The organism is Cupriavidus sp. P-10, assembly GCF_003402535.2.
In the GTDB taxonomy this organism is placed as follows: Bacteria; Pseudomonadota; Gammaproteobacteria; order Burkholderiales; family Burkholderiaceae; genus Cupriavidus.
Window position 1 is genome coordinate 3563750 of sequence record NZ_AP025170.1, and the last position, 57671, is coordinate 3621420.

The 57671-nt window shown below is 65.9% G+C and carries 48 protein-coding genes (2 of these 48 running past the window's edge); 9 read left to right on the forward strand and 39 right to left on the reverse strand.

Features of this window, described 5'->3' with window-relative positions:
• From gcvT to CTP10_RS16525, 7 genes are all read left to right on the forward strand, one after another.
• Positions 1-156: the 3' end of a glycine cleavage system aminomethyltransferase GcvT gene (gene gcvT, locus CTP10_RS16495; protein ID WP_116320136.1), read on the forward strand. The gene continues 972 nt to the left of window position 1, outside the view; 156 of the gene's 1128 nt are visible here — the last part of the coding sequence; its start codon lies off the left edge, out of view; the stop codon is at positions 154-156.
• Between the two features lie 99 nt (positions 157-255).
• A complete protein-coding gene (gene gcvH / locus CTP10_RS16500; protein ID WP_116319999.1) occupies positions 256-636 on the forward strand; it encodes a glycine cleavage system protein GcvH in 381 nt (126 codons plus the stop codon).
• Between the two features lie 73 nt (positions 637-709).
• Positions 710-3640: an aminomethyl-transferring glycine dehydrogenase gene (gene gcvP / locus CTP10_RS16505; RefSeq protein ID WP_116320000.1), complete on the forward strand. Its 2931-nt coding sequence runs from the start codon at positions 710-712 to the stop codon at positions 3638-3640.
• Positions 3641-3783: 143 nt separating this feature from the next.
• On the forward strand, positions 3784-5160 hold the full coding sequence (locus CTP10_RS16510) for an L-serine ammonia-lyase (protein WP_116320001.1): 1377 nt from the start codon (positions 3784-3786) through the stop codon (positions 5158-5160).
• A 111-nt stretch (positions 5161-5271) separates the two neighbouring features.
• A complete protein-coding gene (locus CTP10_RS16515) occupies positions 5272-6009 on the forward strand; it encodes an MBL fold metallo-hydrolase (protein ID WP_116320002.1) in 738 nt (245 codons plus the stop codon).
• A 27-nt stretch (positions 6010-6036) separates the two neighbouring features.
• The gene (locus CTP10_RS16520) at positions 6037-6510 is read left to right on the forward strand and encodes an OsmC family protein (RefSeq protein ID WP_116320003.1); all 474 of its coding nucleotides are present in this window, start codon (positions 6037-6039) and stop codon (positions 6508-6510) included.
• 10 nt (positions 6511-6520) lie between these two features.
• A complete protein-coding gene (locus tag CTP10_RS16525; protein ID WP_116320004.1) occupies positions 6521-7354 on the forward strand; it encodes an alpha/beta hydrolase in 834 nt (277 codons plus the stop codon).
• Between the two features lie 124 nt (positions 7355-7478).
• Here CTP10_RS16525 and CTP10_RS16530 read toward each other — a convergent pair whose 3' ends face one another.
• The 24 genes from CTP10_RS16530 to CTP10_RS16645 form a co-directional block, all read right to left on the reverse strand.
• On the reverse strand, positions 7479-8594 hold the full coding sequence (locus CTP10_RS16530; RefSeq protein ID WP_116320005.1) for a YbdK family carboxylate-amine ligase: 1116 nt from the start codon (positions 8592-8594) through the stop codon (positions 7479-7481).
• On the reverse strand, positions 8594-9817 hold the full coding sequence (locus CTP10_RS16535) for a cation:proton antiporter (protein ID WP_199414599.1): 1224 nt from the start codon (positions 9815-9817) through the stop codon (positions 8594-8596). The genes CTP10_RS16530 and CTP10_RS16535 overlap by 1 nt, the downstream gene beginning before the upstream one ends.
• 159 nt (positions 9818-9976) lie before the next feature.
• Entirely contained in the window at positions 9977-11935 is a 1959-nt protein-coding gene (locus CTP10_RS16540) for a tetratricopeptide repeat protein (RefSeq protein ID WP_116320139.1), read from the reverse strand.
• Between the two features lie 174 nt (positions 11936-12109).
• Positions 12110-13261 (reverse strand): branched-chain amino acid ABC transporter substrate-binding protein, encoded by a 1152-nt coding sequence (locus CTP10_RS16545; RefSeq protein ID WP_116320006.1) that lies wholly within the window; start codon positions 13259-13261, stop codon positions 12110-12112.
• Between the two features lie 191 nt (positions 13262-13452).
• Entirely contained in the window at positions 13453-17442 is a 3990-nt protein-coding gene (gene putA, locus CTP10_RS16550; protein ID WP_116320007.1) for a trifunctional transcriptional regulator/proline dehydrogenase/L-glutamate gamma-semialdehyde dehydrogenase, read from the reverse strand.
• A gap of 196 nt (positions 17443-17638) precedes the next feature.
• Complete coding sequence (locus tag CTP10_RS16555; RefSeq protein WP_233528153.1) at positions 17639-19966, reverse strand: primosomal protein N'; 2328 nt, start codon at positions 19964-19966, stop codon at positions 17639-17641.
• Positions 19967-20488: 522 nt separating this feature from the next.
• Positions 20489-21580 (reverse strand): uroporphyrinogen decarboxylase, encoded by a 1092-nt coding sequence (hemE, locus tag CTP10_RS16560; RefSeq protein WP_116320142.1) that lies wholly within the window; start codon positions 21578-21580, stop codon positions 20489-20491.
• 112 nt (positions 21581-21692) lie between these two features.
• Entirely contained in the window at positions 21693-22643 is a 951-nt protein-coding gene (locus CTP10_RS16565; RefSeq protein WP_116320008.1) for an alpha/beta hydrolase, read from the reverse strand.
• Between the two features lie 50 nt (positions 22644-22693).
• The gene (locus tag CTP10_RS16570; protein ID WP_116320009.1) at positions 22694-23134 is read right to left on the reverse strand and encodes a CoA-binding protein; all 441 of its coding nucleotides are present in this window, start codon (positions 23132-23134) and stop codon (positions 22694-22696) included.
• 772 nt (positions 23135-23906) lie between these two features.
• Complete coding sequence (locus tag CTP10_RS16575) at positions 23907-24323, reverse strand: F0F1 ATP synthase subunit epsilon (protein WP_010811262.1); 417 nt, start codon at positions 24321-24323, stop codon at positions 23907-23909.
• 96 nt (positions 24324-24419) lie between these two features.
• On the reverse strand, positions 24420-25823 hold the full coding sequence (gene atpD, locus CTP10_RS16580) for a F0F1 ATP synthase subunit beta (RefSeq protein WP_116320010.1): 1404 nt from the start codon (positions 25821-25823) through the stop codon (positions 24420-24422).
• Positions 25824-25856: 33 nt separating this feature from the next.
• On the reverse strand, positions 25857-26732 hold the full coding sequence (gene atpG / locus CTP10_RS16585) for a F0F1 ATP synthase subunit gamma (RefSeq protein ID WP_116320011.1): 876 nt from the start codon (positions 26730-26732) through the stop codon (positions 25857-25859).
• Positions 26733-26806: 74 nt separating this feature from the next.
• On the reverse strand, positions 26807-28348 hold the full coding sequence (atpA, locus tag CTP10_RS16590) for a F0F1 ATP synthase subunit alpha (protein WP_116320012.1): 1542 nt from the start codon (positions 28346-28348) through the stop codon (positions 26807-26809).
• 38 nt (positions 28349-28386) lie between these two features.
• Positions 28387-28932 carry a F0F1 ATP synthase subunit delta gene (locus tag CTP10_RS16595; protein WP_116320013.1) on the reverse strand — a complete coding sequence of 182 codons (546 nt, stop codon included), beginning with the start codon at positions 28930-28932 and terminating at the stop codon, positions 28387-28389.
• Between the two features lie 2 nt (positions 28933-28934).
• Positions 28935-29405, reverse strand: a complete 471-nt coding sequence (locus CTP10_RS16600) for a F0F1 ATP synthase subunit B (protein ID WP_116320014.1) — start codon at positions 29403-29405, stop codon at positions 28935-28937.
• Between the two features lie 99 nt (positions 29406-29504).
• Entirely contained in the window at positions 29505-29771 is a 267-nt protein-coding gene (gene atpE, locus CTP10_RS16605) for a F0F1 ATP synthase subunit C (RefSeq protein WP_010811268.1), read from the reverse strand.
• A 79-nt stretch (positions 29772-29850) separates the two neighbouring features.
• Positions 29851-30717 carry a F0F1 ATP synthase subunit A gene (atpB, locus tag CTP10_RS16610; protein ID WP_116320015.1) on the reverse strand — a complete coding sequence of 289 codons (867 nt, stop codon included), beginning with the start codon at positions 30715-30717 and terminating at the stop codon, positions 29851-29853.
• A gap of 243 nt (positions 30718-30960) precedes the next feature.
• On the reverse strand, positions 30961-31464 hold the full coding sequence (locus CTP10_RS16615) for an ATP synthase subunit I (protein ID WP_116320016.1): 504 nt from the start codon (positions 31462-31464) through the stop codon (positions 30961-30963).
• A 321-nt stretch (positions 31465-31785) separates the two neighbouring features.
• Positions 31786-32700 (reverse strand): ParB/RepB/Spo0J family partition protein, encoded by a 915-nt coding sequence (locus CTP10_RS16620; protein WP_116320017.1) that lies wholly within the window; start codon positions 32698-32700, stop codon positions 31786-31788.
• A gap of 20 nt (positions 32701-32720) precedes the next feature.
• Positions 32721-33494: a ParA family protein gene (locus CTP10_RS16625; RefSeq protein ID WP_116320018.1), complete on the reverse strand. Its 774-nt coding sequence runs from the start codon at positions 33492-33494 to the stop codon at positions 32721-32723.
• A gap of 85 nt (positions 33495-33579) precedes the next feature.
• The gene (gene rsmG, locus CTP10_RS16630; RefSeq protein ID WP_199414600.1) at positions 33580-34281 is read right to left on the reverse strand and encodes a 16S rRNA (guanine(527)-N(7))-methyltransferase RsmG; all 702 of its coding nucleotides are present in this window, start codon (positions 34279-34281) and stop codon (positions 33580-33582) included.
• A gap of 21 nt (positions 34282-34302) precedes the next feature.
• The gene (gene mnmG, locus CTP10_RS16635) at positions 34303-36261 is read right to left on the reverse strand and encodes a tRNA uridine-5-carboxymethylaminomethyl(34) synthesis enzyme MnmG (protein WP_116320020.1); all 1959 of its coding nucleotides are present in this window, start codon (positions 36259-36261) and stop codon (positions 34303-34305) included.
• Positions 36262-36480: 219 nt separating this feature from the next.
• On the reverse strand, positions 36481-37350 hold the full coding sequence (locus CTP10_RS16640) for an N-formylglutamate amidohydrolase (RefSeq protein WP_116320021.1): 870 nt from the start codon (positions 37348-37350) through the stop codon (positions 36481-36483).
• A gap of 3 nt (positions 37351-37353) precedes the next feature.
• The gene (locus CTP10_RS16645) at positions 37354-38349 is read right to left on the reverse strand and encodes a tripartite tricarboxylate transporter substrate binding protein BugE (protein ID WP_116320022.1); all 996 of its coding nucleotides are present in this window, start codon (positions 38347-38349) and stop codon (positions 37354-37356) included.
• Between the two features lie 182 nt (positions 38350-38531).
• Here CTP10_RS16645 and CTP10_RS16650 point away from each other — a divergent pair, with 182 nt between their 5' ends.
• Positions 38532-39470, forward strand: a complete 939-nt coding sequence (locus tag CTP10_RS16650; RefSeq protein WP_116320023.1) for a LysR substrate-binding domain-containing protein — start codon at positions 38532-38534, stop codon at positions 39468-39470.
• Between the two features lie 256 nt (positions 39471-39726).
• Here the strand turns inward: CTP10_RS16650 and CTP10_RS16655 are convergent, their stop codons facing one another.
• The 13 genes from CTP10_RS16655 to CTP10_RS16715 form a co-directional block, all read right to left on the reverse strand.
• On the reverse strand, positions 39727-40470 hold the full coding sequence (locus CTP10_RS16655; protein ID WP_116320024.1) for an ABC transporter ATP-binding protein: 744 nt from the start codon (positions 40468-40470) through the stop codon (positions 39727-39729).
• Positions 40471-40491: 21 nt separating this feature from the next.
• Positions 40492-42333: a branched-chain amino acid ABC transporter ATP-binding protein/permease gene (locus CTP10_RS16660; protein WP_116320025.1), complete on the reverse strand. Its 1842-nt coding sequence runs from the start codon at positions 42331-42333 to the stop codon at positions 40492-40494.
• 3 nt (positions 42334-42336) lie between these two features.
• Positions 42337-43389 (reverse strand): branched-chain amino acid ABC transporter permease, encoded by a 1053-nt coding sequence (locus CTP10_RS16665; RefSeq protein ID WP_116320026.1) that lies wholly within the window; start codon positions 43387-43389, stop codon positions 42337-42339.
• Between the two features lie 217 nt (positions 43390-43606).
• Positions 43607-44755 (reverse strand): ABC transporter substrate-binding protein, encoded by a 1149-nt coding sequence (locus CTP10_RS16670; protein WP_116320027.1) that lies wholly within the window; start codon positions 44753-44755, stop codon positions 43607-43609.
• Between the two features lie 311 nt (positions 44756-45066).
• Positions 45067-45825, reverse strand: a complete 759-nt coding sequence (locus tag CTP10_RS16675) for a TSUP family transporter (RefSeq protein WP_116320028.1) — start codon at positions 45823-45825, stop codon at positions 45067-45069.
• 61 nt (positions 45826-45886) lie between these two features.
• Entirely contained in the window at positions 45887-46441 is a 555-nt protein-coding gene (locus tag CTP10_RS16680; RefSeq protein ID WP_233528154.1) for a hypothetical protein, read from the reverse strand.
• A 339-nt stretch (positions 46442-46780) separates the two neighbouring features.
• Positions 46781-47827 carry a branched-chain amino acid ABC transporter permease gene (locus tag CTP10_RS16685; RefSeq protein ID WP_233528155.1) on the reverse strand — a complete coding sequence of 349 codons (1047 nt, stop codon included), beginning with the start codon at positions 47825-47827 and terminating at the stop codon, positions 46781-46783.
• On the reverse strand, positions 47827-48711 hold the full coding sequence (locus CTP10_RS16690; protein ID WP_116320029.1) for a branched-chain amino acid ABC transporter permease: 885 nt from the start codon (positions 48709-48711) through the stop codon (positions 47827-47829). The genes CTP10_RS16685 and CTP10_RS16690 overlap by 1 nt, the downstream gene beginning before the upstream one ends.
• Before the next feature lie 219 nt (positions 48712-48930).
• Entirely contained in the window at positions 48931-50139 is a 1209-nt protein-coding gene (locus CTP10_RS16695) for an ABC transporter substrate-binding protein (protein ID WP_116320030.1), read from the reverse strand.
• 88 nt (positions 50140-50227) lie between these two features.
• On the reverse strand, positions 50228-50959 hold the full coding sequence (locus tag CTP10_RS16700; protein WP_116320031.1) for an ABC transporter ATP-binding protein: 732 nt from the start codon (positions 50957-50959) through the stop codon (positions 50228-50230).
• A gap of 15 nt (positions 50960-50974) precedes the next feature.
• Positions 50975-51751: an ABC transporter ATP-binding protein gene (locus CTP10_RS16705; protein ID WP_116320032.1), complete on the reverse strand. Its 777-nt coding sequence runs from the start codon at positions 51749-51751 to the stop codon at positions 50975-50977.
• A 368-nt stretch (positions 51752-52119) separates the two neighbouring features.
• A complete protein-coding gene (locus CTP10_RS16710) occupies positions 52120-53784 on the reverse strand; it encodes a GMC family oxidoreductase (RefSeq protein ID WP_116320033.1) in 1665 nt (554 codons plus the stop codon).
• Between the two features lie 67 nt (positions 53785-53851).
• Positions 53852-55348: a CoA-acylating methylmalonate-semialdehyde dehydrogenase gene (locus CTP10_RS16715; protein ID WP_442875127.1), complete on the reverse strand. Its 1497-nt coding sequence runs from the start codon at positions 55346-55348 to the stop codon at positions 53852-53854.
• 255 nt (positions 55349-55603) lie between these two features.
• Between CTP10_RS16715 and CTP10_RS16720 the strand changes: the two genes are divergently transcribed.
• Positions 55604-56491, forward strand: coding sequence for a LysR family transcriptional regulator (locus tag CTP10_RS16720; RefSeq protein WP_116320148.1), 888 nt, complete (start codon positions 55604-55606; stop codon positions 56489-56491).
• A gap of 4 nt (positions 56492-56495) precedes the next feature.
• Here CTP10_RS16720 and CTP10_RS16725 read toward each other — a convergent pair whose 3' ends face one another.
• Complete coding sequence (locus CTP10_RS16725; RefSeq protein WP_116320034.1) at positions 56496-57464, reverse strand: alpha/beta hydrolase; 969 nt, start codon at positions 57462-57464, stop codon at positions 56496-56498.
• An 89-nt stretch (positions 57465-57553) separates the two neighbouring features.
• Positions 57554-57671, reverse strand: partial view of a Cu(I)-responsive transcriptional regulator gene (cueR, locus tag CTP10_RS16730; RefSeq protein WP_116320035.1) — the 3' portion only. The gene runs 317 nt beyond the window's last position; 118 of the gene's 435 nt are visible here — the last part of the coding sequence; the start codon falls outside the window, past its right edge; it ends in the stop codon at positions 57554-57556.

The following is a 57671-nucleotide window of genomic DNA, read 5'->3' on the forward strand; positions in this document are numbered from 1 at the left end:
TTCAGCCCCTCACTGTCGCAATCGATCGCGTTCGCACGCCTGCCGCAAGGCGTGAATGTCGGCGACACGGTGCAGGTGGAGATCCGCGACCGCAAACTCAACGCGACTGTGGTTAAACTGCCGTTTGTGCGTAATGGCAAGGCACTCGTGAGCTAAGGGAAACACCCGCTCACCCAACGGTCGCCCTCGCCTGCCGGCAGCGTTGCCGGGCAGGCATCACCCAACAAGAAACAGATCTGAATCCGGAGAACCTTCATGAATTTCCCCGCCGACCTCAAATACACCGAATCGCATGAGTGGGTGCGCGTCGAAGCCGACGGCACGCTCACCATCGGCATCACCGACCACGCACAGGACGCATTGGGCGACATCGTCTTCCTGGAACTGCCCGAAGTGGGCAAGTCGGTCGGTGCCGGCGACGCGCTGGCAGTGGTCGAATCGGTGAAGGCCGCTTCCGACATCTATGCCCCGGTGGCCGGCGAAGTGATCGCCGTGAACGAGGCCGCCACGGCCGCGCCGGAAAGCGTCAACGCCAACGCCTTCGACGCCTGGCTGTTCAAGCTCAAGCCGGCCAACAGCGACGACGTCAACGGCCTGATGTCGGCCGACGCGTACAAGGCCAGCGTCGGCGCCTGATCGACACACAGCATTTGCAGCGCCGCGGCACGGCTGACCACCTGCCGCAGCGCTCCCCACGAGGTTCTTGCCAATGAACGCCCCGCTTCCCATGAACGCCGCCCAAGGTAACCGGCCCACGCTGGCCGAACTGGAGGCGCGCGACGCCTTCGCCGCCCGCCATATCGGCCCCGATACCGCCGAACAGCAGCACATGCTGAAGGTGCTCGGCTACGACAGCCGCGCCGCGCTGATCGACGCCGTGATCCCCGCCGCCATCCGCCGCCGCGACGGCATGCCGATGGGCGAGTTCACCGAGCCGCTGAACGAAGAAGCCGCGCTGGCCAGGCTGCGCGGCCTGGCGCGCAAGAACCGCGTGCTGAAGAGCTTTATCGGGCAGGGCTACTACAACACCGTCACGCCCGCGGTCGTGCTGCGCAATATCTTCGAGAACCCGGCCTGGTATACCGCCTACACGCCCTACCAGCCGGAAATCTCGCAGGGCCGCCTGGAAGCCATGCTGAACTTCCAGCAGATGGTCACCGACCTGACGGGCCTGGATATCGCCAACGCGTCGATGCTGGACGAAGGCACCGCCGCCGCGGAAGCGATGACGCTGCTGCAGCGCGTGAACAAGCACGACTCCAACACCTTCTTTGTCGCCGACGACGTCCTGCCGCAGACGCTGGAAGTGGTACGCACGCGCGCGCTGCCGCTGGGCATTGAAGTGAAGGTCGGCCCCGCCGCCGACGCCGCTGCCGCGGGCGCCTTCGGCGTGCTGCTGCAGTACCCGGGCGTGAATGGCGACATTGCTGACTACCGCGCCATCGCCGACGCCGTGCACGCCGCCGGCGGCCTGGTGGTGGCTGCCGCCGACCTGCTGGCGCTGACGCTGATCGCGGCGCCGGGCGAATGGGGTGCCGATGTCGCCGTGGGCAACTCGCAGCGCTTCGGCGTGCCGCTGGGCTTTGGCGGCCCGCATGCCGGCTACATGGCGGTGAAGGATGCGTTCAAGCGCTCGATGCCGGGCCGCCTGGTAGGCGTGACCGTCGATGCGCAAGGCAACAAGGCGTATCGCCTGGCGCTGCAGACGCGCGAACAGCATATCCGCCGCGAGAAGGCCACCTCCAACATCTGTACCGCACAGGTGCTGCTGGCGGTGATGGCGTCGATGTATGCCGTGTACCACGGCCCGCAAGGCCTGAAGCGCATCGCGCAGCGCGTGCATCGCCTGGCCGCCACGCTGGCCGCCGGCCTGGAGCAGCTCGGCTTCGCCCGCACCAACGCCACCTTCTTCGACACGCTGACGCTGGAAACCGGCTTCAACACCGAAGCCATCCACGCCGCCGCCACCGCACGCGGCATCAACCTGCGCCATGCCGGCGCCACGCGCGTCGGCATCTCGCTGGACGAGACCGCCACCCGCGCCGACGTGGTAGCGCTGTGGGAGATCTTCACGCAAGGCAAGCCGCTGCCGGCGGGCCTCGACTTCGACAAGCTCGAAGCCGCCACCAATGACGCTTTCCCGGCCGAGCTGGCGCGCACCAGCGAATACCTGGCGCACCCGGTGTTCAACACCCACCACGCCGAGCACGAGATGCTGCGCTACCTGCGCATGCTGGCCGACAAGGACCTGGCGCTGGACCGCACCATGATCCCGCTGGGCTCGTGCACGATGAAGCTGAACGCCACCAGCGAGATGATCCCGGTGACGTGGCCCGAGTTCAGCCAGATCCACCCGTTCGCGCCGCTGGACCAGACCGTGGGCTACCGCGAGATGATCGACCAGCTCGAAGCCATGCTGTGCGCTGCCACCGGCTACGCCGCGGTCAGCCTGCAGCCCAACGCCGGCTCGCAGGGCGAGTACGCGGGCCTGCTGATCATCCATGCGTATCACGCCAGCCGTGGCGAAAGCCATCGCGACATCTGCCTGATCCCATCGTCGGCACACGGCACCAACCCGGCGTCGGCGCAGATGGCCGGCATGAAGGTGGTCGTGGTGGCCTGCGACGAGAACGGCAACGTCGACCTGGAAGACCTGGCGAAAAAGGCCGGGCAGCACAGCAAGAACCTGGCTGCGATCATGATCACCTACCCGTCCACGCACGGCGTGTTCGAGCAGGGCGTGCAGCAGATCTGCGAGATCGTGCACCAGCACGGCGGCCAGGTCTATGTCGACGGCGCCAACATGAACGCGATGGTCGGCACCGCCGCCCCGGGCCAGTTCGGTGGCGACGTGTCGCACCTGAACCTGCACAAAACCTTCTGCATCCCGCACGGCGGCGGCGGCCCCGGCGTGGGCCCCGTTGCGGTCGGCGCGCACCTGGCGGACTTCCTGCCCAACCAGGACAGCGTCGGTTATCGCCGTGACGACCGCGGCATCGGCGGCGTGTCGGCGGCACCATTCGGCTCGGCCAGCATCCTGCCGATCTCGTGGATGTATGTCGCGATGATGGGTTCGGCCGGCCTGACCGCTGCCACCGAGAACGCGATCCTGGCGGCCAACTACGTGGCCAAGCGCCTGGCGCCGTACTACCCGGTGCTGTACACCGGCCAGCACGACCTGGTCGCGCACGAGTGCATCCTGGACGTGCGCCCGCTGCAGAAGGAAACCGGCATCAGCAACGAAGACGTGGCCAAGCGCCTGATGGACTACGGCTTCCACGCCCCGACCATGAGCTTCCCGGTGCCGGGCACCCTGATGATCGAGCCGACCGAGAGCGAGGCGCTGCACGAGCTGGACCGCTTTATCGATGCGATGATCGCGATCCGCCAGGAAATCGGCCGCGTCGCCGACGGTACTTTCGACCGCGAGGACAACCCGCTCAAGCACGCGCCGCACACCGCCGCGGTGGTGACCGCCGACGAGTGGACCCACAAATACACGCGCGAGGAAGCCGCTTATCCGGTGGCATCGCTGCGCACGCAGAAGTACTGGCCGCCGGTCGGCCGTGCCGACAACGTGTACGGCGACCGCAACCTGTTCTGCAGCTGCGTGCCGGTCAGCGACTACGTGGTCGACTAAGCCACGCCGAAGGGCCGCCGCCGACGCGGTGGCCCACGCACTATGCTCAAGGCAGCGGGCCCGCCTGCGCGGCGCCCGCCTTCGCCACTTCGACCGCCTAACAAGAGCCTCTGCAGGGCCACCCCCATTGCTGGAGACATTCCGTGGCAGTCAGCGTCTTCGATCTGTTCAAGGTGGGCATCGGCCCGTCGAGCTCGCATACCGTGGGCCCGATGCGCGCGGCCCTGATGTTCGCGCAGGGGCTGGAGCGCGATGGCCTGCTGCCTCAGGTGGCCAGCGTACGGGTCGAGCTGTATGGCTCGCTCGGCGCCACTGGCAAGGGCCATGGCACCGACAAGGGCGTGATGCTCGGCCTGATGGGCGAGTCGCCCGACACCATCGATCCCGATTCCATCGACACACGCCTCGCGGCGTTGCGCAAGAGCCGCGAGCTTTCGCTGCTGGGCCGCCATATCGTGCCGTTCGTGGAAAAGGAACACATCGCCTTCTACCGGCGCGAGGCACTGGCCGAGCATCCCAACGGCATGAAGTTCCATGCCTTCGACAGCGGCGGCGCCAGCCTGCGCGAAGCGCGCTACCTGTCGGTGGGCGGCGGCTTCGTGGTCACCGCGGGCGCACCCAATACGCAGGTGCTTGCCGCCGCGCAGCAATTGCCGCATCCGTTCCGCAGCGGCAAGGACATGCTGGAGATGGCACAGGCCAGCGGCAAGAGCATCGCGCGCCTGATGCTGGAAAACGAACTGACCTGGCGCAGCGAGCAAGAGGTCTTCGACGGCCTGCTGCATATCTGGGACGTGATGCAGGCCTGCGTCGCGCGCGGCTGCCGCACCGATGGCGAACTGCCGGGGCCCTTTAAAGTCAAGCGGCGTGCGCCCGAGCTGTTCCGCAGCCTGACCGAGCGCGCCGAACGCACGTTGTCGGATCCGCTGTCGGTCATGGACTGGGTCAACCTGTACGCCATTGCCGTCAATGAAGAGAACGCGGCGGGCGGGCGCGTGGTGACCGCGCCGACCAATGGCGCGGCCGGCATCATTCCCGCGGTGCTGCATTACTACGACCGCTTCGTGCCGGGCGCGAACAAGCAGGGCGTGGTCGACTTCCTGCTGACCGCGGGCGCGATCGGTCTGCTGTACAAGCTCAACGCATCGATCTCCGGCGCCGAAGTCGGCTGCCAGGGCGAAGTCGGCGTGGCCTGCTCGATGGCGGCCGGCGCGCTCGCCGCGGTACAGGGCGGCAGCCCGGCGCAAGTGGAGAACGCAGCCGAGATCGGCATGGAGCACAACCTCGGCCTGACCTGCGACCCGGTCGGTGGGCTGGTGCAGATCCCGTGCATCGAGCGCAATGCGATGGCCTCGGTCAAGGCCGTCAACGCGGCGCGCATGGCGCTGCGCGGCGACGGCACGCACTACGTATCGCTCGATTCGGTGATCAAGACCATGCGCGAGACCGGCGCCGACATGAAGACGAAATACAAGGAAACGGCGCGCGGCGGGCTGGCCGTGAATATCGTGGAGTGCTGACCTCCCATAAACATGTGAGAGGCGCCAGGAGGCGCACATTGCGCACCCAATGGGCATGCATTGCGGCGTATCATGGCGGCGTTCCCCGACTGCAGAACAAGAGGGCCCGCCATGCAGACCTTCCACCAGCTCTTTGACGATACTTCGTCCACCTTCACCTACCTGCTGATCGACGCGGAAACGAACGACGCGCTGCTGATCGACCCCGTCGACCACCAACTCGAACGCGACCTGGCGCTGGTGAAGGATACTGGTGCACACCTGGCCTGGGTCATCGAAACCCACGCCCACGCCGACCACATCACCTCCGCCGGCCATCTCGCCATGCAGACCGGCGCCCACACCGCGGCGCCGTCGGGCTGCGATATCAAGCCCGCGCAAAAGCAGCTGATCGATAACGACACTGTCGCATTCGGCAAGCAGGTGCTGCGCGCGATCCATACGCCCGGACACACCGCCGGCAGCATGAGCTACCTGTGGGAAGAGCCCACGCCCGACGGCATCGTGCGCCGCGTCTTCACCGGCGATGCCTTGCTGATCGACGGCTGCGGCCGCACCGATTTCCAGTCGGGCGACGCCGGCACGCTCTACGACAGCCTGACCCGCAAGCTCTTCGCGCTGCCCGACGACACCCGGGTCTACCCCGCGCACGACTACAAGGGCCAGACCTCCTCCACCATCGGCCAGGAGCGCGCGCACAACAGCCGCGTTTCCGGCCGCACGCGCGAGGAGTTCATCGAGATGATGCGCAACCTGAACCTGCCGCGGCCCAAGCTGATCGATATCGCGGTGCCGGCCAACCAGCGCCTGGGCCTGCGCGACGGCGAAAGCGTGCCGCACGGCGCCTGAAGCATTCTCAACGTTAGGAGTCAGCGCATGTCCGTATATACCGCCGAAGTCCTGTGGCAACGCGACGGGCAGGATTTCTCCGGCAACCGCTACAGCCGCAGGCATGTACTGCGTTTCGACGGCGGCGCAGAGGTTCCGGGTTCGTCGTCGCCCCATGTGGTGCCGTTGCCGATGTCGGATGCCAGCGCGGTCGATCCGGAAGAGATGTTCATAGCGTCGCTGTCGAGCTGCCACATGCTGTGGTTCCTGTCGCTGGCGGCGAAGCAGCGCTTTGTCGTCGACCGCTATGTCGATGCCGCCACTGGCGTGATGGAAAAGAACCGCGAGGGCCAGATGGCGATGACGGTGGTGACCTTGCGCCCCCAGGTCACCTTCTCCGGCGCGCGCGAACCCACCCGCGACGAGCTGGAGCGCCTGCACCATGCCGCGCACGATGCCTGCTTTATCGCCAACTCGGTCCGGACCGAAGTGCGGTGCGAACCGGTGGTCGCCGGCGCCTAGTCGGCCTGCCATGGCTGCGACCGCGCCACCTGCGGCACGGTCCGCGCCGTCGCGCCGCCTGCTGCGCTGGCTGCTGGCCGGCGTGGTGCTGCTTGGAGCCATCCTGATGCTGCAGGATCGCTTTCTCTACTTTCCCGACAGGGCCTCGGTCGACGATATGGTCGTGCCCGGCTTGCGGGCGTGGCCGGGCCCGGATGATTTTCGCGGCCTCCTGGCCGAGCCGCATGGGCCTGCGCGCGCGACCGCCATCGTCTTTCACGGCAATGCCGGGCACGCCGGCCATCGCGGCTACTACGCCAGCGTGCTGACGCGGCTGGGTATCCGCGTGATCCTGGCCGAATATCCCGGCTATGGTCCGCGCGATGGCGCGCTTGGCGAGCGCAGCTTCGTCGACGATGCCGAGCAGCTTATTGCGCTGGCCCGCCGCCAGTTCGACGGCCCGCTGCTGCTGGTCGGCGAATCGCTCGGCGCCGGCGTCGCCGCTGCCGCCGCCGCGCGCCAGCGCGAGAACATCGCCGCGGTGCTGCTGCTCACGCCATGGGACAAGCTGGCGAACATCGCCTCGCACCACTACGCGTGGCTGCCAACCGGATGGCTGCTGCGCGACCGCTATGACAGCGTGGCCAACCTGGCCGGCCTGGGGCGCCCGGTTATGGTGGTGGTGGCCGAGCGCGACAACATCGTGCCGGCGCGCTTCGGCAAGGCGCTCTATGAAGCGCTGGACGAACCCCGCCGCCTGGCCGTGATCGCCCATGCCGGGCATAACGACTGGACCGGCTACGTCGACGAAGCGTGGTGGCGCAATGCGGTCGGGTTCCTGCTGGCGCCGCCGCCGTCCCGCTGATCCGCCGTGCGCGGCCGGGCACGTGCGGTCCGCGCATCGGCATCCGCCGCTCCGGCACGTTGAGGCGCGAAGTGAGGAGTGAAGCGACGAGTGAAGCGAGGCGTGAAGTGAGCGGATGGCGGCGTTAAGTCGCCCACCGATCGCACGCCTTGCGCACGGTCTCGCGCTGGCTGCGCGCGTCGGCATCTGTCTGGCGCAGCCATTCGGCATCGCCGTCGCGGCGCTCGGCCAGCGCGCGGATATTGGCCAGCGCCGGCAGCGAACCGAGCGCCTCGGCATGCGGCACCAGCGCATCGCAGATCGACAGGATGTGGTCGGCGACAGGCATGCGCGTCAGCTCGTTGGGATGCACGTATTCGCCATCCAGCCCGAAGCGGCACGCCTGGAAGCGGTTGAAGGTGTACACCAGGTAATCGTCTTCCTGTGGCATGAACGGGCGCGACAGCAGCAGGTAGCGCGCCAGCATCTGGATATAGGCGGCGATATCGCAGGCACGCTGCACCGTCAGCGGCGTGTCCATCACGCGGACTTCGATGGTGCCGAATTCCGGCTTGGGCCGGATATCCCAGTAGAAGTCCTTCATGCTTTCGATCACGCCCGTATTGCGCATCTTCTCGAAGTACGCGGTGAAGGCATCCCACGTCAGCAGGAACGGCGCGCGCCCGCTCATCGGGAAGGCCGCGACGGAGTTCAGCCGCGCCGAGGCAAAGCCGGTATCGACGCCCTGCACGTACGGCGACGACGCCGCCAGCGCGACGAAGTGCGGCACGTAGCGGCCGATGGCGTGCAACAGGAACAGTGACTCGTCCGCGCTCGGGCAGCCGATATGCACGTGCTGGCCGAACACGGTGAACTGCTTGGCCAGGTAGCCGTACAGCTCGGAGATGTACTGGTAGCGCGGCGAGTCCGAGATGGTGCGGTCGGACCACTGCATGAACGGGTGCGTGCCGCCGCCGGAAATGCCCAGGTTGAGCGAGCGCGAGGCCGCCACCATCAGGTCGCGCATGGTGGTCAGCTCGTCCAGCGCCTGCTGGTAGCTGTGGCAGATGCCCGTGCTGATCTCGATCATCGACGGGCTGATCTCCGGCTTGATGTCGCCGGCATGCTCGGCGCCCTTGAGCGCGCGCAGCAGGTCGGGCGCGAACGGCGCCAGGTCATAGTCGTGCCGGTTGACCAGCTGCAGCTCCAGCTCCACGCCGAAGGTCAATGCTTCGGATTGCTTGAACGGTTCGAGCGACATCAGCGCCCTCCTCCATTAGCCCGCGATTCGCCGGCGAAGCGCAGCGCCCACGCTGCCATCACCGGGCCGAGCAGTTGTTCGATCGCCAGCGCGCACAGGATGATGGCGGCCAGCGGCTGTCCGGTGCCGGGGTAGATGCGCGCGACGTCACTCATCAGCAGGTAGGCCAGCCCCGACATCGGCGCCAGCGCCACCCCCAGTGCCATGCACTGGCGCATGCTCAGGCCCGAAAACGATCCCAGCGACACCACGCCGGCAAACTTGGCGAGGTGGCGCAGCAGCACCAGCACGACGGCATATGCACCACCCACGGCCCAGTCGTGCGCGGTCAGCGGCAGACCCAGCGACACCACCATGACGATAATCAGCAAGCTGCCGGCGCTGCCGAAGTGCGGCGGCCAGACATGCGGCTGGCTGTCCTGGTGCTTGAACACCACACCGGCCAGCAGCAGCGTCAGCGGCATCGACAATTTTAGTACCCGGGTCAGCGCCAGCGTGAACAGCACCAGGCCGACCAGCACCAGGAAGCTGTAGTGGTCATCGGCCGACATGCGCTCATAGATCACGTGGCCGACCTTGCCCACCACCCATGCCAGCAGGCACGAACCCACCAGCAGGTAGAGCGGGTGCAGCAGCGCGGCGCCCAGGTTGCCGTATTCGGAGTGCAGCCAGCCGGTGGTCAGCTGCACGATCGCGGCGGCGTAGATGCTGTTCAGCGCCGCCATTGCCATCAGCCGCTCGGTGACCTGGCCCTCGGCACGCAGTTCATTCTTGAGCTGCAGCACGATGGTGGGCGAGGTGCTGACGGCAATGCCGCCCGCCAGGATCGCCACGCCCGGCGAGGCGCCGATCCATTGCAGCACCGCGGCAACCAGGCCCCAGGTGAGCAGGCTTTCGAAGGCGCTGGTCAGCAGCAGCCAGCGGTTGGCGCGCAACCAGGTGAGCGACAGCCGGTGCCCGAGTTCGAACAGGGCCAGTGCCAGCGCCATATCGATCAGGATACGGGTCTGGTTGATCATGTTCTGGTCGACGATGCCGCGCCCGAGCATGCCGGCGAACAGCCCCGCGACGGCATAGCCCACGATGCGCGGGCAGCGCAGCCAGCGGCGGCTTACCTCGCCCGCGAGGCCGGCGCCTACGAGCGCCAGCCCGACCCAGAACAGGCCGCCTGGGGCGAGGGGGAGTGTTGGAAAAAGTTGGCTCAGTCCGTTCATGGTCGACATGGTAATGTAAGCACTTCACAATCCATGTCAGTGATTGTCCGACACCGCACCAAACGCACAAAGAACTTCGGTCAACTTCATGTAAAAAACGCCATCTCCCGGATGGCGTTTTTTACATTTTACGAGGAACCCAATGCGGCCGCGTGCCCGTGAGGCGCTTCAGACGCCCCAGACTTTCCAGCGCGGGCGAGTTGATTTCAGCGCCGTCTCTACCTGCGCGTACAAAGTGCGCGTAACGCCCTGCGCGGCGCCGCGGGCGCGTGCCTTGTCGAAGTAGGCCAGCGCGGTCTCGCGCTGCTGCAGCCCGAGCGCCGACTCCACCACACGCAGGCATACCTCCGCGTCCCAGTCGTCACGCACGGCAAAGGCCGCGGTGAAGTCTGCCATGGCCGCGTCGTGGCGCCGCGCGGCGTTATGGACCAGTCCGCGCTGCACTCGCGGACCGGCCTGGTCCTCAGGATCGCCTTCGGTCAGCGCGACCGCCCGCTCGAACATCGGCAGCGCGCGCTCCGTGTCGCCCAGTTCGCGCCACAGCAGGCCGAAGCGGTTGAACAGCCAGGCATCCTCGACCAGCAGCGCGCGGCGCTGCTGGGCCTCGATCTCGGCGAGCGCGTCGGCACGGTCATGCTCGTCCATGCGCGCCATCTGCGCCTGCAGCAGCGCGGCAAAGTGCGCGCGCGCGTGCGCCATCGGATGCGCGGCCTCGCTGCGTGCCTCGACCGGCAGTGCATCCAGGCGGGCGTCCATGTGCGCCATCGCGGCCCGTGCGGCCTCGGCCGGTTCGGCGCCGCCCATGGCTTTCCACGCCGCGATCAGGCGGCTGAAGGCCCAGGTGACGTCGGCCGGGTTGCGCTCGAGCGGATAGCGGTTGAGCACTTCGCCAGCCAGCTCGACCACCTTGCCATGCTGGCCCGCGCCGGCATGGCAATCGAGCAGGTCGATCCAGTGGTCGATGAACTCGCTGGCGGCCATGCCCTGGCGGTGCAGCGCGATGCGTTCTTCCAGGTGCGCGGCATCGGCGGGCAGGCTGCGCGCCAGCAGGCGGCACAGCAAGGAATACACGTGCGGATCGGCATTGCCGCCGTGCCCGGCGGCATCGCCCTGGCCCGTGGCGAAGTACTGGTCGTAGCACCTCACGCCGTGGCGGCACGCCGCCACCAGCGCGGGGCGCAGCGCCGCCTCGGCAGCGGGGACTTCGTCGATGAACTCGCCCAGGGCCATCGCGGCGCGGTAGTAGGCGGCGCCGTCGTCGGACTTGTCGGTGATGGCGAAGCGCAGCCAGGGCTCACGCTCGGCATCCTGCGCGCCGGACCTGGCCAGTTGATGGCGCCAGGCCAGTTCGCGTACCTGTGCCTGCGGGTCGGGCACCTGGCGCAGGTAGACCGTCAGGTCGTCGAGCGCGCCTTGCGTGTCGCCCACGCCCCAACGCAGCGGCGCGCGCAGCCGGCGCGCCTCGGGGTGGTCGGGATGCTCGGCCAGCACGCGGGCGGCCTGGTCGGCGGCGAGCGCGTCGCCGGCCTCGGCATCAAGCTGCAGCAGGTGCGGATTGTCCAGCGCCACGCGCCCCAGGCAAACGCGCATCAGCGGTTCCACCGGCACGCCGGCGGCCTCGGCGCGGGCAATGTAGTCACGCACCAGCGGCGTGATGTCCTCGGCACCCAGGTCGGGGTTGCGGAACATCAGGTCATGCCAGTAGCGCGCCGCGGCGGCCATGTCGTTCATGCGCAGCGCGCTCAGCCCGGCGTGGAAATGCGCCGGCCATTCGCCCGACAGCAGGCCGCTGCGCTGCGCGGCCTCGTGCAGCCACGGGCGCGCCTCGGCGTCGCGTCCCAGGCTCATCAGCATGGCTCCGTAGCGGTGCGCGATCACGCCGCGCGAGGCCCAGCGGTGCGGCGGCTGCAGCGGCAGGCTGTCCAGGCGCGCGAGGGCCTCGTCCAGCACGGCAAGCGCCGCGGCGGCATCGCCGTTGTCGAAGTGCAGCCGCGCGCGCAGCGTGACGAAATCGACCACCTCAGGCCGGGCCTGCGCAAGCTGGTCGGCGATCTGCAGGGCTTCGGCAAAGCGGCCCCGATTGGCAAGCTCGATGGCGTGGTCGTAGCTGACTTCCTGCACGGACACGTACTGCTCCTTCTGCATTTTGATAAGCGAGTGCGGGATTATGCGCCATGAGGGCGATCCGCATTCGGACAACCATCGGCACGGCAGCCGCTTTGTTAAGCCTTTGCACCAAAAAACAAAACGCCACCCGAGGGTGGCGCCTTGCCTGGCGAGGCTATGACTGCTTGCTTCTGCTTACTTGCCGCCAACCGTTTCCAGCACGGTCCACTTGCCGCCCACCACCTTGTAGACGGTGATGCCGCCGTCCTTCAGGTCGCCGCGGGCGTCATAGGCCAGCGTCTTGGTGGTCACGCCCTGCATGCTGGTCGCGGCCAGCACCGGCAGGTAGCGCGCCGGATCGGCCGAACCGGCCTTGACCATCGCGGTCATCAGCGCAGTGGCGCCATCATACGAGTACGGCGAGTAGGTCTGCACCTTGGAGCCGAAGCGCTTCTCGTACTTCTTCTCGTAGGCGGCGCCGCCCGGCATCTGGTCCAGCGGCAGGCCGGCCAGCGACACCACGGTGCCTTCGGCGGCGGGGCCGGCCAGCTTCAGGAAGTTGTCGGTCTTGGACATCTCGCCCGACACCAGCGGGGCCTTGATGCCCAGTTCCTTGACCTGCTTGGCCATCGGCGCGGACTGGGTCTCGGCGCCGCCGTAGAAGATGATGTCCGGGTTGCTGCGCTTGATGTTGGTCAGCACGGCCTTGAAGTCCACCGCCTTGTCGTTGGTGAACTCGCGGCGCACGACCTTGCCGCCGGCGGCCTTGGCGGCCTTCTCGAACTCGTCGGCCAGGCCCTGGCCGTAGGCGGTGCGGTCATCGACGATGGCGATGTTCTTCGCGCCCAGCTTCTTCACCACGAAGGCACCGATCACCGAACCCTGCTGGGTGTCGGAGGTCATCATGCGGAAGGTGGTCTTGAAACCCTGCTTGGTGTATTCCGGCGCGGTCGCCATGGCGATCTGCGGAATGCCGGCGCGGCTGTAGACCATCGACGCCGGGATGGTCGTGCCCGAGTTGAAGTGGCCGAGCATGCCCTGGATGCCGTTGTCGACCAGCTTCTGCGCGACCACCGAGCCGGTCTTGGGGTCGGCCTGGTCATCTTCGGAGACCAGCACGAACTTGACTTCCTTGCCGCCGATCTTGGGCTTGGTGGCGTTCATGTCCTCGATCGCGAGGACGATGCCGTTCTGCATGTCCTTGCCATACTGGGCCTGGCCGCCGGTCATCGGGCCGGCGTAGCCCAGCTTGATTTCCTGTGCCTGCGCGAACGCGGCGGAGGCGGCGGTCAGGCCAGCCAGGGTCAGGGCAACGGTCAGTGCCGTCTTGTGGAATGTCGAGCTCATCAGATCTCCTTGGGTCCCGATTGGTACCGCTCTGGTGCCGCGGTGGTGCCGCGGTGGTGCCGGTATGGCGCCCTGAGCGGCGTATTTTTCGAGGCGCGGCCTGGCAGTGCCGCGCCCTCCTTGGTATGCGCGCCGGGGCAGGATCGCCGCCACCGGTGCGCGCTTCGACAAGACGCGCGTCCGAGGATGCCTCAGCCGATCGTCATCAAACTTGCATTGCCGCCCGCGGCCGCGGTGTTGACCGACAGCGAGCGTTCGATCAGCAGGCGGTCGAGCGCCACGCTCGGTTCGCCCTGGGCCAGGCCCTGCACGCCGATTATCGGCCCGGGGCGCGCAGCCACCTGCTCGCACACCGTGCGCAGCTGGTCGGAGTCGCCGTGGTGCAGCACCGCATCGATGGCGATGTCCGCGGCAGTCCAGTCGGCCACCATGCGGACGCGCGATTGTACGCCCTTGGGCAGGCGGGCAAACAGCCCTCGCGCAACAGGGTTTTCCGGCCACACGGCGTGCGCGCCGACGGTCAGCACGGCGCCCAGCTGCAGCGCCAGGTCGGCTTCCTGCGCGGCCAGGCACAGCACGCGTTCGCGCGGCAAGAGCGTGTAGGTGTTGCGCTCGCCGGTGGGGCCGGCCAGCGTGACCGCCAGGCCCGAAGGCGTCGCCTCGGCAAAGCGCGCGCAGGCGTCCGCCACCGCGGGCAGCTCGGTGCCGGCCCAGTTGCGGAAGGCTTCGGCGGCGCGCACGGCCTCGTCGTCCGGGCCGACCGTCTCGGCGTGGTTCGTCACGTCGGCCGCGCGCACGCTGCGTGCCACCGCATCCTGCGGGCACACCGACAGCAGCCGGTGCAGGTACAGCGGGCCGCCCGCCTTGGGGCCGGTGCCCGAGAGCGCCTCGCCGCCGAACGGCTGCACGCCCACGACCGCGCCGACGATATTGCGGTTCACGTACAGGTTGCCCACATGGGCGCGGCTGACGATAAACGAGATAGTCTCGTCGATGCGGGTATGGATGCCCAGCGTCAGGCCGTAGTTCGTGCCGTTGATCTGGCTGACCATGGTGTCGAGCGCCGCGCGCGGGAAGCGCACCACGTGCAGCACCGGGCCGAACACCTCGCGCTTCAGTTCCTCGATGCTGTCCAGCTCGATCAGCGTCGGCGGCACGAAGGTGCCGTTACGGCAGCTGGCGCCCTGCGCGGCGTTGGGATCGGCCTGGTGGACGCGGCGGCCCTTGGCGCGCATGGCGTCGATATGGCGCGCGATGTTTGCGCGCGCCTCTTCGTCGATCACCGGGCCGACGTCGGTCGACAGGCGATCCGGGTTGGCCATGGTCAGTTCCTGCATCGCGCCCTTGAGCATTTCCAGCACGCGGTCGGCCACGTCTTCCTGCAGGCACAGCACGCGCAGCGCCGAGCAGCGCTGGCCGGCCGAGTCGAAGGCGGAGTTGACCACGTCGCCGACCACCTGCTCGGCCAGCGCCGAGGAGTCGACGATCATCGCGTTCTGGCCGCCGGTCTCGGCGATCAGCGGGATCGGGCGGCCGGCGGCGTCGAGGCGGCCGGCGACATTGCGTTGCAGGATGCGTGCGACCTCGGTCGAGCCGGTGAACATCACGCCCTTGACGCGGGCATCGCCCACCAGCGCGGCACCGACGGTCTCGCCGCGGCCCGGCAGCAGCTGCACCGCGCCGGCCGGCACGCCGGCTTCGCGCAGCAGCTTTACTGCGGCGGCGGCGATCAGCGGGGTCTGCTCGGCAGGCTTGGCCAGCACCGGGTTGCCGGCGGCAAGCGCCGCGGCCACCTGGCCGGTGAAGATCGCCAGCGGGAAGTTCCACGGGCTGATGCAGACTACCGGGCCCAGCGGGCGGTGGGTCTCATTGTCGAAGCCGCGGCGGATCTCGGCGGCGTAGTAGCGCAGGAAGTCCACCGCCTCGCGCACTTCGGCGATGGCGTTGGAGAAGGTCTTGCCGGCCTCGCGCATGATGATGCCCATCAGCGATTGCATCTGGGCTTCCATCAGGTCGGCGGCGCGTTCCAGCGCGGCGGCGCGCACGTCCGGCGGCGTGGCCTGCCAGATCGGCGCGGCATTGACGGCGGCCTGCAGGGCGGCGTCGACGTCGGCCTGGCTGGCTTCGGTGACCTGGCCGACCACGTCGCGGTGGTCGGCGGGGTTCAGCACCGGCGTGGTGAGTGCGTCGGCCGCGCGCGGCGAATCGGCGACCGGCGCAGCGCCCAGCATCGGCTCGGCGACATGGCGCTCGCTGGTGCCCGCCAGCAGGGCCGACGACAGCGAAGCCAGGCGGTGCTCGTTGGCCAGGTCGATGCCGGCCGAATTGGGACGGCTCTTGCCGTACAGCGTGCGCGGCGACGGGATGCGCGGATGCGGCAGGCCCAGCCCGCCTTCGTCGCGGTGCATGGACTCGACCACGGCTACCGGGTCGGCCACCAGCTCGTCAAGCGAGATGGTCTCGTCGGCAATGCGGTTCACGAACGAGGTGTTGGCGCCGTTTTCCAGCAGGCGGCGCACCAGGTAGGCCAGCAGCGTTTCATGCGTGCCGACCGGCGCGTAGATGCGGCACGGGCGGTTGAACTTGCCGTCGGCGGTCGGGCCCACCACCTGGTCGTACAGCGGCTCGCCCATGCCGTGCAGGCACTGGAACTCATACTGGCCGGGGTAGTAGCTGTGGCCGGCGATCTGGTAGATGGCCGACAGCGTATGCGCGTTGTGCGTCGCGAACTGTGGATAAATCGCGTCCGGCACCGACAGCAGCTTGCGCGCGCACGCCACGTACGACACATCGGTGTAGACCTTGCGCGTGTAGACCGGATATCCCTCCAGCCCTTCCACCTGGGCGCGCTTGATCTCGCTGTCCCAGTACGCGCCCTTGACCAGGCGGATCATCAGGCGGTGGCGGCTGCGGCGGGCCAGGTCGATCAGGTAGTCGATCACGAACGGGCAGCGCTTCTGGTAGCCCTGCACCACGAAGCCAATGCCGTTCCAGCCGGCCAGCTCGGGCTCGAAGCACAGGCGTTCGAGCAGGTCGAGCGAGATTTCCAGCCGGTCGGCTTCCTCGGCGTCGATATTGATGCCGATATCGTACTGGCGCGCCAGCAGCGTCAGCGACTTCAGGCGATCGTACAGCTCGCCGATCACGCGCTCGTGCTGGGCGCGGCTGTAGCGCGGATGCAGCGCCGACAGCTTGATCGAGATGCCCGGGCCTTCATAGATGCCGCGGCCGCGCGAGGCCTGGCCGATGGCGTGGATGGCCTGCTCGTACGAAGCCAGGTAGCGCACGGCATCGTCCTCGGTCATGGCCGCTTCGCCGAGCATGTCGTAGGAGTAGCGGAAGCCCTGCGCCTCGTACTTGCGCGCGTTGGCGAGCGCCTCGGAGATGGTCTCGCCGGTGACGAACTGCTCGCCCATCAGGCGCATCGCCATGTCCACGCCCTTGCGGATCAGCGGCTCGCCGCCCTTGCCGATAATGCGCGTGAGTGCCTTGGTCAGGCCCGATTCAGTATGCGTGGCGACCAGCTTGCCGGTCAGCAGCAGGCCCCAGGTGGCGGCGTTGACGAACAGCGACGGGCTCTGGCCCAGGTGCGACTGCCAGTTGGCGCCGCTGATCTTGTCGCGGATCAGCGCGTCGCGGGTGGCCTTGTCGGGGATGCGCAGCAACGCCTCGGCCAGGCACATCAGCGCCACGCCTTCCTGCGACGACAGCGAGAATTCCTGGATCAGGCCCTGCACCAGGCCTTCACGGCCGGTGCCGACCTTCTGCTCGCGCAGCCGCATGGCCAGCGTCTTGGCCATCTTGATGGCGGCTTCGGCCTGCTGCTGCGGCAGGCGCGCCTGTTCCAGCAGCACCGGCACGCAATCCGTCTCGGGGCGGCGGTAGGCGGAGGTGATGGCGGCACGCAGCACCGATTGTGGCTGGATGCTCTGCGCGAATTCCAGGAACGGCTGCGGAGCGCCGTCGGCCGGGACCAGGTCGGAGGCGTCGGCACCATCGGCGTCGGCCGAACCGGCGGCGCTGGTTTCGTGCGGCAGGTGCCCGCGCTCGACCTGTTCCAGGTAGGTGAAGATGGCCTGCTTGATCAGCCAGTGCGGCGTGCGGTCGATGGATTGGGCGACACGCTTGAGGCGATCGCGCGAGGCGTCGTCGAGCTTGACGCCGAGAGTGGTGGTGGCCATGCGGGCAGTTCTCCGAAAAACTGGGGGGCGCCGCCGGTGCTACCGCGCCCATGCCACGCAGGCCAGGACGCACGACCGGCCGCAGCCTGTGAGCTGGCGCGATCTTACTCCCGAAAAACCAAAAGGTGCAACCTAGTGCAACCCTAGAGTTAACCCTGACAAGCGGGTTGCACCTATACTTCCGCCGGCGGTTGGCTCAGATCCGGAGCGGATCGATTTCCAGCTGCCAGCGCACCCCCTTCGCCTCCGTTCCTACCTCTGCGAAAGTCTGTACCCACTCGGCCACGAACCGTTGCAGCGCCGGCCTTGACGTCGCCTCGACCAGCATCTGGGCACGTTCACGGTTGGCGATGCGCACCATCGACATCGGCACCGGATCGTGCAGTTGCACCTCGGCCGCCAGCTGACACGTTTCCGCATGCCGCCGCGCCACCTGCAGGAACTGCAGCGCCCTGTCCAGCTCGCCATGTTCGGTCGTGACCAGCACCTGGAAGCAGAACGGGGGCAACCCGGCCTGGCGCCGCTCGCGCAACTGGCTGGCAGCGAATCCATCATAGTCATGGCGCGTGAGCGCCTGCAATGCCGGCGTGTCCGGGTAGCGAGTCTGGATCAGCACCTCGCCCGGCAGCCCGGCGCGGCCAGCGCGCCCCGCCACCTGCATCAGCGATGCGAACAGGTGCTCGGCAGCGCGGAAATCGTGGCTGAACATGGCTGCGTCCGGGTGCACGATCCCCACCAGCGTCACGCGCTGAAAGTCATGGCCCTTGGCGACCATCTGGGTGCCCACCAGGATGTCGACTTCGCCGGCGTGGACTTCGTCGAACATCGCCTGCGCGCTGCCCTTGCGCCGGGTGGAATCCGCGTCGATGCGGGCGATGCGGGCCTGGGGAAAACGCGACGCCAGCGCCTCCTCGATGCGCTGGGTGCCGCGGCCAAGCGGCGCGATATCGACATTGCCGCAATCCGGGCAGTGGTGCGGCACGGGCGACTCCAGGCCGCAGTGGTGGCAGCGCAGGCGGCGCTCCGGCCGGTGCAGCACCAGGTACGCCGAGCAGCGCGGGCAGCCGGACAGCCAGCCGCAGCTGTCGCAGGCGATCACCGGCGCATAGCCGCGGCGGTTCAGGAACAGCAGGCTCTGCTCGCCGCGCGCCAGCCGGGCGTCGATGGCTTCCAGCAGCGGCACCGACAGCCCCTCGAACAACGCGCGCTGGCGTTGCCGCTCATGGTTCAGATCGACCAGCCGGACCACCGGCAGCGCAGCATCGGCCTGGGCGCGCTCGCGCAACACCAGCTTGCGGTAAGTGCCCTGCCCTGCCCGCCACCACGTTTCCATCGAGGGCGTGGCCGAACCGAGCACAATCGCAATGCCGCGCTGCTTGGCGCGCCATACCGCCAGGTCCCGCGCCGAGTAGCGCAGCCCTTCCTGCTGCTTGTAGGAGGTATCGTGCTCCTCGTCGACCACGATCAATGACAGTGCCGGCAGCGACGCCATCACCGCCATGCGCGTACCCAGCACGATGCGGGCCTCGCCGCGGTGCGCGGCCAGCCACTGCAGGCTGCGCTCCTGGTCGGCCAGGCCGCTGTGCAGCACGGCCAGCGGCAGGTGCGGGAAACGCGCGGCAATGCGCGCCTGCAACTGCGGGGTCAGGTTGATTTCGGGCACGAGCATCAGCACCTGGGCGTGCGGGTCGCGTTCCAGCACGGCCTGCATCGCATGCAGGTAGACCTCGGTCTTGCCGCTGCCGGTAACCCCGTGCAGCAGGAACGGGGCAAAACCCTGCGCGTCAGTGATGGCCTGCACCGCGGCGCGCTGCTCGTTGTGCAAGGCGGGGGCCGCGGACGGCGGCTGCGCCGGAGCGGTCGGCAGCAGCGGCCGGGCGGTACGATCGGCTTCGACCCAGCCGGCTGCCTGCCATTCGGCCAGCCGCGCCGGCGCTGCCGCGCACAGCGCGCGCGCCTCGGCCAATGCCAGTGGCGTGCCGGTAGCAGCACGTTCGGCGAGCCCCTGCGCCAGCGCCCGCACGCTGCGGGCCCGCGGCGGGACGGCGGCCAGCAGGTTATCCACATGCTCAGGCAACAGGCGGTATTCGTCGGTACGGGCACGCTGCGCCAGGCCCGGCCAGCCGTCGGGCTCGCGCAACGCCGGGGGTAGCGCCGGCAGCATGACTTCGCCGAGGCGGCGCTGGTAGTAGCGTGCGGCAAAGGCGGCCAGTGCGATCCAGTCGGGCGGCAGCGGCGGCATCCAGTCCAGGCGCTGGGCCACCGCGCGCAGTCGGTCGGTGGGCACATCGGAGGCGGCGGCGCGCTCCACTGCCACGCCGACCAGGCTGCGGCGGCCAAACGGCACCACGACCAGGTCACCGGGCGCGACGTCGGGTGTGGCCAGGTAATCGAAGCAATCGTCGGCGGGCGTGTCCAGGGCGACGCGGACGATCGGAAGTCCGTTGGCATCGCCGGCCGAGGCATCGCCGGCCGTTACGGCGGATAAGGCGGATATGGCGAGTGCGCCGCTATCGTCCGCCATCGCGCCGTTCCTGGTGCACGCCCCCTGCGCCGACTCTGTGCATCGGGCAACGTGAAAACAAATGGGAGCGGTTTTGTGTGCGGCGCAACATCAACTTAAAGTAAAACTTCAAATGTGGCCCTAAGTCGATGATAGATGACTGGTTTTCCACTAATTCCAACGCCCCTGTGGATAACTTTGTTGAAAAGTCGCGCCGGAGGGCCCGGAAGGCCCGCGAATCAAGGGATCCACTGGCATCGGTCCATGCTTTGCAAATCTTCCAAAGCCTTAATAATCAAGACCTTGCAAACGTCCCCCAGATAGGTTAGGGACTAACCCGCTCTTGCACTGCGGCAAACCTATCGGTGTGCATAAGTCAAGCCCCGACAATCAACTCTGGGCACCTTTTTGGCGAATGGCGGCGAAAAAGTTAACTTGACAGGTGTAACGGCGCGGCTCCCGCAGCACCGGGTACGCGCCGGCGCGTTTCGCTGCAGCGCGAGGCGCCGCCGGCATCGTCTGCGACGGCGCATACCGCCCAGGTCACTTCTGCGCGCTGCGCAGCTTGCGGCTGTAGGCGTGCACTTCGTCGACCAGCACGGTGACATGCTCGGGCGGCGTGAACTGCGAGATGCCATGGCCAAGGTTGAACACATGGCCGTCGCTGCCGCCAGCCGCCGCGTAGCTGTCCAGCACGCCGCGCACCTGCTCGCGGATCGCGGCCTCGGGCGCGAACAGCACCGTGGGGTCGATATTGCCCTGCAGGGCCACGCGTCCGCCGGTACGGCGGCGCGCCTCGGCCAGGTTGACGGTCCAGTCCAGCCCGATCGCATCGGCCCCGGTATCGGCCAGCGCCTCGAGCCACAGCCCGCCGCCCTTGGTGAAAACGATCGCCGGCACCTGCTGGCCGGCGTGCTCGCGCTTCAGTCCGGCCAGCACGCGGCGCATATAGGCCAGCGAGAACGTCTGGTACATGCCGTCGGCGAGCGCACCGCCCCAGGTATCGAAGATCATCACCGCCTGCGCGCCCGCCTCGATCTGGGCGTTCAGGTACGCCGACACGGCTTCGGCGTTGATCTCCAGGATGCGGTGCATCAGGTCCGGGCGGCCGTACATCATCGCCTTGACCGTACGGAAGTCGTCCGAGCCGCCACCTTCGACCATGTAGCACGCCAGCGTCCACGGGCTGCCCGAAAAACCGATCAGCGGCACGCGCTGGCGGCCGTCCTGCACCAGCGCCCGGCGGATCTCGCTGACGGCGTCGAACACGTACTGCAGCGAGGACATGTCTGGCACGGCCAGCTTCTGCACGTCAGCTTCCGTGCGCAGCGGATGCGCGAAGCGCGGGCCTTCGCCCTGTGCGAACGACAGGCCCAGGCCCATCGCGTCGGGCACGGTCAGGATGTCGGAGAACAGGATGGCCGCGTCCAGCGGATAGCGGTCCAGCGGCTGCAGGGTCACCTCAGTGGCGTAGGCCGGGTTCTTGGCCAGGCCCAGGAAGCTGCCGGCGCGCGCGCGCGTGGCGTTGTACTCGGGCAGGTAGCGGCCAGCCTGGCGCATCAGCCACAGCGGCGTGTATTCGGTGGGCTGGCGGCGCAGCGCGCGCAGGAAGGTATCGTTCTGCAGTGCGGTCATGGTCATCCTCGTAAGACCGCCATTCTAAGGGATGGGCGCCGCGCGCCGGCGTTTTGACGCGCGCTCGGGCGTTCGCCTGGGTGTTCGCTTCGGCGTGCGCTTGTGTGTGCGCTCAGGCGTCGTCGAGCAGGTCGCGAAAGGCACCGGCGGCACGCCGCATCCACTCGCGCGCGCGCTCGGCTTCAGGCTGTAGCCGGGCAAAGCCGTGGGTCATGCCGCTTGCCTCGATGGTGATTACCGGGGCGTCGTGGCGGACCAGGAAGTCGGCGTAGGCCAGGCCGTCGTCTCGCAGCACGTCGTGGGCCGCGACCAGGATCACCGTCGCGGGCGGCCGTACTGGCGGCGCCGCCATCAGGTGGACGCGCGGGTCGGCATGCGCCGCACCTTGCGCGAGGGCGTCGGCGCCGATGAACTGGGTCCAGAACCAGGCCATTTCGTCGCGCGTCAGGCCGGGGCCGTCGGCAAAGGCGCGGTAGCTTTCCGTCGCCAGTACCGGCGCGGTGACCGGGTAGATCAGCAGTTGGGCATCGACCCGCACCGCGTTGCCGCCGTTGAGCTGCTGTGCAGCCTGCGCCGCCAGGTGGCCGCCCGCGCTGTCACCGGCCAGCGCGAGGAAACCCGGTGCCAGGCCCAGCGCCTGGCGCTGGCCTGCCAGCCACGCCGCCGCTTCCACGGCATCTTCGCAAGGCGCCGGGAACGGATGCTCGGGCGCCAGCCGGTAGTCGACGCTGGCCACCGCGCAGCCGGTATCCGCGGCGAGCAACGCCGCTACGGTGTGATGGGTCTGCGACGAGCCGATGACCCAGCCGCCGCCATGGAAGTACACGATCAGCCGCGGCGGGACTTCGCCCTGCGGCCGGAACAGCCGCGCACCAAGTGTGCGTCCTGCCAGCGGGATCGCCAGGTCATGCACGGCGATGCTTTCCGGGTCCGGCAGCAGAGAAGTTGCCGCGATCTCGGCAAAGCGTGCCCGGTGGGCGGTGACATCGGCGGGCGCCGGCACGCCGGCATAGCGCTCGGCCAGGCGGCGGTAATAGGCATGCAGTTCGGGATCGATGGCCATGGTCGGCAAGGGGGCTTGTAAAAACGAAAACGGGCCAGCGCTGGCGCGGCTCAGCGTGGCGCCAGTGCGCGCGTCAGCTCGATCTTGCTGCAGCAGTCCTGGACCGCCAGCAGTCCGGCGGCGGCGGCGCGGCGCACGGCTTCGTCATTGACGATGCCAAGCTGCAGCCAGACCCCGCGCGCGCCGATGGCGATGGCGTCGTCGACCACACCTGGCGTGTCCTCGGCACGACGGAAGATGTCGACCCATTCGATGCGTGCTCCGCTGGCGGCCATTGCCTCGGCAGCTTGCTGCAGGCTGGCGTGGCAGGTCTCGCCAAGGATGCGCTCCCCGGCGTGGCGGGGATTCACTGGCACGATACGGAAACCATGGCCTTGCAGGAATTCCGCCACTTCATGGCTGGCTCGCTCGGGGCGGTCGGACAGGCCGACCACCGCCACGGTCTTCATCGCCAGCATGGCTTGTATCGCGGGCTGCATCTCTGGGTGCATTACGCCTCCGGCTGTGAACAACTGCGGGATAAGTCTTGGGATAACTATTGGATAGCCGCTGGACAACTGCAGGATAAGCGGGGGAAACCGTACCGCTTCCGTTGGCCGGGGGCCGGTCAGCGCAGCAGACGTATCGAATCGTAACCGCGAATCGCCACACCGGTCATGGTGCGAGAGCGAACACGGAAAACAGCCCGTGAATGATACGGTATAGGCACGTTACAGCGGCGAACATGACGCCAGCACGAGGAAATGTGGCGAACGCGGCGGATGGGGGCGCGAGCAGCTTTCAACTTCTTGCAAAACGATACATTTTGTTACTGCCATGCCGGGGAGTTTCCCCCACAATGCATTGACACACCCGCTATCTGGGGTGCGGCGCCCCAGCAAAGATTGCTGTGCAGACCTAAAGGGGCGTGGTGAAGAAAGCCTTTTTGTAGCGTTTCTTGCAGTAACCCGATTTTCCGATCCAGCAAAAATGCCGCTGGACCGGAGCACCAGGAAGACCGTTTTAGCGCGTGGCCTTTGTGGCCTGTGTGCGGATATCAGATATCCGATGCGCCTTGATTGTCACCTGGACCGAACCCGTTCCTTCGAATTGACCCCTCGAAGGGATTTTCCCGTCCGCGCGGAGCCTCCCCGGCCCGCGCGCTTTTTTTTGTCCAGGCAGAGCGAAAGCATATCGCTGTGCCTACAAAAAAGGCAGCCTCGCGGCTGCCTTTTTTTAAATGTCGCATCGAAAAAACAACAACGCGACAGGACTGCTGATTCTTTACTTCTTACGACGCAGGCGGGCGATGGCAGCTAGCTGCGCAGCCGCCACGGCGAGCTCGCTCTGGGCACGTGCCAGGTCGAGATCGCTGCTCTGGTTCTGCATCAGCTCTTCGGCTGCACGCTTGGCTTCCTGGGCCTTGGCTTCGTCCAGGTCGCCACCGCGGATGGCGGTGTCGGCCAGCACGGTAACGTGCTTGGGCTGCACTTCGAGAATGCCGCCGGCAACGAACACGAACTCTTCGCTGCCGTCTTCCTTCTCGATGCGCACCGCACCCGGCTGGATGCGCGTGATCAGCGGCGTGTGGCCCGGCAGGATGCCCAGCTCACCCGACTCGCCCGGCAGCGCCACGAACTTCGCCTGGCCGGAGAAGATCGACGCTTCCGCGCTGACGACGTCTACAAGAATGGTTGCCATATCTGATCCTTTCTCCAATCGCTTCGCTTCTGACGGCTACACCGCTTCGCGCGATGCACCGCTGCCCCCGCTGGCGCGGGGGCAGCGAAACAAGGCTTACTGGAGCTTCTTGGCCTTCTCGAAGGCTTCGTCGATCGAGCCGACCATGTAGAACGCCTGCTCGGGCAGGTGATCGCACTCGCCGTCCACCAGCATCTTGAAACCACGGATGGTTTCCTTCAGCGGCACGTACTTGCCCGGCGAACCCGTGAACACTTCGGCCACGTGGAACGGCTGCGACAGGAAACGCTGGATCTTACGCGCGCGGTTCACGGCCATCTTGTCTTCCGGCGACAGTTCGTCCATGCCCAGAATCGCGATGATGTCGCGCAGTTCCTTGTAGCGCTGCAGGGTCTGCTGCACGGCGCGTGCGACGTTGTAGTGCTCCTGGCCAACCACTTGCGGGTCCATCTGACGCGAGGTCGAGTCGAGCGGGTCCACAGCGGGATAGATACCGAGAGCGGCGATGTCACGCGACAGCACCAGGGTCGAGTCCAGGTGCAGGAAGGTGGTTGCCGGCGACGGGTCGGTCAAGTCATCCGCAGGCACGTACACGGCCTGGATCGAGGTGATCGAGCCAGTCTTGGTCGAAGTGATGCGCTCCTGCAGCTTGCCCATTTCTTCAGCCAGCGTCGGCTGGTAGCCCACGGCGGAAGGCATACGGCCCAGCAGTGCCGACACTTCGGTACCGGCCAGCGTGTAGCGGTAGATGTTGTCGACGAAGAACAGGATGTCACGGCCCTCGTCGCGGAACTTCTCGGCCATGGTCAGGCCGGAAAGTGCCACGCGCAGACGGTTGCCCGGCGGCTCGTTCATCTGGCCGAACACCATGGCCACCTTGTCGAGCACGTTCGAGTCCTTCATTTCGTGGTAGAAGTCGTTCCCTTCACGGGTACGCTCGCCCACGCCGGCGAACACCGACAGACCGCTGTGCTGCTTGGCGATGTTGTTGATGAGCTCCATCATGTTGACGGTCTTGCCCACGCCAGCACCACCGAACAGGCCCACCTTGCCGCCCTTGGCGAACGGGCAGATCAGGTCGATCACCTTGATGCCGGTTTCCAGCAGGTCGGTCGAAGGCGACAGTTCGTCGAACTTCGGGGCCTTCTGGTGAATCGCGCGGCGCTCGTTGGAATCGATCGGGCCAGCTTCGTCAATGGGGCGACCCAGCACGTCCATGATGCGGCCCAGCGTGCCTTGACCCACCGGCACCGAGATCGGCGCTTCGGTGTTCTTCACCGGCATGCCGCGGCGCAGGCCGTCCGACGAACCGAGGGCAATGGTACGGACCACGCCGTCGCCCAGCTGCTGCTGGACTTCGAACGTCAGGCCCTTTTCGGCGAACGACGTTTCGCCGCTGTCTTCCAGCACCAGCGCGTCGTACACCTTCGGCATTGCGTCGCGCGGGAACTCGATGTCCACCACGGCGCCAATGCACTGCACAATATTTCCGATACTCATTTCGTATCTCCGATAGCTTGAATTCTTGACGCCTCAGACCGCTGCTGCACCGCTGACGATCTCTGACAATTCCTTGGTGATCGCTGCCTGCCGGGTCTTGTTGTAGTCCAGCTGCAGTTCGCCGATCACGTTCTTGGCATTGTCGGATGCCGCCTTCATGGCCACCATGCGCGCCGACTGCTCGGACGCCATGTTCTCGGCCACGGCCTGGTACACCAGCGCCTCGACGTAGCGGACCAACAGTTCTTCCACCACGGTCTGCGCGTCAGGTTCGTAGATGTAGTCCCACGAGTAGGCGCGCTTCTCTTCTTCCGTCTGCGACAGCTTGTCGGCGGCCAGCGGCAGCAACTGCTCGACCACCGGTTCCTGCTTCATCGTGTTGATGAACCTGGTGTACGCCAGGTACACCGCGTCGACTTCACCGTTAGTGAATGCGTCGAGCTGGACCTTGATCGCGCCGATCAGCTTTTCCAGGTGCGGGGTGTCGCCGAGCTGCACCACATTCGAGGCCACCTTTGCGCCGATGCGGCTCAGGAACTGCAGGCCCTTGCTGCCGATGGCAGTGGCTTGGACACCCACGCCGCGACCCTGCAGGCTCTTCAGCTCATTGGTCACCGCACGCAGCACGTTCGTGTTCAGACCGCCGCACAGCCCCTTGTCGGTCGTGACCACGATCATGCCGATGCGCTTGACTTCGCGCTCCTGCATGAACGGGTGCTTGAACTCGGGGTTGGCCGAAGCCAGGTGCGCCGCGATGTTGCGCACTTTCTCGGCGTAAGGACGGGCGTTGCGCATCCGCTCCTGCGCCTTGCGCATCTTGGATGCGGCGACCATCTCCATCGCCTTGGTGATCTTGCGCGTGTTCTGCACGCTCTTGATCTTGGTTCGAATCTCTTTCGTTCCGGCCATATCTTCCTCTCCACCCGAACCAGCGCCGCGCCGGCATGAGCCAGGCGCGGCGGTGGTGTCGGGGAATCACGCGGTTAGAACGCGGCGGACTTCTTGAAATCCTCGATCGCAGCACGCAGGGCGGGCTCATCTTCCTTCGAGAGGACCTTGGTCTCTTCGATGCGGTTGACGAGGTCGGCGTACTTGGTCTTCAGATGGTCGTGCAGGCCCTTCTCGAACGGGAGGATGTCCTTCACTTCCACGTTGTCGAGGAAGCCATTGTTGGCTGCAAACAGCGACGCCGACAGCTGCCACACCTGCTGCGGCTGGTATTGCGCCTGCTTGAGCAGTTCGGTCACGCGGCGGCCGCGCTCAAGCTGCTTGCGGGTAGCGTCGTCCAGGTCCGAAGCGAACTGCGCGAAGGCAGCCAGCTCACGGTACTGCGCCAGGTCGGTACGGATACCGCCGGACAGGTTCTTCACCACCTTGGTCTGTGCAGCACCACCCACGCGCGACACCGAGATACCGGCGTTGATGGCGGGACGGATACCGGCATTGAACAGGTCGGTTTCCAGGAAGATCTGACCGTCGGTAATCGAGATCACATTGGTCGGCACGAACGCGGACACGTCGCCGGCCTGCGTTTCGATGATCGGCAGCGCGGTCAGCGAACCGGTCTTGCCCTTGGTGGCACCGTTGGTGAACTTCTCGACGTAATCTTCGTTCACGCGGGCAGCACGCTCCAGCAGGCGCGAGTGCAGGTAGAACACGTCGCCCGGGTAGGCTTCGCGGCCCGGCGGGCGGCGCAGCAGCAGCGACACCTGGCGATATGCCCAGGCTTGCTTGGTCAGGTCGTCATAAACGATCAGCGCGTCTTCACCACGGTCGCGGAAGTACTCGCCCATCGTGCAGCCGGCGTAGGCAGCCAGGTACTGCATGGCGGCCGAGTCCGAAGCGGCGGCAGCCACGACGACGGTGTATTCCATCGCGCCGTGCTCTTCCAGTTTGCGCACCACGTTGGCGATCGTCGAAGCCTTCTGGCCAATGGCGACGTACACGCAGTACATGCCCTTGCCCTTCTGGTTGATGATCGCATCCACTGCAACAGCGGTCTTGCCGGTCTGGCGGTCGCCAATGATCAGCTCACGCTGGCCACGGCCGATCGGCACCATCGAGTCGATCGACTTCAGGCCGGTCTGCACCGGCTGGCTCACCGACTGACGCGCGATCACGCCCGGCGCGACCTTTTCGATCACGTCGGTTTCCTTCGCGTTGATCGGGCCCTTGCCGTCGATCGGCTGGCCCAGCGTGTTGACCACGCGGCCCAGCAGTTCCTTGCCAACGGGCACTTCCAGAATGCGGCCGGTGCACTTGACCGTGTCGCCTTCGGAAATGTGTTCGTAGTCACCCAGCACCACGGCGCCGACCGAGTCGCGCTCGAGGTTCAGCGCGAGGCCGAAGGTGTTGCCGGGGAATTCCAGCATCTCGCCCTGCATCACGCCAGACAGGCCATGCACGCGGCAGATACCGTCGGTCACGGAAATCACCGTGCCGGTGTTGCGCACTTCAGCTTCGGCGCCAAGACCCGAGATGCGGGTCTTGATCAGCTCGCTGATTTCTGAGGGGTTCAGTTGCATCACAATGCTCCTAATTCTTCAATCCGTCGGACAGCCGCTCAGGCGGCGGTCAGCGCGGTTTGCATGGCTGCCAGGCGCGCACGCACGGAGGTGTCGAGCACTTCGTCGCCAACCTTGATGCTGACGCCGCCGATCAGGGACGGGTCCACCGCCACCTGCGCGTACAGCTTGCGGCCGAACTTGCGTTCGAGTGCAGCGACCAGGTCGCTCAGCTGACCATCTTCCAGCGGGAAAGCGCTGATGATCTCAACGTCGGACGACCCTTCGCGGGCGTTCTTGAGCGCATGGAACTGTTCGGCGATGTCAGGCATCACCGACAGGCGGCCGTTCTCCACCAGCAGCTTGACGAAGCGGCGTGCCTCGTCGCTGACCGGGGACTTCAGCACCGACAGGAACAGTTCAGCCAGCTTGTCGCCGGGAACGTTCGGATCGTCGGCGACCGCCTTCATGTCGGCATTGGCGGCAACTTGCCCCATTTCCGACACCAGCTCGGACCATGCACCCAGGTTGCCTGCGCTCGATTCACTGGCGACGCGGAACAGCGCCTCAGCGTAGGGACGGGCAATGGTTGCGGTTTCAGCCATGATTAGAGCTCAGCCTTGAGTTGATTGAGCAGGTCGGTGTGGACCTGCGCGTTCACTTCACGCTTGAGGATCTGCTCGGCACCCTTGACGGCCAGCACGGCGACCTGGTCGCGCAGTTCTTCGCGAGCACGGGTAACCTGCTGTTCTGCGTCGGCCTTGGCCTGGGCAATGATGCGTGCGGCTTCTGCCTGGGCGTTCTGCTTGATCTCGTCGGCCGTCAGCTGGGCGCGCTTCTCGGCGTCAGCGACGCGTTGAGCGCCTTCGGTGCGGGCTTCGGCCATAGCCTGGTCCACACGCTTGTTGGCGAGTTCAAGCTCGGCCTTGCCCTTCTCGGCAGCGGCGAGGCCATCGGCGATCTTCGTTGCGCGTTCGTCGAGCGCCTTCACCAGCGGCGGCCAAATGAATTTGGCAACAACCCACCACAGGATGAAGAACACGACCATCTGCGCAAAAAACGTTGCGTTCAGATTCATGGTGTGTTCCTTTCGGTAATCAAACTACAGATAAATGCACAAAAGGCGGCTGGGCTGGTGGCCCGCGCCGCCCGTCAGCATCATGCAGACCGAAAAGAATTACTTGATGACAGCCAGCAGCGGGTTGGCGAAGGCGAACAGCATTGCAACACCCACGCCGATCAGGAATGCCGCGTCGATCAGGCCAGCCAGCAGGAACATCTTGGTTTGCAGCGGGTTCATCAGCTCGGGCTGACGTGCGCAGGCTTCGATGTACTTGCCACCCATCAGGGCGATACCCAGGCAGGCGCCGATAGCGCCCAGGCCGATGATGATGCCGATACCGATGGCGGTCAGACCCTGGATGTTGGCGAGAAATTCTTGCATGACGACTCCTTTAATTTAGAGAGACTTAGAACCAAAAAATCAAAAAACCAAAAAACCTAAAACTTGAAACCTGCGGCGATCAGTGGTGATCGTGAGCCTGGCCGATGTACACCAGCGTCAGCATCATGAAAATGAAGGCCTGGAGCAGAACGATCAGGATGTGGAAGATCGCCCATACCGTACCGGCCACCACGTGGCCGACAAAGCCCAGCGCGGACAGGTCGGCACTGAACGTCCAGATCGAACCCAGCAGCGCGATCAGCAGGAACACGAGTTCGCCGGCGTACATGTTGCCGAACAACCGCATGCCGAGCGAAACGGCCTTGGCCAGGAATTCGATAAGGTTCAGGATCAGGTTGAACGGGGCCAGGTACCACTTGGCGCCGAACGGGGCCGAGAACAGTTCGTGCATGAAGCCGCCCGTGCCCTTGATCTTGAAGCTGTAGTAGATCATCAGGACCAACACCGAGCACGACATGCCCAGCGTGCCGTTCAGGTCGGCCGTGGCCACTGCGCGGTGGTGGGGCAGGTGAATGTGGAAGACGCCCAGCAGGCTGTTCAGGCCGGTGACCCAGTCGACCGGAATCAGGTCGATTGCGTTCATCATGGTGATCCAGCAGAACACCATCAACGCCAGCGGAGCGATCCACGAGCGGTCGCCGTGAATGATTCCCTTGGCCTGGTCGTCGACCATCTCGACGATCATCTCCACGAAAGCCTGGAAGCGACCCGGTACGCCGGCGGTAACGCGGCGCGCAGCCATATACAGGAACAGCACGGCGAGGGCGCCGCACAGGACCGACCAGAACACCGTGTCATAGTTGATCACGGAGAAATCGACCACCGACGACTGCTTGCCGCCGACCGAGTTCAGGTTCTGCAAGTGTTCGGCGATATAGCCGGAGGGTGTCAGCACGTGTTCCGCGCTTTGGGTAGCATCTGCCATTGTCGAATAGAACGGTATATTGCGAAATCTTCGGGCCGCGCGCCGCTACTACTGTGCAGCACCCGGTACGCGTCTTGCATTGCCTTCGGCGGATTCGCCGGTCACCGCGATGCAAGCGGGCTTCAAACCTTGACCGTGTCCGGTGTCACCGCTGTGAAACCACAGTGAAACCGCCACGGAAACATCTTGATATTCCGTTTCGGTGCCCCACCTCCGGGTGAAGCACTTGTGTTGTGCAGCGGCCTAGCGCATCGCGAGGGCCACCACCCAGTAAGTCTTGAGCGCCAGCAGGAACGTGACCAGCATCGGTACCCAACGCAGATCCCGGTACAGCACCACCACCAGCACCAGCATGGCCACGGTGGCAAACACCTTGATCGCCTCGCCGAGGACCAGCCCGCCGACCGATGCACGATCCCGCGCCACCCACAGCCGGAACGCGAAGAATCCGCTCGGCACGAAGCACACCATGCCGCCGAACAACGCCGACCAGCCATACGGCCCCGCCTCTTTCCCGAACAACGCCCAGCACAATGCCGACAGCAGGGAAACGATCACCTGCGCCAGGACAACCTTGCCCGGGGTCATGCGCGAAGGACGCAGCGCGTTTTCGCCAAACAGCTTCACCGCATCGGCATGCGACAGCGGATCGACAGCTTCCTCTTCACGGTCTGCGCCTTCTTTCCAGTCGTCCCAGTCATCTTCCTGACCGGAACCGGCGCCGCGCTGCTGACGGTCTCGAACCACTACCTGCCTGCCTCATTTCAGGCCGGAACTTATCGGCCCGACCAGAATTCAAACCGCACGATTTTAAGGGGAACTACTGATTCGCGTCAATCTGCTTACAGTTACCTTGCAGTGCGTTGCGCACAACGGTTGCCATCACGATTGCATGATGGCTTTACAAAAATTGCGCGGCAATGATGTTTGACGTAATTGGATTGCGCAGCGGGAGCCGCGCATGATGGTGGATTACCGGGTACGGCTCACGTATACCGGTAATCGGGCCGGCCACTGCTGCATCGATGCAACAGTCATCCCTGCAATGGCCGGTTATCGCCCGCTTTTTCAGGCTGCCTGTTGCCCTTCGCGCGATTCGCGCAGCCGCGCGAGCACGCCCTCGAGCGCATCGTTGTTGCTGAAGTGGATGGTGAGCTGGCCCTTGCCACGCGTGCCCAGCTTGATCTGCACGGACAGCCCCAGCGCATCCGACAACTCTTCTTCCAGCCGCGCCACGTCGCGGATATTGTTGACGCCCTTCTGCTTGAGCGACTTCAGGTCGAACGGCTTGAGCGTGGACGCCACCAGCTTTTCGGTCTCGCGCACCGACAGCCGTTTGTTGACGACCTGGTTCGCCAGCGTGATCTGGTTGGCGCCATCGACGGCGAGCAGCGCGCGCGCGTGGCCCATGTCGAGGTCGCCCGCCATCAGCATGGTCTGCACCGGCGCCGCCAGGTTCAGCAGGCGCAGCAGGTTGGACACCGCGCTGCGCGAGCGGCCCACCGACTCGGCTGCCTGCTCGTGTGTAAACTTGAACTCGCGGATCAGGCGCATGATGCCCTGCGCTTCTTCCAGCGGGTTCAGGTCTTCGCGCTGGATGTTCTCGATCAGCGCCATCGCGGCCGCGGCTTCGTCGGCCACGTCCTTGACCAGCACCGGCACCTTGTCGAGGCCAGCGATCTTCGACGCACGGTAGCGGCGCTCGCCGGCAATGATCTCGTAGCGATCCGGCTCGGCCACGCGCCGCACCAGGATCGGCTGCATCAGGCCCTGCGCGCGGATGCTCGCGGCAAGCTCCTGCAGCGCGCCTTCGTCCATGCGCGTACGCGGCTGGTACTTGCCCGGCTGCAACTGGTCGACGTGCAACACACTGGGCGCGCCCTCCTGCTTCGCGGTCTCGACGATCTCGGCGGGACCGCCCAGCAACGCTTCCAGGCCGCGGCCCAGGCCCTTCTTCTTTGCCGGCGTCTTTGCGGTACTCATGGTCGATGGCTCCTTCAGCTTCAGCCCAGCTGCCTGACGCGCGCGATCATCTCGGCGCCAAAGTCCAGGTACGCCTTGGCGCCCTTGGATGAGGGGTCGAACGCCACGCCCGGCATGCCATAGGACGGTGCCTCGGCCAGGCGCACGTTACGCGGGATCAGGGTCTTGAACACCTTGTCACCGAAGTGCGATTCAAGCTGCGCCGACACCTGCTGCTGCAGCGTGACGCGCGGGTCGAACATCACGCGCAGCAGGCCGATCACCTTGAGCTCGCGGTTCAGGTTGGCGTGCACCTGCTTGATGGTGTTGACCAGGTCGGACAGCCCTTCGAGCGCGAAGTACTCGCACTGCATCGGCACGATCACGCCATGCGCCGCGCACAGCCCGTTCAGCGTCAGCAGCGACAGCGACGGCGGGCAGTCGATCAGCACGAAGTCGTACTCGCCGTCGACTTCGTCGATGGCCTGCTTGAGCCTGCGCTCGCGGTGATCGAGTTCGACCAGTTCGACTTCGGCACCGGCCAGCTCGCGATTGGCCGGCAGCACGTCGTACCTGCCAGTCTCCGATTTCTGGCGCGCCTGCGGGATGCTGGCCATGCCAACCAGCACCTGGTACACGCTGTGCTCCAGCGCCTGCTTGTCGATGCCCGAACCCATCGAGGCATTGCCCTGCGGATCCAGGTCGACCAGCAGCACCCGCTGACCCTGCGCGGCCAGGCCGGCGGCGAGGTTCACCGTGGTGGTGGTCTTGCCCACCCCGCCCTTCTGGTTTGCAATCACGAATACCTTGGCCATATGTTCCTGAGGCTCCTGCTTCAAATCATCCGGCCAGCCTCATGGCCGGCAGTTCGCGGTTCTGCTTGCAGCGCCGCGGCGTAAGTCATGCATGCGCGCCTGCGCGCCGCGACAGCACTACCAGGTGGCGCTCGGCGTCCAGTCCCGGCACCGTGAGGCGCGGTACATCATCGACTTGCCACTGTGTCATCAGTCCTGCCGCCTCCATCCGGTCGAGCTCGGCCTGTGGATAAACGCCCTTCATGGCGATCAGCTTGCCGTGCGGCGCGAGCAGCTGACCCGACAGGTTCACGAAATCGGTCAGTTCGGCAAAGGCGCGCGACGTGATCACGGCAAAGCCGTCCGCGTCGTCCAGCTTCTCCACCGGGCCCCAGTGCGCCGCGGCGTTGGCCAGCCCAAGCTGGGCGCGGCATTGGGTCAGGAAGGCGGTCTTCTTCTGCACGATGTCGACCATCAGCACCGATACGTCGGGGCACGAGATCGCCAGCGGCAGCCCGGGCATGCCGCCGCCCGAGCCAACGTCCAGCACCCTGCCCCGCGCGGGCGTACCTACCTCTGCAGAGCGCGCGGCCGTGGCCAGCGCGGGCACTGCGGCGAGCGAATCCAGCATGTGATGCGTGAGCATCTCGTCAGGATGACGGATCGCGGTCAGGTTATAGACGCCGTTCCATTTGCGCAGCAGCGCGAGATAGTCGAACAGCTTGTCGATCTGCGCCGGTGCCAGTGCCAGCCCGAGCTCGGCGAGACCGCCCTCGAGGCGACGACGCTGCGTGGCGTCGTCCGTCATGGTGTGTCGAGCGCCCGCCACTCAGGCCGCCTCTTCCGAGGTGCCACCAGTGGCAGCCGACTCGGCGCGGGTGCGGCCGAGCCCCTTCTTCTTCAGGTGTACCAGCAGCAAGGAGATTGCCGCCGGAGTCACGCCCGAGATGCGCGACGCCTGGCCCAGCGTTTCCGGACGGTGCTGGTTCAGCTTCTGGCTGACTTCAAAGCCCAGCCCGCGTACCTCGGTGTAGTCCAGGTTCTCTGGCAGGCGGGTCGATTCATTGGCTTCCAGCTTGTCGACCTCGGCCGCCTGGCGGGCGATATAGCCGTGGTACTTGATGCCGATCTCGATCTGCTCACGGATCTGGTCGGCCAGCATGGAGTCTGCGTCGAGCGGTGCTTCGGGCGCATGGCGCCCACCCTGCAACGCCATCAGCGCCTCATAGCGGACTTCCGGCCGGCGCAGCAAGTCGGCCAGGCTGTACTCGCGCTCGATCGGCTTGCCCAGCAGCGGCACGGCGTCTTCCGGTGGCAGCATGCCCGGGTTCACCCACGTGCTCTTCAGGCGCTCTGTTTCACGTGAAACAGTGTCGCGCTTGCGGTTGAAGGCATCCCAGCGTGCGTCGTCCACGACACCCAGTTCACGGCCAATCTCCGTCAGCCGCATGTCGGCGTTGTCCTCGCGCAGGCTCAGGCGGAATTCGGCGCGGCTCGTGAACATGCGGTACGGCTCAGTCACGCCGCGTGTGATCAGGTCGTCGACCAGCACACCCAGGTAGGCCTGGTCACGGCGCGGCGTCCAGGCGTCGCGCTCGCGCACATAGCAGCCAGCGTTGATACCGGCCAGCAGGCCCTGCGCCGCCGCTTCTTCATAGCCGGTGGTGCCATTGATCTGGCCCGCAAAGAACAAGCCGCGGATAGCCTTGCTCTCGAGCGACGCCTTCAGCCCGCGCGGGTCGAAATAGTCGTATTCGATCGCATAACCCGGGCGCAGGATATGCGCGTTCTCCAGGCCGCGGATCGAATGCACCAGCTCCAGCTGCACGTCGAACGGCAGGCTGGTCGAGATCCCGTTCGGGTAGAACTCGTTGGTGGTCAGTCCTTCCGGTTCCAGGAAAATCTGGTGGCTTTCCTTGCTGGCAAAGCGATGGATCTTGTCCTCGATGCTCGGACAGTAGCGCGGCCCTACCCCTTCGATCACACCGGTGTACATCGGCGAACGATCGAGACCACCGCGGATGATGTCGTGTGTACGGCTGTTGGTATGGGTAATCCAGCAAGGCAGCTGCTGCGGATGGTGCTCTGGACGGCCCAGGAAGGAAAACACCGGCACCGGATCCAGGTCGCCAGGCTGCTCTTCCATCACCGAGAAATCGATGGTGCGGCCGTCGATGCGCGGCGGCGTGCCGGTCTTCAGGCGGCCCTGCGGCAGCTTCAGCTCTTTCAGGCGCGCCGACAGCGATACCGCCGCCGGATCACCGGCGCGGCCACCAGTGTAGTTGTCCAGGCCGACGTGGATCTTGCCGTCCAGGAAGGTGCCCGCGGTCAGCACCACGGCCCGTCCGCGGAAGGCAATACCGACCTGCGTCATGGCGCCAACGACCCGGTCGCCCTCGACTATCAGGTCGTCCACCGCCTGCTGGAACAGCATCAGGTTCGGCTGGTTTTCCAGACGGGTGCGAATCGCCTTGCGGTACAGCACACGATCGGCCTGCGCGCGCGTGGCGCGCACCGCCGGTCCCTTGCTGGAGTTGAGGATGCGGAACTGGATGCCGGCCTCATCCGTGGCGGCCGCCATGGCGCCGCCCATCGCATCCACTTCCTTGACCAGGTGTCCCTTGCCGATGCCGCCGATGGACGGATTGCAGCTCATCTGGCCCAGCGTCTCGATGTTGTGGGTCAGCAGCAGCGTCTGGCAGCCCATGCGGGCGGCCGCGAGTGCAGCTTCAGTGCCGGCATGACCACCACCGACGACGATGACATCGAATTCTTTTGGGTAAAGCATGGGACACCTCCTCCGGGAGGCTGCGGAACAAACGGGAATGCGAAATTATAGCGGCAATCGACTGGCCGCTTTTCGGGACATGCCATGTTTCACGTGAAACATGGCGCCGACGATACCTGTGCGTGGCCGACAAGCGACGTCCCGTGTCCTCCGATGTTCCACGTGAAACAAAAACGCCGGGCACTAGGCCCGGCCAATGTTTCACGTGGAACAAGCTGCTCAGAGGCTGGCGCGGATATACGCTGCCACCTGCGCCGTCAGCTTGCCAAGGTTGCACTGCAAGGTATCGAACCCGGCATTCCGCTCCCGCGTCGTCTCGTCCATATAGAGCGGGCGGCGGATCTCGATCTGCAGGCTGCTGCGCCGCTCGGCGGGCCGCCCAATCTGGGCGATCAGCTGCACCCCCTTGTAAGGGTCGTTGCGCGACACCGTGTAGCCCATGCCACGCAATTCGCGCTCGACCAGATCGACCAGCCCCGGCTCGCAGGTGGTGCCGTCCCGGTCTCCCAGTACGAAGTCCGCCAGCGGGTGCGGGCTGTCAATCTTCAGGCGCTCGTAGGCGTTGTTCGGCATCGAGTGCAGGTTCAGGTGCCAGACCGCGCCAAAGCGCCGGTAAGCGCCCTCCACGGCCTCGGCAAGCGCCGCATGGTACGGGCGGTAATAGCGGTCCAGGCGAGCCTGCACCTCCGTCACCGGCAGCCGGCGATCATAGATCGGCGTGTTCGCATCGATCCGGCTCCAGACCAGGCCGTAGCCCAGGCTGGTCTTCGGTCCCGGCGCCAGCGCCGTGGGCCAGGCGCCGTCCAGCTGAGCCGGGTCGATATCGTCGGCCATCCGGTTCGGGTCGATGTATACCCGGGGGAACGTCGCCGCCAGCAGCGTGCCGCCGACGGCCGGCACCGCTGCCCACAGCGCATCGACGTGGGTGTCTTCACCGCCGCGCAGCCGCGCCTCCGGGATCGCCGCACCGAAATCCGCGGGGTACACAGTGCCGCTATGCGGCGAGTCGCACACCAGCGGCAGCGCCTCCCCTTCCGGCAGCCGCACGATCACCGGCGGCAACGCGCCCTGGTTGTTCGCTTCAGCCATGCCTCAATCCAGCTTGATCTCGGCCGCCTTGGCCACACGGGCATAGCGGGCCATCGCTTGCTGGATCTGCGCCTTGAACTGCTCCGGCGTGGTCGGCACCAGCGTGCCGCCCGACTCTTCAACCTTGCGCTTGAACTCGGGGTTCAGCATTGCCTTGTGGATAGCCTGGTTCAGCCTGGTGATGATCGCCGGTGGCGTTCCGGCCGGGGCGACGATACCGAACCAGCCGCCCTCGCCCATGTCCTTGAAGCCCAGCTCGGCATACGTCGGCACGTTCGGCAGCTGTGCCGAACGCGACGCGCCCAGCACCGCCAGCGCGCGCAGCTTGCCCGATTTCACGTGGGGCAGCGTCGACGACAGGTTGTCGGTGATGGCATTGACCTGCCCTGCCACGGCGTCATTCAGCGCCAGGCCCGCGCCCTTGTATGGCACGTGCAGCAGGTCGATCTTGGCCAGCATCATGAAGTTCTCGATGTTGACGTGACCCAGCGAGCCGGCGCCCGGCGAGGCAAAGCTGTACTTGCCCGGGTTGGCCCTGGCCAGCGCGATGAACTCCTGCATGGTCTTGGCCGGCACGCTCGGATGCACGGCGAACACGCTGGGGATGGCAACCACGTTGGTCACCGGGGCAAAGTCCTTGATCGGGTCGTACTTCAGCCTCGGGTACACAGCGGGGTTGGAGCCGTGCGTGCTGACCGTGGCCATGCCGATGGTGTAGCCGTCCGGCGCGGAGCCGGCCACTTGCTCCATGCCCAACGAACCGCCGGCGCCGCCCTTGTTCTCGACCACGATGGACTGGCCCAGCTCGCGGCCGGCGAATTCGGCCACCAGGCGCGCCGACAGGTCGGTCGAGCCCCCTGCGGCAAACGGCACGATCAAGCGGATCGGGCGCGTCGGATAGTTGGCCTGCGCGCAGGCGTTGCCGGCGAACACCATCGTCGCGGCGGCTGCGGCGCCCGACATCATCAGCTGGCGGCGCGTCATCGTGGCTCGGTTCATAAGGCTCTTTCTCCTGTTGTTTTATCGAGGGAACCGAGCGAGTGTCGGGCGTTTACCGGCTGCGCACAAACGACTATATTGCACGTTTGCATTACCAAAGCTCATCCTGCAGACGCCCCGGAACACACCTCGGCGCACCGCAGGTCTGCCCCTCCCCTCTCTCCTGCGTTGTACCCTGCGCCATGCGGCTGCGTTCCCCGTCGATGTCCGAGTTGCATGCCTTTGCCGCCGCGGCAAAGCTGGGCAGCTTTACCCGTGCCGCGGAAACGTTGTGCGTCACCCAGGGCGCAGTCAGCCGCGCGATCGCCAGGCTGGAGGAACACTTCGGCCAGCCGCTGCTCCAGCGCAATGCACATCGGCTGGTATTGACCGATGCCGGCCGACGGTTGCTTGATGCCGTGACTGAGCCGCTGGCCGCGATCGAAAACGCCAGCGCTGCACTGCTGGCCGGCGACCGGCGTCATCGCCTTACGCTGTCAGTCGTGCCGACATTGGCGAGCGTGTGGCTGGTGCCGCGCCTGCCTGACTTCCATCGGCGCCATCCGGAAATCCACCTCGACTTCGTTCCCTATCAAAGAGATGAGGATCTCTCGGGAGCCACCCCCGATGCGGCCATCCTGGCGGGCGAAGCGGGCAAGTGGCCGGGCCTGCAGGCAGACTACGTGATCGGTCGTGAAATGGTGCCCGTCTGCCATCCGGACCGCGCCCGCGCGCGCCGTGAGGCGGGCCGCTGGCAAGCACCGGGGGAGCTGCTGCAGGAGCCCCTGCTCTATCACACCTCGGCGCCGGCCAACTGGCAGAACTGGCTGCGGGCAGCCGGCGTACCCGGTGCTGCGCCGATGTTATCCACAGCGTTCGACCAGGTGTCGATCCTGATCCAGGCTGTACGCGCCGACATGGGGGTCGCGGTATTGCAGCGATGTCTCGTGAGAGACGAAATTGCTTCGGGACGTGTTTTTGCGCCGTTTGATTTGCCGATTTCGCTGCAGCGAGGCTATTTCTTGTGCGCCCCGCGGGAACGGCGAGACCATCCGGCGTTAAACCGGTTCCGCGAGTGGCTGTTGGAAACCGCGAAGCAGGAAGCCATCAGAGACAGCGAAAAACATTCTCACGATTACTGATAAATATAAAATTCTCCGTAAAAAAATCTATCACGCGAATAACAATGCATATCTAATCCACACAATAGATTTAAGCTACGAAAACTTTCGACGTCTCATTCCTTCCACGAATGAAACCGTACCCAACCCTGCGCATGTCTGCCCCACACCAAAAAACGGGCCTCCGAAACCACTTATCCCCAAAGTTATTCACACGAGAAATGAAAAAGGGCCCGCCTAAGCGAGCCCTCATTCATCTGGCTATCATCCTTATGGATTAGGCTGCCCTTTTTGCCAATCCAAGATAGGTTTCGATCACCTTTGGATTGGCCGCCAGATCTGCTGCAGGCCCCTCCATCGACATGTCCCCAGTCTCGATCACATAGCCATAGTCGGCCACCTGCAGCGCCGCACGGGCGTTCTGCTCGATCAGCAGCGTGGCCACGCCGGTCTGGCGCAGGTTGCTGATGATGTGGAAGATCTCCTTGACGATCAGCGGCGCCAGCCCGAGGCTGGGTTCGTCCAGCATCAGCAGCTGCGGCTTGGCCATCAGCGCGCGCCCCACCGCCAGCATCTGGCGCTCGCCGCCCGACAGCGTGCCGGCATCCTGGCGCGCACGCTCGCGCAGACGCGGGAACAGGTCGTAGACCACATCCATCTGGTCCAGGAAATTCTTCTCGCCGGCGCGCTTGCGGCGGAACGCGCCCAGCAGCAGGTTGTCCTCCACCGTCATCGACGCGAACAGCTCGCGCTTCTCCGGCACCAGGCACATGCCGCGCGCGACGCGGCCCTCGACGGGGATACCGGCCATGTCGTGACCGAGATAGCTGACCGAACCGCTCGCCGAGCCGTTGACCGGCAGCGCACCCATGATCGCATTGAGCATCGTGGACTTGCCGGCGCCGTTCGGTCCGATCACCGTGACGATCTTGCCGGCTTCCACCTTCAGGTTGGCGCCGTGCACCGCTTCCACCTTGCCGTAGCGGACGTGGAGGTCCTTCACTTCCAGAATCAGGCTCATGTCGCTTTCTCTGTCGCTCCGTTACTCCACGCCGCCGAGATAGGCTTCCAGCACCGCGGGGTCCTTCTGCACTTCCTCGGGCACGCCCTCGGCGATACGCGTGCCGAATTCCATCACCACCAGCCGGTCGGTCAGGTTCATCACGAAGTCCATGTCGTGCTCGACCAGCAGCACGCTCATGCCCTCGCCCTTGAGCTTGCGCAGCAGGTCGGCCAGCGCCTGCTTCTCCTTGTAGCGCAGGCCCGCCGCCGGCTCGTCGAGCAGCAGCAGCGCGGGGTCGCAGCACAGGGCGCGGGCGATTTCCAGGATGCGCTGCTGGCCCAGCGCCAGGCTGCCCGCTTCCATGTACATGCAGTCGGCCAGGCCTACGCGTTCCAGTTGCCGCTTCGCCTCGAACAGCAGCTTCTCTTCCTCGACCTTGTTCATGCGCAGGATCGCCGCCGAGACGCCGCCTTGCGCGCGGAAGTCGCCGCGCAGGTGTGCGCCGATGGCAACGTTCTCCAGCACCGTCATGGTCGGCAGCAGGTGCACATGCTGGAAGGTGCGGCCAATGCCACGCTTGACGATCTCGCGCGACGGCAGGCCGGAGATCACCTCGCCCCGATAGCGCACCTCGCCACGCGTGACCGGCAGCACGCCCGTCACCAGGTTGAAGGTGGTGGACTTGCCCGCACCGTTCGGGCCGATCAGGCCGATGATCTCCCCGGCACGCACCTGGAAGCTGACATCGTTGACCGCGACCAGCCCGCCGAACTCCTTGCGCGCCGCGCACACGTCTAGGATCAGTTCGCCGGCCTCGGGCTTCTGGCGTACGACCAGGGCCTCGGCTTGCGCCGGTGCCAGGACCGCGGGACCCGACGGAAACAGCCGGCGCAGGAACGGCCAGATGCCATCGCGCGCGTATTGCAGCAACAGCACCAGCAGCACGCCAAAGACGATGATCTCGAAATTGCCGTTGGCCCCGAGCAGCTTCGGCAGCACGCCCTGCAGCACGTCCTTCAGGATGGTCAGGATGCCGGCGCCGAGCACCGCGCCCCACACGTGGCCAACGCCGCCGACCACCGCCATGAACAGGTACTCGATGCCGTAGTTCAGGCCGAACGGCGTCGGGTTCACCGCGCGCTGCAGGTGCGCATAGAGGAAGCCTGACACGCACGCCAGGATTGCCGCGACGACGAAGATCACCACTTTCATCCACGCGGTATTGACGCCCATCGCCTCTGCCATCACCCCGCCACCCTTGAGCGCACGGATGGCGCGGCCCGGGCGCGAGTTCAGCAGGTTCTGCATCGCCAGCACGGCCAGCAGCACCACCGCCCAGATCAGGTAGAACATCGAGCGGCCCGACTGCAGCTCGATACCGAAGAACGACAGCACCGGGATGCCGTTGATGCCGTCATACTTGCCCAGGAACTCCAGGTTGCCGAACACGAAGAACAGCGACAGGCCCCACGCAATCGTCGCCAGCGGCAGGTAGTGTCCGGACATGCGCATGGTGATCAACCCGATCACATAGGCCGAGGCCACCGTGATCACCAGTCCCACCAGCAGCCCAAACCACGGCGACAGCCCGAACTGCGTGGTCAGGTACGCGGTGCTGTACGCACCCAGCCCCACGAAGGCCGCCTGCCCGAACGACGTCATGCCGCCCACGCCGGTCAGCAGCACCAGCCCGATCGCGACGATGCTGTACAGCCCGATGTAGTTGCCCAGCGTGATCCAGAATTCTGGCGTCGGCAGCACCGGCAGCAGCGCCAGCACCACGATGAAGGCGAGCACCAGCAACCGGTTCCGGTTCAGCCGCGCGCGGCTGCCCGCCGCGGCACCGGCCACGGCCGCCTGTTTGTCGGTCAGCATGGTCATGGCTTATTCCTCCTCCTCGACATGCTTGCTCGTCAGCGAGCGCCACAGCAGCACCGGAATGATCAGTGTGAAGACGATGACCTCCTTGAACGCGCTGGCCCAGAAGGACGAATACGATTCGAGCAGGCCCACCAGCAGCGCACCGAGCGCCGCGACCGGATAGCTCACCAGCCCGCCGACGATCGCGCCGACAAAGCCTTTCAGGCCGACCAGGAAGCCCGACTCGTAGTAGACCGTGGTCAGCGGCGCGATCAGGACGCCGCACAGCGCGCCCATTGCCGCGGCCAGCGTGAACGACAGCCGTCCCGCCTGCGTCGTGCCGATGCCGACCAGGCGCGCGCCCAGCCGGTTCACCGCGGTCGCGCGCAACGCCTTGCCCTGCAGCGTGCGCTCGAAGTAAAAGTACAGCGCCCCAATCAGCAGCGCCGACACGCCCACCACCCACAGGCTCTGGCCCGAGACGCTGAGCGCGCCCACTTCAAAGCGCGCATCCGAGAACGCCGTGGTGCGCGAGCCTTCGGCGCCGAACATCACCAGCCCCAGCCCCACCAGCGCAAAGTGCACGCCGACCGAGACGATCAGCAGCACCAGCGTGCTGGCCTCGGCCAGCGGCTGGTAGGCCAGCCGGTACAGCATTGGCCCGAGCGGGATGATCACCAGCAGCGTCAGCGCGATCTGCGCCAGCATGGGCAGCGGCTGCGCGCCGTACTGCTGCACCAGCCAGTGCACCGCCAGCGGGAACGCCAGGTACTTGCCGGCCAGCACCGCTAGCCGCTGCCCCAGCGTGCGCCGCAGTTCGGCGCTGCGCAGCACGGTCACGGTTTCATAGATGAAGGTCAGCGCACCCATGGCCAGCAGCAGCCAGCTGGTCTGCGGCGCATGCCCGGCCTGCATCGCCGCCAGCGTCAGCGCGCCGTAGGCAACGAACTCCCCTTGCGGGATGAAGATGACGCGCGTCACCGAGAACACCAGCACCAGGGCCAGTGCCAGCAGCGCGTAGATCGCGCCCGAGGTGATGCCGTCCTGCGCCAGGATGGCGGCGATAGATAGGTCCATTGTCTCCCCGTATCGTTGAAATACCTGCCTGCTTCGAAGGGGGCCGACAGGGCGCTGCGCGCGGTGGGATTTACGAAATGGTAAACGGGTTGCCCATTGCAGAAATACTCGGCAACCCTAGGTATTGCGGTGCGGCAGAAAAAAAGGCGCATGGGATGACCATGCGCCCTGTTTCACATCCCTGCGTCACCGTCACTCCGTCATGTCGTGCAGCGACTTACTTCAGCAGCTTCCACTTGCCGTCGACGATCTGCACCATCACGCGTGCGCGCTGGTCGAAGCCGAGGTGGTCGGTAGTGCTCATGTTCATGATGCCATGCGACACCGGCAGGTTCCTGGTCTGCTCCATGGCGTCGCGCAGCGCCTTGCGGAATTCCTTGGTGCCGGGCTGGCCCTTCTTGAGCGCCTCGGGGATGGCGTGCTGCAGGATCAGGCCGGCATCCCAGGCATGGCCACCGAAGGTCGAGACCTGGCCGCCGAAGGCTTTCTCATAGGCCGTCTTGTAGGCCATGGCCGGCTTCTTCACCGGGTTGCTGTCGGGCAGTTGCTCGGCCACCAGCAGCGGGCCGGCCGGCAGGAACGTACCTTCGCAATCCTTGCCGCAGACACGCAGGAAGTCGGCGTTGGCGACACCGTGGGTCTGGTAGACCTTGCCCTTGAAGCCGCGCTCCTTGAGCGCCTTGGCCGGCAGCGCCGCGGGCGTACCCGAGCCTGCGATCAGCACGGCGTCGGCGTTGGCGCTCATCATCTTCAGCACCTGGCCGGTCACCGAGGTGTCGGTGCGGGCAAAGCGCTCGTTGGCGACCACCTTGATCTTGCGCATCTCCGCCACCTTGGCGAACTCCTGCGCCCAGCTGTCGCCATAGGCATCCGCGAAGCCGATGAAAGCCACCGTCTTCACGTTGTTGTTGCCCATGTGCTCGGCAATGGCGGTGGCCATGTGCGAATCGTTCTGCGGCGTCTTGAAGATCCAGGCGCGCTTGGCATCCATCGGTTCGATGATGCGGGCCGAGGCGGCCATGGTGATCATCGGCGTATCGTTCTCGGCGACCACATCGACCATCGCCAGCGAGTTCGGCGTCACGGTGGAGCCAACCACCACGTCAACCTTGTCTTCGCTGATCAGCTTGCGGGTGTTCTTGACCGCGGTGGTAGTGTCGGAAGCGTCGTCCAGGACGATGTACTCGATCTTCTTGCCCGCAACTTCCTTCGGCATCAGCGTGAAGGTGTTCTTCTCCGGAATACCCAGCGATGCCGCCGGACCCGTTGCCGACACCGTGACCCCGACCTTGACCTGTGCCTGGGCGGCGCCGGCAGCCAGGCTGACCGCCGCGATTGCCAGCAAGCTGGCGCGCTTGAAATCCATCTTGTCTCCTTCGGTTCCTGAAACGGAAAGGCATCCGTCCGGCGTCCACCGGCGGATGCCCCTTTTTTGTCGACCCCTCGGGCCTGACGCAGGCACATCGCCGGCACCTGCGCAACTGCCAGGAACGATGTCACACCGTTCCCCATTTCCCGTCCACGCCGAGAACCGATCGCCGCTGGCGAACCGGCCCTTTCCCCCGGAATTGGCGCTTCTGTCATTCGCCGACCGTGCGGTCGGGAATGCCGATCGAGTCTATCACAGCGACTTGTCGCGAAAAGCAGGATTAACCCGCATCGCACATACGCTGGCGCTCAGCGGGCAAAGGCATCCCAGGCCGTCTTCAGGATCAGCGCGCTCACCACCACGATAAAGACCTTGCGCACGAACGCGCTGCCATGGCGCAGCGCCAGCCGGCTCCCCACCTGGCTGCCGGCGACGTTGGCCACCGCCATCACCAGCCCCAGCTGCCACCAGATATGGCCCTTGCTGGCAAGCAGCAGCAACGCCGCCAGGTTGGTCGCAAGGTTGACCAGCTTGGTCGACGCCGCGGCGTGCAGGAAGTCATAGCCGAACACGCGCACGAACACGATCATCAGGAAGCTGCCGGTGCCGGGGCCGAACACGCCGTCGTAGAAGCCCAGCACTGCGCCGGCGAGCAATGCCGCGAACCGTTCGCGACCGCCTTTCAGCGTCGGCGCATGCTCGGCGCCGAGGTCCTTCTTTGCCAGCGTATACGCCAGCAGCGCCACCAGGATGAACGGCAGCGCCTTGCGCATCGGCTCCGCCGGGATCTTGGTCAGCGCCCATGCGCCGGCCATCGAGAAGACAAAGGCCGCAACCACCGCCGGCGCGGTCGCGCCCCAGTAGATGCGCACGCTACGGCCATAGCGCAGCGCGGCGTTGGCGGTGCCGGCGATCGAGCCTAGCTTGTTGGTCCCTAGCAGCGTTGCCGGCGCCATGCCGGGATAGGCAGAGAACAGCGCCGGAATCTGGACCAGGCCGCCGCCGCCGGCGACCGCGTCGATCATGCCGGCGAGAAAGGCGGCAACCGCCAGTAATGCGAACTCCATCATTGCAGGAACGGGAAAGGAAAAACGGGAGGAGGAAAAGGCGAGGCGCGTCGGCCGCGGCTCAGCCGAGCACCTTGGCCGCCGGCACCAGGCTGCGCAGCCACATGCCGCTGGCATGCGGGGCAAAGCCGGGCGGCGCGCCACCGTGGGCGCCGGGCAGCGCAGGGGCAAGCAGTGCGTGGCGGATGCCATGGGCACGCCCCCAGTCGGCCAGCGTGTCGCAGCTGGCGTTCAGGCAGGCGCGGGCCGTGTCGGCATTGAGCCCGGGGCGTACCCACCACTCCGTGGCCAGGGCGGCCAGACCGGCCAGCTCAAGGCTTGGCACCAGCGCCACCGGCAGGCAGGCCAGCACATTGTCCGGCGCAACGCCGTGGACTATCAGGCAGATACCGCGCCCGGACTGCGCCAGCAGTTCGTCCAGCATCAGCCGTCGCGCGCGGGCCGCGGGCACCGGCAGCGGCTGCACCGCAGCCAGCCAGGCGTCCAGCATGGCGCCGTCGGCACTCTGGCCGGCGCGTACCCACAGCTGCGCTGTGGGCCATTGCGGCGTGGCGTCGGGACGACCCGAGCCGTCCGGAAGCGGCGGATCTTGGGAATCGGGGGGATTGGCTGGCATGACGGGCAACGGAAAGCGCCCGCATTGTCGCATGCGGCGGGGATCGGGGTGATGCAGATCCGGCATGGATGCCCCAAAATGAGGCGAACACGGCACAGATGGAAGGCTGAGGGCTCGCACCCGTTGGCGAAGCCCCAATGAAAAAAGCGTTGCCGAGGATCACCCGGCAACGCCCTTTATTTTATAACGCTGCTACCCGACACCGGGTGCGCGCCTGTCGTCTCCTCGCTTCCGCCTCCATTTAACCTGCGAAAACCGTATATGGAATGTAACGAAGCGGTGCATCGAGGACAAGCTAGAAAAAACCCTAGCCCCAGATTCGGGCATGTCGCCCCACGATCACTCGTGCTTGCGGCCGAACCGGGCCAGCAGTTCGCCCATGATGCCACGGCGGAAGGTCAGCACGCAGATCACGAAGATCACCCCGGTCACCATCGTCACCGACTCGCCCAGCGTGTTGAACCACTGCAGGCCGGTAGCCGAGGCCAGGAAGCTGCCGATGTCGCCCAGCTTGTTCTCCAGCGCCACGATCACGAAGGCGCCGACGATCGGGCCGGACAAGGTGCCCAGGCCGCCGACCAGCGTCATCAGGATCACCGAGCCCGACATCGACCAGTGCACGTCGGTCAGCGTCTCGAAGCCCAGCACCAGCGCCTTGATCGAGCCGGCCAGCCCCGACAGCGCCGCCGACAGCACGAAGGCCGTCAGCTTGAAGCGGTCGACATCGTAGCCCAGCGAGATCGCACGCGGCTCGTTCTCCTTGATTGCCTTCAGGATCTGGCCGAACGGCGAGTGCACCGTGCGCACGATCAGCGCGAAGGCCGCGACCATGATCACCAGCGCCACGTAGTACAGCGTCAGGTCACTGGACAGCGGCAGCACGCCGAACAGCTTGCCGCGCGGAATGCCCTGCAGCCCGTCCTCGCCGCCGGTGAACGGCGCCTGCAGGCAGATAAAGAACAGCATCTGCGCCAGCGCCAGCGTGATCATCGAGAAGTAGATGCCCTGGCGGCGGATCGCCAGCGAACCGACCACGTAGCCGATCAGCGCGCCGGTGCCCGTGCCCAGGAGCAGCCCGATCTCCGGCGTCACGCCCCAGGCCTTCATGGCATGGCCGGCCGCGTAGCCGGCACCGCCGAAGAAGGCCGCATGGCCGAACGACAGCAGCCCGGTATAGCCGATCAGCAGGTTGAACGCGCAGGCAAACAGCGCGAAGCACAGCACCTTGAGCACGAATACCGGATAGGCACCCGCCAGCGGCGCGGCGATCAGCGCCAGCAGCAGCAATCCGTACAACAGTTTCTTCTGCACGCCCTGTCCCTTTCCTGCCTGGCCCGCGTTGGCAGCCACCGCGGGCTGCGTCGATGATGTGGTTGGTGCGCTCATCACTTCTCCTTCCCGAACAGCCCGGCCGGGCGCAGCAGCAGCACGATCACCATGATGAAGAACACCACGGTCGACGATGCTTCAGGATAGAACACCTTGGTCAGGCCTTCGACCACGCCCAGCCCAAGGCCGGTCAGGATCGAGCCCATGATCGAGCCCATGCCGCCGATCACCACCACCGCGAACACGATGATGATCAGGTTCTGCCCCATCAGCGGCGAGATCTGGATCACCGGCGCGGCCAGCACCCCCGCAAACGCCGCCAGCGCCACGCCGAAACCGTAGGTCAGCGTCACCATCAGCGGCACGTTGACACCAAAGGCCTCGACCATCTTGGGGTTCTCGGTGCCGGCGCGCAGGTAGGCGCCCAGCTTGGTCTTCTCGATCACATACCAGGTGGCAAAGCACACCACCAGCGACGCCACCACGACCCAGGCACGGTAGTTCGGCAGGATCATGAAGCCCAGGTCGGTCGCGCCCTGCAGCGCGTCAGGCGTCTGGTACGGCAGGCCCGACACGCCGTAGATCGAGCGGAAGATGCCCTCGATCACCAGCGTAATGCCCAGCGTCAGCAGCAGGCCGTAGATGTGGTCGAGCTTGTAGATCCAGCGCAGCATGGTCTTCTCGATCACCACCCCGATGGCGGCAACGACCAGCGGCGACAGCAGCAGCATGACCCAGTAGTTGAGCCCGGCGTACTCCATGCCCATCCAGGCCAGCACCGCACCGAGCATGAAGAGCGCGCCGTGCGCGAAATTGATGACGTTGAGCAGGCCGAAGATGACCGCCAGGCCCAGGCTCAGCATCGCATAGAAGGCGCCGTTCACCAGCCCCAGCAACAGCTGGGAAAGCATGGCAGGCAGGGGAATTCCGAAGATGTCCATGAGCGTCAATTGCTGGTGGTGACTCCCCTCCCCCGCGCGTGGGAGAGGGGTTGGGGGAGAGGGCCGGCGCGCAAGGGGCTACGAATTTCAGCACTGGCGCGGGCGCGCTTCACGCCGCGGCACTTGTGCCGGCATCGCTCCTGGCGTCGCCTGCCCTCTCCCCCTGCCCCTCTCCCGCAAGCGGGAGAGGGGAGCAAACCGTCGCGGTCCCGCCGACGGTTACTTCTTCAACATCGCGCACTTCGACTCGGCCACCGTCGTGAACGCCTGGTCGCCCGGGATGGTCGCCACCACCTTCATGTAATCCCACGGCTTCTTCGACTCGGCCGCGGTCTTCACCTGCATCAGGTACATGTCGTGGATGCCACGGCCGTCCTGGCGGATATAGCCCTTGGTGTAGATGTCGTTGATCTTCATCTTCTTCAGCTCGGCCATGACCTTGTCCGGATCGTCGGTCTTGGCTGCTTCCACCGCCTTCAGGTAGGTGCTGGCCGCCGAATAATCCGCCGCCTGCAGGCTGCTCGGCATCTTCTTCATCTTGCCGAAGAAGCGGTTGGCGAACTTGCGGGAGTCGTCGTTCATGTCCCAGTACCAGCTGTCGGTCATCAGCAGGCCTTCGGTGTTCTTCAGGCCCAGGCTGTGGATGTCATTGATGAACATCAGCAGGCCGGCGATCTTCATCGACTTGGTAATGCCGAATTCCTTGGCCGCCTTGATCGCGTTGATGGTGTCGCCGCCGGCGTTGGCCAGGCCCAGGATCTGTGCCTTGGACGATTGCGCCTGCAGCAGGAACGACGAGAAGTCGGACGCCGACAGCGGATGGCGCACCTGCCCCGCCACCGTGCCGCCGTTGGCCTTCACCACCGCCGCGGTATCGCTTTCCAGCGAGTGGCCGAAGGCGTAGTCGGCGGTCAGGAAGAACCACGACTTGCCGCCCTGCTTGACCACTGCGCTGCCGGTGCCCTTGGCCAGCGCCACCGTGTCATAGGCGTAGTGCACCGTGTACGGCGAGCACTCTTCGTTGGTCAGGCGCGCGGTGCCGGCACCGATGTTGATGTAGACGCGCTTCTTTTCCGAAGCGACCTTGTTCATCGCCAGCGCGGTGCCCGAGTTGGTGCCGCCCAGCAGCATGTCCAGGCCCTGCTGGTCCATCCATTCGCGCGCCTTGGAGGCGGCGATGTCGGCCTTGTTCTGGTGGTCGGCGGAAACGATCTCGATGGGCTTGCCCAGCACCTTGCCGCCGCGGTCCTCGATTGCCATCTTGATGGCTTCCAGGCCGCCGGGGCCGTCGATGTCGGCATACAGGCCCGACATGTCGGTGATATAGCCGATCTTGACGGTGTCGCCCGATACCTGCGCGGCGGCGCCGAACGAAACCGCACCCATGGCAATAGCCGCCATCGCGGCCGCGAGCCGAGTCTTTTTCATCTCTTTGTCTCCTGATTTGCGGCGGCGATGCGCCACCCGTTCCTGCCAAACAGCAATCAACGATCCTGGTATCGGTCAGATCCCGGGATCAGACCCCGAGCAATTCATGCAGCACCGGCATCTTTGCCTGCAGCTCGCTGGCATCGAAGCGTTCGACGATGCTGCCGTGCTCCATCACGTAGAAGCGATCGGCCAGCGGTGCGGCGAAGCGGAAGTTCTGCTCCACCATTACCACCGTGTACCCCTTCTGCCTGAGCATCCGGATCATGCGCGCGAGCGCCTGCACGATCACCGGTGCCAGCCCTTCCGAGATCTCGTCGAGCAGCAGCAGGTTGGCGCCGGTGCGCAGGATACGCCCCACCGCCAGCATCTGCTGCTCGCCGCCCGACAGGCGCGTGCCCTGGCTCTGGCGGCGCTCCTTCAGGTTGGGGAACATGTCGTAGATCTCGGCCTCGCTCATGCCTGCGGTCTTCTCACCACGCTCGCCCTTGAGCTGCGGCGGCAGCAGCAGGTTCTCCTCGCATGACAGGCTGGAGAAGATCGCGCGCTCTTCCGGGCAATAGCCGATGCCGTAGTGCGCGATCTTGTGCGTGGGCAGGCCGATGGTCTCGTTGCCGTTGACCTTGATCGAGCCCTTGCGCGCGCCGGTCAGTCCCATGATCGCGCGCAGCGTGGTGGTGCGGCCGGCGCCATTGCGGCCCAGCAGCGTCACCACTTCGCCGCGGTTCACGGTGAGGTCGACGCCGTGCAGGATGTGCGATTCGCCGTACCAGGCCTGCAGGCCCTTGATTTCGAGGGCGGGAGTGTTGTTCGTGCTCATTGTTGGTTCCCCCGCTCAGTGCGCGCCCTGCAGCTCGGCATCGGCCGTGCCCATATAGGCTTCCATTACGCGCGGGTCCTTCGACACCTCGGCGTACGGCCCCTCGGCCAGGATCGCGCCACGCTGCAGCACGGTGATCTTGTCGGCGATCGACGAGACCACGCTCATGTTGTGCTCCACCATCAAGATGGTGCGGCCGGCGGAGACCTTCTTGATCAGCTGCGTGACGCGGTCCACGTCCTCGTGGCCCATGCCCTGCGTGGGCTCGTCGAGCAGCATCAGCTCGGGCTCCATCGCCAGCGTGGTGGCGATCTCCAGCGCGCGCTTGCGCCCGTACGGCAGGTTCACCGTCAGCGTGTGCGCGAACTCGGTCAGGCCGACCTGCTCGAGCAGCTCCATGGCGCGCCCGTTGAGCACATCGAGCGAACGCTCGCTGCGCCAGAACTGGTACGCGGTGCCAAGCTGGCGCTGCAGCCCGATGCGCACGTTTTCCATCACCGTCAGGTGCGGGAACACCGCCGAGATCTGGAAGGATCGGATCACGCCACGGCGCGCGATCTGCGCAGGCTTCTCGCGGGTGATGTCGATGCCGTTGAATACGATGGTGCCGGTAGTCGGCTCGAGGAACTTGGTGAGCAGGTTGAAGCAAGTGGTCTTGCCTGCGCCGTTGGGTCCGATCAATGCGTGGATCGATCCGCGCCGCACCCGCAAGTTGACGTCGCTCACCGCGGTGAACCCCTTGAACTCCTTGGTGAGGTTCCGCGTTTCCAGGATGGTTTCCTGCTGATTCATGTCTCCTGCCCGCCCTTCGTTGTACGCCGGGTGATGCCCGGCACTGACTGATGGTCCGAACCGGCCTGTAGGCCCTGTGCCGCGTCCGTCAGGCACGTCCGTGGTGGCGGCGTGCTGCGGTGTCTTTGTTATGGCTTTGCGGGGCGGCTCCCGCGGGAGATTGGTGGCCCGCACAATGTGGCGCCAGCGCACTCTCCGAGGCGTCTATTGTGTGCGCCTGTTGCATCGCAAAACATCGGGGTTTGCACTATGAAACATGAACCAAGTGTCAGTTTTTTTGCAAGCGCACATGTTCAGCAAACGCCACCTGGCGCCCGCGCGCATTGCCACTCCGATTTCCCATGCTGCGCCACCTGCGCATAGTGCCTTCAGGCGCTTTCCGCCGCGGCCAGTGGCGCGCGCGCCAACACTTCCCCTGCCGCCGCGCCGCGCCGGCGGTCCTCGCGGATCATGTCGCTGGCGCGTTCGGCAATCATGATCGTCGGCGAGTTGGTATTGCCCGAGGTGATCAGCGGCATCACCGAGGCATCGACCACGCGCAGGCCCTCTACGCCGAACACCCGCAGCCGGCTGTCGACCACCGCCGTGCCATCGTCGCTGCGCCCCATCTTGCAGGTGCCGACCGGATGGAAGATGGTGGTGCCGATGCTGCCGGCGGCTTCGGCCAGTTCTTCGTCGGTCTGGAATGCGGGGCCTGGCAGGTATTCCTCTGGCTGGTACGGTGCCAGCGCAGGCGACGCCACGATGCGGCGCGTCAGCCGCAGCGAATCGGCGGCGACCCGCCGGTCTTCGTCCGTCGACAGGTAGTTGGGCGCGATCACCGGCGCGTCGCGGAAATCGGCGCTGCGCGCATGCACGCTGCCGCGCGAAGTCGGCCGCAGGTTGCAGGCGCTGGCGGTGAAGGCATTGAACGCGTGAAGCGGATCGCCGAACTTGTCCAGCGACAGGGGCTGCACGTGGTATTCCACATTGGGCCGCGCCTGCGACGGATCCGAGCGCGCGAACGCGCCCAGCTGCGACGGCGCCATGCTCATCGGCCCGCTCTGGTTGAAGGCGTACTCGACGCCGATGCACAGTTTGCCCCACAGGCTGGCAGCCCGCGTATTAAGTGTGCGCACGCCATTGACCTTGACCACGGTGCGCAGCTGCAGGTGGTCCTGCAGGTTTTCGCCCACGCCAGGCAAGGCGTGGCGTACGTCGATGCCGAGTTCGCGCAGCCGTTCCGGCTGGCCTATGCCGGACAGCTCCAGCAACTGCGGCGTATTGACCGCGCCGGCGGAGAGGATGACTTCATGCCGCGCTGCCGCGGCATGCGGCTGCCCGCCGCCGACGTATTGCACGCCGGTGCAGCGGCGCCCGTCAAAGGTGAGTGCGCTGACTTGCGCGCCGGTGACGATGGTCAGGTTCGGACGCTCCGATGCGCGGCGCAGGAAGGCCTTGGCCGTGTTCCAGCGGATGCCGCGGCGCTGGTTTACTTCGAAGTAGCCGACGCCGAAGTTGTCGCCTTGATTGAAGTCGTCGGTACGCGGGATGCCAGCCTGTTCCGCGGCATCGGCAAAGCGCTCCAGGATGTCCCAGCGCAGTCGCTGCGCTTCCACGCGCCACTCGCCGTGGGCGCCATGGAATTCGCTTGGGCCGCGGTGGTGGTCTTCACAGCGTTTGAACAGCGGGAGCACGTTGTCCCATTTCCAGCCGTCGTCGCCGGACAGGCTTGCCCAGTCGTCGTAGTCTTCGCGCTGGCCGCGCATGTAGATCATGCCGTTGATGGACGAGCATCCGCCCAATACGCGGCCGCGCGGGTAGCCAAGGGAGCGGCCGTTCAGGCCGGCCTCCGCTTCCGTGCGGTAGAGCCAGTCCGTGCGTGGGTTGCCGATGCAGTACAGATAGCCAACCGGGATATGGATCCAGTGGTAGTCGTCTTTGCCGCCTGCTTCCAGGAGCAGGACGTTGACGTCCGGGTCCTGGGTCAGGCGGTTTGCCAGGACACAGCCGGCAGAGCCGGCGCCAACGATGATGTAGTCGAATGTCTCCATGGCTTTCTTGGTTTGCATTTGTTTATGTATGGCCAGCCGCCGCGCAACATGAAAATCAAACCACCTCTTACTTGGCCACCGGCATCGTAAACTCCGCCCCCTTGGCAATGGAATCCGGCCACCGCTGCATCACACTCTTGTAGCGCGTATAGAACCGCACGCCTTCTTCGCCGTAGGCATGATGGTCGCCAAACAGCGAACGCTTCCATCCACCAAATGAATGCCAGGCCATAGGAACAGGGATGGGAACATTAATCCCAACCATACCTATCTGTATTTGCCGGGCAAACGCCCGCGCAATCCCCCCGTCGCTGGTGTAGCAGGACACCCCGTTGCCATACTCATGCGCATTGATCAGCGCAACCGCGTGGGCAAAGTCTTCCACGCGCACCACCGACAGCACCGGCCCGAAGATCTCTTCCTTGTAGATGGTCATGTCGGGCGTGACGTGATCGAACAGCGTGCCGCCGACATAGAAGCCGTTCTCGTGCCCCTCGACCTTGTGTCCCCGCCCGTCGGTCACCAGCGTCGCGCCCTCTTCCACGCCCTTGGCGATATAGCCTTCGACCTTGGCCTTGTGCGCCCCGGTCACCAGCGGACCCATTTCGGCGTCGGACTCCATGCCGTTACGGATCTTCAGGGAGCGCGCCCGCTCCGCCAGCCGCGGCACCAGCCTGTCAGCGACATCGCCCACGGCCACGGCCACCGAGATCGCCATGCAGCGCTCGCCCGCCGAGCCGTAGGCCGCACCGATCAGCGCATCGACGGCTTGATCCAGATCCGCGTCAGGCATCACCACCAGGTGGTTTTTGGCCCCGCCCAGCGCCTGCACCCGCTTGCCGTGCTTCGTGCCTTCCGTATAGATGTACTCGGCAATTGGCGTCGACCCAACGAACGACAACGCCTGCACATCCGGATGCGCCAGCAACGCATCGACCGCTTCCTTGTCCCCCTGCACGACGTTGAACACCCCATCAGGCAAGCCAGCCTGGCGCAGCAGATCGGCGATCAGCAAGCTCGGCGACGGATCCCGCTCCGACGGCTTCAGCACGAACGTATTGCCGCAAGCCAGCGCCACCGGGAACATCCACATCGGCACCATCACCGGGAAGTTGAACGGCGTGATCCCCGCCACCACGCCCAGCGGCTGGCGCAGGTTCCAGTTGTCGATGCCGCCGCCAACGTTGTCGGTGAAATCGGTCTTCAGCAGGTTGGGGATGCCGCAGGCAAACTCCACCACCTCGATGCCGCGTGTGACTTCACCCTTGGCATCGGAGAACACCTTGCCATGCTCGCGCGTGATCAGCGCGGCCAGGTCATCGTGGTGCTGGTCAAGCAGTTCCTTGAACTTGAACAGGATGCGCGCCCGGCGCAGCGGCGGGGTCTCGGACCAAGCCGGAAAGGCGGCCTTGGCGGCGGCGACGGCATCGGCAACGTCCTGCGCGGTAGCCAGCGCCACGCGCGCGGCGACTTCGCCGATCGCAGGGTTAAAGATATCGGCCAGGCGTTGCGACGCGCCACGCGTCTGCCGGCCTCCGATGAAATGTCCAACGGTAGTTTGCACAGCGCTGGCTTCTGCAAGGATGTCTTCCACTTCCACTCCTGCTTGATACTGGATATCGAGGATCGGCCGCATCATCATTGCGCGCGGTAATAACATCGCCGCAACGTCGTCTGCCGCGCATGGCGCAGCAGGCCTGATGAGCGCAAGCTTGGTGCAGTTGCACCGCCTCGTCCAATGATTTATCGTCAAACGCAATATAAGCAGCGCTAAATATTGCGCCGCACCACTCGCGTCATCGAACCGCCCCCCTTTGCCTTGGACCTCCACCACCTGCGTGCATTCGTCGCCGTCGCCCGCGAAGGCAACCTCACCCGCGCCGCGCAACGTCTGCACCTGACCCAGCCCGCGGTCAGCCTGCAGCTCAAAGGGCTGCAGTCCGCGTGGCGCATCAAGCTGTTCGAACGCACCGCCGCCGGCCTGACGCTGACTGCGGACGGCGCCGCGCTGCTGCCGCTGGCCGAACGCATCCTCGACGGCGTGGGCGACCTGCAGCACACCGTCAATGCGATGCACCACACCGTGCGCGGGCGCCTGGCGATCGGTACTATCCTCGACCCGGAATTCACGCGGCTGGGGCCAATGCTGCGCACGCTGGTCGAGCGCCATCCGCAGATCGGCACGGAACTGCGCCATGGCATGTCGGGCTGGGTGCTGCAGCAGGTACGCAGCGGCGCGCTCGACGTCGGCTTCTACCTGGGCCAGCCGCCCGACGCGAGCTTCCGTGCGCTCACGCTCACGCCCTTCTCTTACTACGTGGTGGCGCCCAAGGGCTGGAAGGAGCGCACCGCCCTGCGCTCATGGGCCCAGCTGGCGACACTGCCGTGGATCTGGACGCCGCCCGAATCGGCGCACAACCGCCTGCTGTGCGAGCGCTTCGCGCAGGCGGGCGTCGACGCGGCCGGCGTACCCAAGGTGGCACACGTCGACCAGGAAGCGTCGATGCTGGATTTGGTCCGTTCCGGCGTGGGACTGTCGCTGGTGCGCGATTCGATTGCGCTGCGCGAGTCGCATGCGCACGGACTGGTGATCGTCGAGGGCATGTCAGTGCAGACCGAGCTGACGCTGGTATGCCTGGCGACGCGCCGCGACGACCCGGTGGTGGCCGCGGTGTTCGGCGTGGCGGAGTCGGTGTTCCGGACCTAGGGACCTAGGCCGGTGGCGACGCAGAGGGATGGAGGTGCCGCTTCAGCCAGTCGCTCAGCGCCGCGAACACTTCGCCCCGCAGCGGCTGTGCTTCGTTGAAGATCTCGTGGTAGCCGTGCGGATACCAGACCTCTTCGCGCAGGTCGGGCGGCGCATTGTCGAAGAAGCTGCGGCTGCCCGCCGGGTCGACCACGCGGTCGGCGCCGCCGACCAGCATCAGCATCGGCGCCTCTAGCCGCGCGGCATCGGCCTGTGACTGCGCCATGCCGCGGATAAAGCTCTCCAGCACGCTGGCGGTGATCGTGGTCTGCACCAGCGGGTCGGTGCGATAGGCCGCCACCATGGCCGGATCGTGCGACAGGTGCCGCGCGTCGATCGGGTTGGGCACGCGCAGGCGGGGCGCCAGCGTCAGCAACACGCGGTGCAGCGCCAGCATCGGCTGCGACAGCCGCAGCGCCAGCGCGGGGGATGACAGCACCAGCGCGCGCACCTGGCGCACGCGCGCTGTGGCAAAGCGCGCCGCGATCAACCCGCCCATGCTGTGGCCAAGCAGGATCGGGAGCTCGTTCCAGCCGCGCAGCGCTGCGTCATAGACCTCGGCCAGATCCTCGAGATAGATGTCGGGATGATCGGCCACCATGCGCGCGCCGCCGCTGGCGCCGTGGCCACGCAGGTCGAACGCGCGCACCCGTAACCCTAGTCCGCACAGCAGGTCGGCGACGTGCTGGTAGCGCCCGGCGTGCTCGGCAAGCCCGTGCACCAGCAGCACCGAACCCAGCGGTTCGGCAAAGCGCCCGGGATCGGGTTGCCAGGTGCGCAGCAGCAACTCGGTGCCGTCGCGCATGCGCTGGCGGCCCTGCACGGGTGCGTGCGCGATGACGGCGGCGGTGGCAGGGCCTGAGGTAGCGCCCGTGGCCTCCGTGGCGCCGGCAGCGGCTGCGGAAGCGGGATCGTCCGTCGTCGGTTGTGCCATGCGCTGCGCTCTCCCCTTGCGGCCAGGCCGGCGCGTGCGCCGGCGTTGTTGTTGTGGTGGTGCGTGCTGCGTGACCGCGCCCAAGACGATCAGTGACAGCCGTGCCCTTCCCGCGCCGGCTGCCGCGCATCACCCGGCAACTCCGCGATATCGGCGAGGATGGGGCAATCGGGCCGGTCGTCCCCGCTGCAATGCTGCGCCAGCTGC

Bases quoted from the DNA above. Each gene is read 5' to 3' on its own strand.
- gcvH (WP_116319999.1), top strand. From the start codon at position 256: ATGAATTTCCCCGCCGACCTCAAATACACCGAATCGCATGAGTGGGTG.
- gcvP (WP_116320000.1), top strand. From the start codon at position 710: ATGAACGCCCCGCTTCCCATGAACGCCGCCCAAGGTAACCGGCCCACG.
- CTP10_RS16515 (WP_116320002.1), top strand. From the start codon at position 5,272: ATGCAGACCTTCCACCAGCTCTTTGACGATACTTCGTCCACCTTCACC.
- CTP10_RS16520 (WP_116320003.1), top strand. From the start codon at position 6,037: ATGTCCGTATATACCGCCGAAGTCCTGTGGCAACGCGACGGGCAGGAT.
- CTP10_RS16525 (WP_116320004.1), top strand. From the start codon at position 6,521: ATGGCTGCGACCGCGCCACCTGCGGCACGGTCCGCGCCGTCGCGCCGC.
- CTP10_RS16530 (WP_116320005.1), bottom strand. From the start codon at position 8,594: ATGTCGCTCGAACCGTTCAAGCAATCCGAAGCATTGACCTTCGGCGTG.
- CTP10_RS16535 (WP_199414599.1), bottom strand. From the start codon at position 9,817: ATGTCGACCATGAACGGACTGAGCCAACTTTTTCCAACACTCCCCCTC.
- CTP10_RS16545 (WP_116320006.1), bottom strand. From the start codon at position 13,261: ATGAGCTCGACATTCCACAAGACGGCACTGACCGTTGCCCTGACCCTG.
- putA (WP_116320007.1), bottom strand. From the start codon at position 17,442: ATGGCCACCACCACTCTCGGCGTCAAGCTCGACGACGCCTCGCGCGAT.
- CTP10_RS16555 (WP_233528153.1), bottom strand. From the start codon at position 19,966: ATGGCGGACGATAGCGGCGCACTCGCCATATCCGCCTTATCCGCCGTA.
- hemE (WP_116320142.1), bottom strand. From the start codon at position 21,580: ATGACCGCACTGCAGAACGATACCTTCCTGCGCGCGCTGCGCCGCCAG.
- CTP10_RS16565 (WP_116320008.1), bottom strand. From the start codon at position 22,643: ATGGCCATCGATCCCGAACTGCATGCCTATTACCGCCGCCTGGCCGAG.
- CTP10_RS16570 (WP_116320009.1), bottom strand. From the start codon at position 23,134: ATGCACCCAGAGATGCAGCCCGCGATACAAGCCATGCTGGCGATGAAG.
- CTP10_RS16575 (WP_010811262.1), bottom strand. From the start codon at position 24,323: ATGGCAACCATTCTTGTAGACGTCGTCAGCGCGGAAGCGTCGATCTTC.
- atpD (WP_116320010.1), bottom strand. From the start codon at position 25,823: ATGAGTATCGGAAATATTGTGCAGTGCATTGGCGCCGTGGTGGACATC.
- atpG (WP_116320011.1), bottom strand. From the start codon at position 26,732: ATGGCCGGAACGAAAGAGATTCGAACCAAGATCAAGAGCGTGCAGAAC.
- atpA (WP_116320012.1), bottom strand. From the start codon at position 28,348: ATGCAACTGAACCCCTCAGAAATCAGCGAGCTGATCAAGACCCGCATC.
- CTP10_RS16595 (WP_116320013.1), bottom strand. From the start codon at position 28,932: ATGGCTGAAACCGCAACCATTGCCCGTCCCTACGCTGAGGCGCTGTTC.
- CTP10_RS16600 (WP_116320014.1), bottom strand. From the start codon at position 29,405: ATGAATCTGAACGCAACGTTTTTTGCGCAGATGGTCGTGTTCTTCATC.
- atpE (WP_010811268.1), bottom strand. From the start codon at position 29,771: ATGCAAGAATTTCTCGCCAACATCCAGGGTCTGACCGCCATCGGTATC.
- atpB (WP_116320015.1), bottom strand. From the start codon at position 30,717: ATGGCAGATGCTACCCAAAGCGCGGAACACGTGCTGACACCCTCCGGC.
- CTP10_RS16620 (WP_116320017.1), bottom strand. From the start codon at position 32,700: ATGAGTACCGCAAAGACGCCGGCAAAGAAGAAGGGCCTGGGCCGCGGC.
- CTP10_RS16625 (WP_116320018.1), bottom strand. From the start codon at position 33,494: ATGGCCAAGGTATTCGTGATTGCAAACCAGAAGGGCGGGGTGGGCAAG.
- rsmG (WP_199414600.1), bottom strand. From the start codon at position 34,281: ATGACGGACGACGCCACGCAGCGTCGTCGCCTCGAGGGCGGTCTCGCC.
- mnmG (WP_116320020.1), bottom strand. From the start codon at position 36,261: ATGCTTTACCCAAAAGAATTCGATGTCATCGTCGTCGGTGGTGGTCAT.
- CTP10_RS16640 (WP_116320021.1), bottom strand. From the start codon at position 37,350: ATGGCTGAAGCGAACAACCAGGGCGCGTTGCCGCCGGTGATCGTGCGG.
- CTP10_RS16645 (WP_116320022.1), bottom strand. From the start codon at position 38,349: ATGAACCGAGCCACGATGACGCGCCGCCAGCTGATGATGTCGGGCGCC.
- CTP10_RS16650 (WP_116320023.1), top strand. From the start codon at position 38,532: ATGCGGCTGCGTTCCCCGTCGATGTCCGAGTTGCATGCCTTTGCCGCC.
- CTP10_RS16655 (WP_116320024.1), bottom strand. From the start codon at position 40,470: ATGAGCCTGATTCTGGAAGTGAAGGACCTCCACGTCCGCTACGGCAAG.
- CTP10_RS16660 (WP_116320025.1), bottom strand. From the start codon at position 42,333: ATGACCATGCTGACCGACAAACAGGCGGCCGTGGCCGGTGCCGCGGCG.
- CTP10_RS16665 (WP_116320026.1), bottom strand. From the start codon at position 43,389: ATGGACCTATCTATCGCCGCCATCCTGGCGCAGGACGGCATCACCTCG.
- CTP10_RS16670 (WP_116320027.1), bottom strand. From the start codon at position 44,755: ATGGATTTCAAGCGCGCCAGCTTGCTGGCAATCGCGGCGGTCAGCCTG.
- CTP10_RS16675 (WP_116320028.1), bottom strand. From the start codon at position 45,825: ATGGAGTTCGCATTACTGGCGGTTGCCGCCTTTCTCGCCGGCATGATC.
- CTP10_RS16680 (WP_233528154.1), bottom strand. From the start codon at position 46,441: ATGCCAGCCAATCCCCCCGATTCCCAAGATCCGCCGCTTCCGGACGGC.
- CTP10_RS16685 (WP_233528155.1), bottom strand. From the start codon at position 47,827: ATGAGCGCACCAACCACATCATCGACGCAGCCCGCGGTGGCTGCCAAC.
- CTP10_RS16690 (WP_116320029.1), bottom strand. From the start codon at position 48,711: ATGGACATCTTCGGAATTCCCCTGCCTGCCATGCTTTCCCAGCTGTTG.
- CTP10_RS16695 (WP_116320030.1), bottom strand. From the start codon at position 50,139: ATGAAAAAGACTCGGCTCGCGGCCGCGATGGCGGCTATTGCCATGGGT.
- CTP10_RS16700 (WP_116320031.1), bottom strand. From the start codon at position 50,959: ATGAGCACGAACAACACTCCCGCCCTCGAAATCAAGGGCCTGCAGGCC.
- CTP10_RS16705 (WP_116320032.1), bottom strand. From the start codon at position 51,751: ATGAATCAGCAGGAAACCATCCTGGAAACGCGGAACCTCACCAAGGAG.
- CTP10_RS16710 (WP_116320033.1), bottom strand. From the start codon at position 53,784: ATGGAGACATTCGACTACATCATCGTTGGCGCCGGCTCTGCCGGCTGT.
- CTP10_RS16725 (WP_116320034.1), bottom strand. From the start codon at position 57,464: ATGGCACAACCGACGACGGACGATCCCGCTTCCGCAGCCGCTGCCGGC.